The sequence below is a fragment of the Lysobacter sp. Soil_N_23 genome (assembly GCF_057656135.1).
This window is the reverse complement of record NZ_JBDGKY010000001.1, coordinates 1-56,598: the sequence shown is the minus strand read 5'-3', so window position 1 is coordinate 56,598 and position 56,598 is coordinate 1. Positions and strand designations below refer to the sequence as shown.

At 67.0% G+C, this 56,598-nt stretch carries 52 protein-coding genes and 1 pseudogene (1 of these 53 only partly in view); 32 read left to right on the top strand and 21 right to left on the bottom strand.

The features are described 5' to 3' along the window. Positions 1-1,781, bottom strand: partial view of a TonB-dependent receptor plug domain-containing protein gene (locus AC3A3X_RS00265; RefSeq protein WP_487581063.1) — the 5' portion only. The gene continues 1,126 nt to the left of window position 1, outside the view; the window shows 1,781 of its 2,907 coding nt (coding positions 1-1,781); it begins with the start codon at positions 1,779-1,781; the stop codon falls past the left edge of the window. 72 nt (positions 1,782-1,853) lie between these two features. Beyond that, complete coding sequence (locus AC3A3X_RS00260) at positions 1,854-2,792, bottom strand: helix-turn-helix transcriptional regulator (RefSeq protein WP_487581062.1); 939 nt, start codon at positions 2,790-2,792, stop codon at positions 1,854-1,856. Positions 2,793-2,967: 175 nt separating this feature from the next. On the opposite strand from AC3A3X_RS00260, the gene hemC reads away from it, so the two are divergent. After that, positions 2,968-3,882: a hydroxymethylbilane synthase gene (hemC, locus tag AC3A3X_RS00255; protein WP_487581061.1), complete on the top strand. Its 915-nt coding sequence runs from the start codon at positions 2,968-2,970 to the stop codon at positions 3,880-3,882. A gap of 37 nt (positions 3,883-3,919) precedes the next feature. Here hemC and AC3A3X_RS00250 read toward each other — a convergent pair whose 3' ends face one another. The 5 genes from AC3A3X_RS00250 to AC3A3X_RS00230 all read right to left on the bottom strand — a co-directional run bounded on the left by AC3A3X_RS00250 (position 3,920) and on the right by AC3A3X_RS00230 (position 9,603). Further along, positions 3,920-4,573, bottom strand: a complete 654-nt coding sequence (locus tag AC3A3X_RS00250; RefSeq protein WP_487581060.1) for a DUF481 domain-containing protein — start codon at positions 4,571-4,573, stop codon at positions 3,920-3,922. Positions 4,574-4,670: 97 nt separating this feature from the next. After that, positions 4,671-5,663, bottom strand: coding sequence for a dimethyl sulfoxide reductase anchor subunit family protein (locus AC3A3X_RS00245; RefSeq protein WP_487581059.1), 993 nt, complete (start codon positions 5,661-5,663; stop codon positions 4,671-4,673). A gap of 27 nt (positions 5,664-5,690) precedes the next feature. After that, the gene (locus tag AC3A3X_RS00240) at positions 5,691-6,518 is read right to left on the bottom strand and encodes a 4Fe-4S dicluster domain-containing protein (RefSeq protein WP_487581058.1); all 828 of its coding nucleotides are present in this window, start codon (positions 6,516-6,518) and stop codon (positions 5,691-5,693) included. Then, on the bottom strand, positions 6,515-6,733 hold the full coding sequence (locus AC3A3X_RS00235; protein ID WP_487581057.1) for a hypothetical protein: 219 nt from the start codon (positions 6,731-6,733) through the stop codon (positions 6,515-6,517). The genes AC3A3X_RS00240 and AC3A3X_RS00235 overlap by 4 nt, the downstream gene beginning before the upstream one ends. Positions 6,734-6,747: 14 nt before the next feature. After that, complete coding sequence (locus tag AC3A3X_RS00230; RefSeq protein WP_487581056.1) at positions 6,748-9,603, bottom strand: molybdopterin oxidoreductase family protein; 2,856 nt, start codon at positions 9,601-9,603, stop codon at positions 6,748-6,750. Between the two features lie 321 nt (positions 9,604-9,924). Here AC3A3X_RS00230 and AC3A3X_RS00225 point away from each other — a divergent pair, with 321 nt between their 5' ends. The 11 genes from AC3A3X_RS00225 (at position 9,925) to hslU (ending at position 21,576) form a co-directional block, all read left to right on the top strand. Next, complete coding sequence (locus AC3A3X_RS00225; protein WP_487581055.1) at positions 9,925-10,893, top strand: helix-turn-helix transcriptional regulator; 969 nt, start codon at positions 9,925-9,927, stop codon at positions 10,891-10,893. 334 nt (positions 10,894-11,227) lie between these two features. Beyond that, positions 11,228-11,581, top strand: coding sequence for a hypothetical protein (locus AC3A3X_RS00220; RefSeq protein ID WP_487581054.1), 354 nt, complete (start codon positions 11,228-11,230; stop codon positions 11,579-11,581). A gap of 152 nt (positions 11,582-11,733) precedes the next feature. Beyond that, positions 11,734-13,848 (top strand): prolyl oligopeptidase family serine peptidase, encoded by a 2,115-nt coding sequence (locus tag AC3A3X_RS00215; RefSeq protein ID WP_487581053.1) that lies wholly within the window; start codon positions 11,734-11,736, stop codon positions 13,846-13,848. A 43-nt stretch (positions 13,849-13,891) separates the two neighbouring features. Further along, positions 13,892-16,021 carry a S9 family peptidase gene (locus AC3A3X_RS00210; protein ID WP_487581052.1) on the top strand — a complete coding sequence of 710 codons (2,130 nt, stop codon included), beginning with the start codon at positions 13,892-13,894 and terminating at the stop codon, positions 16,019-16,021. A gap of 96 nt (positions 16,022-16,117) precedes the next feature. Next, positions 16,118-16,534 carry a YbaN family protein gene (locus AC3A3X_RS00205; RefSeq protein WP_487581051.1) on the top strand — a complete coding sequence of 139 codons (417 nt, stop codon included), beginning with the start codon at positions 16,118-16,120 and terminating at the stop codon, positions 16,532-16,534. A gap of 53 nt (positions 16,535-16,587) precedes the next feature. Further along, a complete protein-coding gene (gene lptM, locus AC3A3X_RS00200) occupies positions 16,588-16,893 on the top strand; it encodes an LPS translocon maturation chaperone LptM (protein WP_487581050.1) in 306 nt (101 codons plus the stop codon). Next, positions 16,886-17,755 carry a diaminopimelate epimerase gene (gene dapF, locus AC3A3X_RS00195; protein WP_487581049.1) on the top strand — a complete coding sequence of 290 codons (870 nt, stop codon included), beginning with the start codon at positions 16,886-16,888 and terminating at the stop codon, positions 17,753-17,755. The genes lptM and dapF overlap by 8 nt, the downstream gene beginning before the upstream one ends. After that, a complete protein-coding gene (locus tag AC3A3X_RS00190) occupies positions 17,752-18,426 on the top strand; it encodes a DUF484 family protein (RefSeq protein WP_487581048.1) in 675 nt (224 codons plus the stop codon). The genes dapF and AC3A3X_RS00190 overlap by 4 nt, the downstream gene beginning before the upstream one ends. A gap of 4 nt (positions 18,427-18,430) precedes the next feature. Next, the gene (xerC, locus tag AC3A3X_RS00185; protein WP_487581047.1) at positions 18,431-19,420 is read left to right on the top strand and encodes a tyrosine recombinase XerC; all 990 of its coding nucleotides are present in this window, start codon (positions 18,431-18,433) and stop codon (positions 19,418-19,420) included. Positions 19,421-19,500: 80 nt separating this feature from the next. Next, entirely contained in the window at positions 19,501-20,052 is a 552-nt protein-coding gene (gene hslV / locus AC3A3X_RS00180) for an ATP-dependent protease subunit HslV (protein WP_487581046.1), read from the top strand. Between the two features lie 135 nt (positions 20,053-20,187). Then, positions 20,188-21,576: an ATP-dependent protease ATPase subunit HslU gene (gene hslU / locus AC3A3X_RS00175; protein WP_487581045.1), complete on the top strand. Its 1,389-nt coding sequence runs from the start codon at positions 20,188-20,190 to the stop codon at positions 21,574-21,576. A gap of 178 nt (positions 21,577-21,754) precedes the next feature. Here the strand turns inward: hslU and AC3A3X_RS00170 are convergent, their stop codons facing one another. The 7 genes and pseudogenes from AC3A3X_RS00170 to AC3A3X_RS00140 form a co-directional block, all read right to left on the bottom strand. Beyond that, positions 21,755-22,204 carry an OsmC family protein gene (locus tag AC3A3X_RS00170; protein ID WP_487581044.1) on the bottom strand — a complete coding sequence of 150 codons (450 nt, stop codon included), beginning with the start codon at positions 22,202-22,204 and terminating at the stop codon, positions 21,755-21,757. A 46-nt stretch (positions 22,205-22,250) separates the two neighbouring features. Beyond that, positions 22,251-23,318, bottom strand: a complete 1,068-nt coding sequence (locus tag AC3A3X_RS00165; protein ID WP_487581043.1) for a hypothetical protein — start codon at positions 23,316-23,318, stop codon at positions 22,251-22,253. Between the two features lie 44 nt (positions 23,319-23,362). Further along, positions 23,363-24,079: an AraC family transcriptional regulator gene (locus tag AC3A3X_RS00160; RefSeq protein WP_487581042.1), complete on the bottom strand. Its 717-nt coding sequence runs from the start codon at positions 24,077-24,079 to the stop codon at positions 23,363-23,365. 115 nt (positions 24,080-24,194) lie between these two features. Next, positions 24,195-24,650, bottom strand: a complete 456-nt coding sequence (locus AC3A3X_RS00155) for a nucleoside deaminase (RefSeq protein ID WP_487581338.1) — start codon at positions 24,648-24,650, stop codon at positions 24,195-24,197. 36 nt (positions 24,651-24,686) lie between these two features. Then, positions 24,687-25,154, bottom strand: a pseudogene (locus tag AC3A3X_RS00150) (GNAT family N-acetyltransferase); the annotation flags it as partial. A 31-nt stretch (positions 25,155-25,185) separates the two neighbouring features. Further along, positions 25,186-26,304, bottom strand: a complete 1,119-nt coding sequence (locus AC3A3X_RS00145; RefSeq protein WP_487581041.1) for an HlyD family secretion protein — start codon at positions 26,302-26,304, stop codon at positions 25,186-25,188. Further along, positions 26,301-27,953, bottom strand: a complete 1,653-nt coding sequence (locus AC3A3X_RS00140; RefSeq protein ID WP_487581040.1) for an MFS transporter — start codon at positions 27,951-27,953, stop codon at positions 26,301-26,303. Before AC3A3X_RS00140 ends, AC3A3X_RS00145 begins: the two co-directional genes overlap by 4 nt. Positions 27,954-28,034: 81 nt before the next feature. Between AC3A3X_RS00140 and ubiE the strand changes: the two genes are divergently transcribed. Continuing rightward, a complete protein-coding gene (gene ubiE, locus AC3A3X_RS00135) occupies positions 28,035-28,811 on the top strand; it encodes a bifunctional demethylmenaquinone methyltransferase/2-methoxy-6-polyprenyl-1,4-benzoquinol methylase UbiE (protein WP_487581039.1) in 777 nt (258 codons plus the stop codon). A 249-nt stretch (positions 28,812-29,060) separates the two neighbouring features. Here the strand turns inward: ubiE and AC3A3X_RS00130 are convergent, their stop codons facing one another. After that, positions 29,061-29,375: a DMT family transporter gene (locus AC3A3X_RS00130; RefSeq protein WP_487581337.1), complete on the bottom strand. Its 315-nt coding sequence runs from the start codon at positions 29,373-29,375 to the stop codon at positions 29,061-29,063. Between the two features lie 204 nt (positions 29,376-29,579). Between AC3A3X_RS00130 and AC3A3X_RS00125 the strand changes: the two genes are divergently transcribed. From AC3A3X_RS00125 to AC3A3X_RS00110, 4 genes are all read left to right on the top strand, one after another. After that, positions 29,580-31,523, top strand: a complete 1,944-nt coding sequence (locus AC3A3X_RS00125; protein ID WP_487581038.1) for a M1 family metallopeptidase — start codon at positions 29,580-29,582, stop codon at positions 31,521-31,523. Between the two features lie 87 nt (positions 31,524-31,610). Continuing rightward, positions 31,611-32,585 (top strand): alpha/beta fold hydrolase, encoded by a 975-nt coding sequence (locus AC3A3X_RS00120; RefSeq protein WP_487581037.1) that lies wholly within the window; start codon positions 31,611-31,613, stop codon positions 32,583-32,585. Further along, the gene (locus tag AC3A3X_RS00115; protein ID WP_487581036.1) at positions 32,582-33,313 is read left to right on the top strand and encodes a hypothetical protein; all 732 of its coding nucleotides are present in this window, start codon (positions 32,582-32,584) and stop codon (positions 33,311-33,313) included. The genes AC3A3X_RS00120 and AC3A3X_RS00115 overlap by 4 nt, the downstream gene beginning before the upstream one ends. A 248-nt stretch (positions 33,314-33,561) precedes the next feature. Beyond that, the gene (locus tag AC3A3X_RS00110) at positions 33,562-34,029 is read left to right on the top strand and encodes an aminoacyl-tRNA deacylase (protein ID WP_487581035.1); all 468 of its coding nucleotides are present in this window, start codon (positions 33,562-33,564) and stop codon (positions 34,027-34,029) included. A gap of 78 nt (positions 34,030-34,107) precedes the next feature. Here AC3A3X_RS00110 and AC3A3X_RS00105 read toward each other — a convergent pair whose 3' ends face one another. Continuing rightward, positions 34,108-35,040 carry a carbohydrate kinase family protein gene (locus AC3A3X_RS00105; protein WP_487581034.1) on the bottom strand — a complete coding sequence of 311 codons (933 nt, stop codon included), beginning with the start codon at positions 35,038-35,040 and terminating at the stop codon, positions 34,108-34,110. 277 nt (positions 35,041-35,317) lie between these two features. Here AC3A3X_RS00105 and AC3A3X_RS00100 point away from each other — a divergent pair, with 277 nt between their 5' ends. The 8 genes from AC3A3X_RS00100 (at position 35,318) to AC3A3X_RS00065 (ending at position 45,304) form a co-directional block, all read left to right on the top strand. Then, complete coding sequence (locus tag AC3A3X_RS00100; RefSeq protein ID WP_158732703.1) at positions 35,318-36,364, top strand: rod shape-determining protein; 1,047 nt, start codon at positions 35,318-35,320, stop codon at positions 36,362-36,364. Positions 36,365-36,573: 209 nt separating this feature from the next. Then, positions 36,574-37,638, top strand: coding sequence for a rod shape-determining protein MreC (gene mreC, locus AC3A3X_RS00095; RefSeq protein WP_487581033.1), 1,065 nt, complete (start codon positions 36,574-36,576; stop codon positions 37,636-37,638). After that, positions 37,635-38,120, top strand: a complete 486-nt coding sequence (gene mreD / locus AC3A3X_RS00090; RefSeq protein ID WP_487581032.1) for a rod shape-determining protein MreD — start codon at positions 37,635-37,637, stop codon at positions 38,118-38,120. The genes mreC and mreD overlap by 4 nt, the downstream gene beginning before the upstream one ends. A 2-nt stretch (positions 38,121-38,122) precedes the next feature. After that, a complete protein-coding gene (gene mrdA / locus AC3A3X_RS00085; protein ID WP_487581031.1) occupies positions 38,123-40,336 on the top strand; it encodes a penicillin-binding protein 2 in 2,214 nt (737 codons plus the stop codon). Then, complete coding sequence (gene rodA, locus AC3A3X_RS00080) at positions 40,333-41,445, top strand: rod shape-determining protein RodA (RefSeq protein ID WP_487581030.1); 1,113 nt, start codon at positions 40,333-40,335, stop codon at positions 41,443-41,445. Before mrdA ends, rodA begins: the two co-directional genes overlap by 4 nt. 239 nt (positions 41,446-41,684) lie before the next feature. Then, a complete protein-coding gene (gene mltB, locus AC3A3X_RS00075) occupies positions 41,685-42,845 on the top strand; it encodes a lytic murein transglycosylase B (RefSeq protein WP_487581029.1) in 1,161 nt (386 codons plus the stop codon). 11 nt (positions 42,846-42,856) lie between these two features. Next, positions 42,857-44,011, top strand: coding sequence for a septal ring lytic transglycosylase RlpA family protein (locus AC3A3X_RS00070; protein WP_487581028.1), 1,155 nt, complete (start codon positions 42,857-42,859; stop codon positions 44,009-44,011). 72 nt (positions 44,012-44,083) lie between these two features. After that, positions 44,084-45,304, top strand: a complete 1,221-nt coding sequence (locus tag AC3A3X_RS00065; RefSeq protein ID WP_487581027.1) for a D-alanyl-D-alanine carboxypeptidase family protein — start codon at positions 44,084-44,086, stop codon at positions 45,302-45,304. A 204-nt stretch (positions 45,305-45,508) separates the two neighbouring features. Here AC3A3X_RS00065 and AC3A3X_RS00060 read toward each other — a convergent pair whose 3' ends face one another. From AC3A3X_RS00060 to AC3A3X_RS00045, 4 genes are all read right to left on the bottom strand, one after another. Further along, entirely contained in the window at positions 45,509-46,312 is an 804-nt protein-coding gene (locus AC3A3X_RS00060) for an AbiJ-NTD4 domain-containing protein (RefSeq protein ID WP_487581026.1), read from the bottom strand. Positions 46,313-46,369: 57 nt separating this feature from the next. Further along, entirely contained in the window at positions 46,370-46,618 is a 249-nt protein-coding gene (locus tag AC3A3X_RS00055) for a hypothetical protein (RefSeq protein ID WP_487581025.1), read from the bottom strand. Between the two features lie 345 nt (positions 46,619-46,963). Continuing rightward, positions 46,964-47,491 (bottom strand): RES family NAD+ phosphorylase, encoded by a 528-nt coding sequence (locus tag AC3A3X_RS00050; RefSeq protein WP_487581024.1) that lies wholly within the window; start codon positions 47,489-47,491, stop codon positions 46,964-46,966. Continuing rightward, the gene (locus AC3A3X_RS00045; RefSeq protein ID WP_487581023.1) at positions 47,488-47,871 is read right to left on the bottom strand and encodes an MbcA/ParS/Xre antitoxin family protein; all 384 of its coding nucleotides are present in this window, start codon (positions 47,869-47,871) and stop codon (positions 47,488-47,490) included. Before AC3A3X_RS00045 ends, AC3A3X_RS00050 begins: the two co-directional genes overlap by 4 nt. Positions 47,872-48,137: 266 nt before the next feature. Here AC3A3X_RS00045 and AC3A3X_RS00040 point away from each other — a divergent pair, with 266 nt between their 5' ends. From AC3A3X_RS00040 to AC3A3X_RS00020, 5 genes are all read left to right on the top strand, one after another. Next, a complete protein-coding gene (locus tag AC3A3X_RS00040; protein ID WP_487581022.1) occupies positions 48,138-48,416 on the top strand; it encodes a DUF493 family protein in 279 nt (92 codons plus the stop codon). Beyond that, positions 48,404-49,123, top strand: coding sequence for a lipoyl(octanoyl) transferase LipB (lipB, locus tag AC3A3X_RS00035; RefSeq protein WP_487581021.1), 720 nt, complete (start codon positions 48,404-48,406; stop codon positions 49,121-49,123). The genes AC3A3X_RS00040 and lipB overlap by 13 nt, the downstream gene beginning before the upstream one ends. A gap of 127 nt (positions 49,124-49,250) precedes the next feature. Next, entirely contained in the window at positions 49,251-50,267 is a 1,017-nt protein-coding gene (lipA, locus tag AC3A3X_RS00030; RefSeq protein WP_487581020.1) for a lipoyl synthase, read from the top strand. A gap of 301 nt (positions 50,268-50,568) precedes the next feature. Continuing rightward, positions 50,569-52,818 carry a carboxy terminal-processing peptidase gene (locus tag AC3A3X_RS00025; RefSeq protein ID WP_487581019.1) on the top strand — a complete coding sequence of 750 codons (2,250 nt, stop codon included), beginning with the start codon at positions 50,569-50,571 and terminating at the stop codon, positions 52,816-52,818. 68 nt (positions 52,819-52,886) lie between these two features. Continuing rightward, on the top strand, positions 52,887-53,717 hold the full coding sequence (locus AC3A3X_RS00020) for a methylated-DNA--[protein]-cysteine S-methyltransferase (protein WP_487581018.1): 831 nt from the start codon (positions 52,887-52,889) through the stop codon (positions 53,715-53,717). Between the two features lie 170 nt (positions 53,718-53,887). On the opposite strand, the gene AC3A3X_RS00015 is transcribed toward AC3A3X_RS00020, so the two are convergent. Further along, on the bottom strand, positions 53,888-54,382 hold the full coding sequence (locus tag AC3A3X_RS00015) for an Lrp/AsnC family transcriptional regulator (RefSeq protein WP_487581017.1): 495 nt from the start codon (positions 54,380-54,382) through the stop codon (positions 53,888-53,890). 215 nt (positions 54,383-54,597) lie between these two features. Here AC3A3X_RS00015 and yedA point away from each other — a divergent pair, with 215 nt between their 5' ends. After that, on the top strand, positions 54,598-55,539 hold the full coding sequence (yedA, locus tag AC3A3X_RS00010; protein ID WP_487581016.1) for a drug/metabolite exporter YedA: 942 nt from the start codon (positions 54,598-54,600) through the stop codon (positions 55,537-55,539). Further along, complete coding sequence (gene rarD, locus AC3A3X_RS00005) at positions 55,536-56,447, top strand: EamA family transporter RarD (RefSeq protein ID WP_487581015.1); 912 nt, start codon at positions 55,536-55,538, stop codon at positions 56,445-56,447. Before yedA ends, rarD begins: the two co-directional genes overlap by 4 nt. Positions 56,448-56,598 lie beyond the last annotated feature (151 nt).

Sequence of the window (56,598 nt, the reverse complement as noted above, 5' to 3'; positions counted from 1 at the left end):
ATGCTCAGCTCCTTGGCGCCTGGAAGGTCGGCAAGAATCGGCACCAGCAACTCTGCATAGACTTCATCCAGTGAGTAGGCGCCACCCGTGGGGCCCGCGGCGAGGTCGGTGGAGATTCCGGTCTGCGACAGGGCATCCGGAGAGAAGGAACCGCTTTCGGCCCGGTGCTCCATGCCGATCGCCACACCCACGTCACCCGCCGGCAGCGCAAACAGCGAGCCACTTAGATTGGCGAAATAGGTCTTGGAAGTCGTTTCCGACAACGCCTGCCCTGGCTGGTACAGGTACGCCCTCACATTGGGGTCGGCCAGTCCGCCCTGACCAGTCACGCCGGCTGGGACCAGGGGATTCCACGGAGTGCAATTACCCGGGCCGGCGCCGACCGGAATCGAGCTGCCGGGTGTACCGCATTGGACGACGCCCTGTGCGTTCAGGAACGACGGTCCGACCGCCTTGGCGACATTGACCGTATTCAGATTGCCAGTGCTGAGCTTCGTGCCTTCGTTCTGGTTGTACAGATAACCAGCATCCCAATCCCACAAGTGTTCGCCAACCTCAAACGAACCGTTCAGAGCGCCCATGTAGCGGAACGTGGTCAAGCTGCTGTGCGTTTCGCGGGGCTCATCCCAGCCACGGCGGATGAACTCCACATCCTGGGGTGCCGATGGATTGTGCGCGGTGCCGAGCGGGTTGTAGTAGCTGTCTGCCGACATCGGAGTGTGCCACCCGCCACCTGCCGGCGTGGACTGATACGGGTATCCCGCAATCTGCTGGAAAGAATCGCGGTCGCTGTAGAGCACGCTCGAATCGAAAGTGACGTCGTCCGTGATGTTGTAGCTGCCGTTCACGAAAAGCGAGCGACGTTCAATTCCCGAAGAAACCGTCATCTGTTCATTCGGGTTGCTGACGTCCGTGGCGTTGCGCCTGCGGTAATTGGCAAAGTTGGTGGCATCGCGATCCTGTCCGTCACGAATCAGGTTCCAGCTGCGGCCACCTGCATCGATCATCGTTCCGAACTGATTGGTGCCAGACAGGCCGCCGACCCGCGGTTCGCTCTTGTCCCCAGTCGGGAACGTCACTTCGCTGAACCAACGATCCCGCGCCCAGACCGGGTCCTCCTTGGAGTACTCGACACCAGCCGTCAACGAGCCGCGGTCGCCGGTGAAACTCATAACGAAATCGTAGATCTGGCGCTCGCCGTCGCCTTGGCCATACTGACCAACGTAGGCGCTGGCTTGCGCCCCTTCATAGTTCTTCCGGGTGATGATGTTGATCACACCGGCAATGGCATCCGACCCATAGATGGTCGATGCGCCATCCTTCAGGACTTCGATGCGTTCGACCATTGAGGTCGGAATCTGCGATACGTCCTGCAGGCCGCTGGTCGTGCTGCCAAGTCGCTTGCCATCGACAAGGACCAGAGTCCGTGCCGCCCCCATGTTGCGGATATCGATGTACTGGCCGCCAACGGATTCGCCCGACAACAGCGCGTCAGAGCGGCTGATCGCTGGGGATCCCACTGCAGCGATGTTCTGCAGAATGTCGGCAACGGAACTGAAGCCCTGCTGTTCGATGTCCTGGCGCGACAACGTCAGGACCGGGGCGGCCGTTTCGCTGTCGACTTGGCGGATGCGCGAACCGGTGACTTCGATCTTGTCGAGTGTCGTGGCGTCCTTGCCGCTGTTTTCCTGGGCGCTGGCAAAGGCCGGCGTCAATGCGATCGCGATGCCGGCCGGCAGCATGCCGACGCGCATCGCGGTGCGCAGATTGCGATGGTTCATTTATCTCTCTCCAGATAAGTGTTACTGAGGCGTTAAACGCCGGTAAACGTTATGACGGAGAGAGTCAAACCATCATGCTGCGTTGTGTTGGTGCAGCGTGCTGCCAACGGCTACGTGGCGTGCACGTGATGTTCCGAATGTTTGCGTAGTGTGTTCGAACGCAGCCGGGCTGTTGCGGAATTCGGTTGCCGTCATGCCGAAGCGGGCACGGAAGCTTCGGGCGAAGCTGCAGTTGTTGTCGAAGCCGCTCGCGATGCCGACCTCACTGATCGTCATCGGCGTGGAGGTCAGCAATGCCGCTGCATGTTCCAGGCGGAATGAGGATGCCGCCTCCTGCGGCGTCCTGCGGTACAGCTTGACGAAGACCTTGGAGAAGTACCAGGGAGAGAACTGCGTGCGCTCGGCCAGTTCGGTGATGCGGACGATGCGATGGCAGTTTCCTTCCAGATACAGGTGGGCGCGTTGCATGCGATCGAACACCTGGCGCTTTCGCGCGAGTGCGCTGCCCGGGCACAAGAGCAGCGCCGCCTTCTGTTCGCGCTGAAGCGACTCAAGGCGTAGAAGCATCGATCGCAACGGCGGGTCGACTCGATGGGGGCCGTCACTTTGGTCAGCACGGCGGACCGCCCGGCGCCACGATCGGGCGAACGACCCCACCTCATCGGTCGACAGTCGCCCGCGGCCGACATGCAGGCCGAAATCGGAGAAGTGCGCCATCGCCTTGATGGCCTCTTCGCTCACGGTCAGGCCGATGCAGATGCCCTGTTGACCCGCTTGCAACACAGGCATCGAGTCCTTCGCCAGGATCATCCAGTCGCCGGCGAGAAGGCGGAATCTGCCTTCCTTCGATTCCAGCCAGGACGCGCCGCGCATCTGCAGCCAGATCGACATCTCCTGGCACTGAAGTTCGATGCTGCCCATGCGCGCTGCGCCAAAGAACCTCGCCCACTCGCGTCTGGCGCCGCCCAGTTGCAGCAGTTGTTCACGATCCGCCCAGTTCTTGCGTTCCATGGTTTCGACCGGTTTTCGACACAGCTCGTAAACTGGCCCGGCTCATGAAGGAAGTACATAAGACAAGTCCCATATCCAGCGGGATGGATGGGAACGCCAGGGCGGCTTGGAGGGCCCGGCACGCGCCCAGCCGGATGCCGCGTCATCGGCTCCCATTCCCGGCGATAATGCCGCCATGACCCCGCTCCGAATCGCCACCCGCAAAAGTCCGCTTGCCCTGTGGCAGAGCGAGCACGTAGCCGATCGCCTTCGCGCCGCCCACCCCGGCCTGACCGTGACCCTGGTGCCGATGAGCACGCGCGGCGACGAGGTGCTGGACCGTTCGCTGGCGGCGATCGGCGGCAAGGGCCTGTTCCTGAAGGAACTGGAACTGGCGATGCTGCGTGGCGAGGCCGACTGCGCCGTGCACTCGCTAAAGGACGTGCCGATGGAGCTCGAGCCCGGCTTCGCCCTGCCGGCGATCCTGGAGCGTGCCGATTACGCCGACGCCTTCGTCAGCAACCACTTTGCCGACATCGACGCGCTGCCGCAGGGTGCGCGCGTGGGCACTTCCTCTCTGCGGCGGCAGGCGCAACTGCGCGCGCTGCGGCCCGACCTGCAGTTGCTCGACCTGCGCGGCAACGTCAACACGCGCCTGGGCAAGCTCGACGGCGGCGAATACGACGCGATCGTGCTGGCCTGCGCAGGCCTGCAACGATTGGGCTTCGACGATCGCATCCGTTCGCGCCTGCAGGCACCGCAGTGGTTGCCGGCGCCGGCGCAGGGCGCAGTGGCGATCGAATGCCGCGACGATGACGTCGCCACCCGCGAGTTGTGCGCACTGCTCGACGACAGCGGCACGCGCGTGTGCGCCGAAGCCGAGCGGGCGATGAACCGCGCCCTGCATGGCAGCTGCCATGTACCGGTGGCGGCCTATGCGCAGCTCGATGGCGAGCACCTTTACCTGGCGGGCCTGGTCGGCTCGGCAGCCGACGGCCGCGTCGTGCGCGCGCAGGCACAGGGTCGCGGCGATGCGCCGGAATGCCTTGGACTGGAAGTCGCGCAGATGTTGCTGGAGCAGGGTGCCGGCGAGTTCATCGCGGCGAGCTGAATCCTCCGACTTCGCTTTGCTCAGGACGAACGGGCGCTCAGAACCGGCGTCGCAATTCCAGCTTGCTCTCGGCGGTTTCGCTGCCGCCGCCGTTCTGGGTGTCGTGGCGGATCGCGAAGTCGCTTTGCAGCGACCAGTTCGGCCAGAGCGCCACGTCCAGGCTCAGCGACTGCTTGACGAAGGCCTCGCCGCGTCCGCTCTCGAACTGCACGCGCTGCGTCCACATCGCCCGCTCACCGATCCGCTGCCCGAAATTCAGCTCGCCACGCAGCACCGGCCCGGCCTGGTTGATGCCGTCGTCGTACAGCGGCGCCAGCCGGTAGCCGGCACCGAGGGTCAGGCCCAGTTGCGTCGGACCGTCGCGCAGTGCCTGCACTCCATAGCGGGTGCCGATGCGGAAATCATTGGAGTAGTTGCCGCGGCTTTCGCGTGGCGTTGCCGGCGCGCTGAGCTGCGCGTAGCGCTGGCTGCCGGGAAGGCGGACCGACTTCGCGCGAGTACCCGTGGCGGGGACGGTCGGCGTCGACGACGAAGTCGCCAACTGCCACTCCTCGTCGCCACAGCGCGTGGAAAAACAGTACAGCCGCATCTGCGCCGGATCGCTCGCGATGGCGATCAGCGTCGGGTCGCCATTCAAGGCTGGCGAGGGCAGGGTGAGGATGGAGCCGCCCAGCAGGGCGAGTCCGAGCACACCAAGCATGGTCGGTCGCGGCAGTGGTGGAGGGACCGAATGATGCAGTGAAACCGGTTACAGGTCCACCCGGCAGCTCGCAAAGTGCTGAATTCGTTCAGTAATAGAGCGTGACAAGATGCCGCGCCTGGGCAAAGAACAGCCAGCGTTCGACGAATGCGCCGAGCAGCACGGACAGCGCTGCCAGCGGCATCGCCACCGCACCGGTGGCGGGAAACGCCCACACCAGCACCGCCGCAATGACCGGCACCAGTCCGAACAGGATCAGCGCGATGGTGCGCAGCTTGTGCGCGTGCTTTCGTGCCACGACGAAGCCCATCTCGCGCGTCAGGTAGTTCTGCTCGCTGTGCGGCCGCTCGAACACGTTGACCTCGCGCCCCGGCAATCCGACGGCATCGCCGCGCGTGGCTGGCAGCGCCTGGCCGTCGATGTCACGCCAGTAGCGGATCTTGATCGCCACCAGGACGACGCTGACGGCTGCGAGCACCATCGCCATCGGCGTGAGCCCCTGCAACTCCTGTCCTGCGCCGTGCAGCAGGACCATCAACGATCCCACGATGGCCAGCCCGCCCTGCACCGCAAACCCCAGGTACGCCGGAACGACCAGCGCGTGCTGCCATGCGGGAATCGGTTTGAGCGAGGCATAGATCATCGCCGTACAGACCACGGTGACCAGCGACAGCACAGCCGTGACGATTCCCAGCGTGGCCGCCGACATCGCGAACGTGCTGCCTTCAAAATCGCTGCCGGCCCAGGCCACCAGCGCCAGGATGACCAGCGCCACCGCCGGCACATACGTGGCCAGGGCCAGCACGCCCTCGCGCGACAGCCACGAAGTGCGCCATTGCGAGAACGCGCGCCAGGCGCGCATCGGCTTGCCCAAGTGGAAGGTGGAGCTGAGCAGGCCGATCGTGACCAGGGCCAGTGCCAGCAGCAGCGCGGACACGAGCGGCAGCAGCATCGACGCCATCGGTTCGTTGTTGCGCAGCTGAGCGCCCGGACTGACGAGCATCACCCCGATCAGTGCGAGCACGCCGTAGCCGGCGCCGGACAGCGTGGTGAAGAAGATGACGGACAGGGCAGGATGCATTCTCAGTTCACTTCAGGCGGCCGGCATTCATCGCGACAGCACCCGGTCGACCCATCGCAGCAGCGGCGACAACGCAGCCGTGTCGAGCGATTCGACCGGGGCCTGCGCCGCCGCCGGCTGTGGTTCGCCGGCACGACGCGGACGCGGCGGCAGATACTTGTTGACCGGCTGATAGCCCAACTGCGGCAGCAGATCCAGACCGCCGCGCTCGGCCACCAGTTTGGATACCTTCGACTCCGGATCGCCGAGGTCGCCGAAGTGGCGGGCGCGGGTCGGGCAGGCCTGCACGCATGCCGGCTGGCGTTCTGCCTCGGCCAGGTTCTCGTTGTAGATGCGATCGATGCACAGCGTGCATTTCTTCATCACGCCTTCGACCGGGCTGTACTCGCGCGCGCCGTACGGGCAGGCCCACGAGCACAGCTTGCAGCCGATGCACTTGTCCTCGTCGACCAGGACGATGCCGTCCTCGGAGCGCTTGAAGCTGGCGCCGGTGGGGCAGACGGTGACGCAGGCCGGCTGCTCGCAATGCAGGCACGAGCGCGGGAAGTGCAGGGTCATGGCCGGCAGCGGCGCTTCACAAGCCCCACTCCCGCTTGCGGGAGAGGGGTTGGGGTGAGGGGCACCTTCTCCCGCGAGCGGGAGAAGGGAACCGGCCGCCACTTCGTAGCTGTGCACACGATTGAACCAGACGCCGGTCGGATCCTTGCCGTACGGCTGCTCGTCGGTCAACGGCGCAGCGAAGCCGCCGGCGTTCCATTCCTTGCAGCTCACCGCGCAGGCATGGCAGCCGACGCAGGTGTCGAGGTCGATCACCAGGCCCATCTTCTTCTTCGATGGCGGCGGCAGGCCGGTCATCGCGTGTTGTCCTTCAGCAGCAGCCACACGCCGACTGCGAACAGCGCGATCGAGAAGGTCGTGCTGGGCAGCAGGCCAATCAGCGTGGGCAGCATGGAGGTGGATCCGGTCGGGGCAATGAACGGCAGTTCGAACGCGCCAAAGCCGAGCAGGACGACCAGCACGAAACTGAGCAGGATGCAGGCCCAGCCCGCAATCAGACGCAATGCTTTCATCGGGGCCCCTGCTTTCATTCGGATCTGTTCCTGCGGAACTGGGCGCCGTAGCGCAATGGTTTGTCGTCGGCCTGGCCGAGTTCGAGCGGTGCGAACTGCGGTTCGCTCGTGGTCACGCCGGTGTCGGCAGCCTTGGCGATCCGCACGCGCAGATCGAACCAGGCTGCCTGCCCGGTCACCGGGTCGGCGTTGGCGTAGTCGCCGCGCGGAGTGATGTCGGAAATCAGGTGGTTGAGCAGGAAGCCCTGCCGGCCTTCCGGCGCATCCTTGCCCAGGCGCCAGGCACCGCGGCGCTTGCCGATGGCGTTCCAGGTCCAGACCGTGTCGGGCTGGACGTTGGCGGCGAACTTGGCCTGCACGGTGATCGTGCCGTTGTGCGAGGTCACGTCGATCCAGTCCTCGTCACCGATGCCGTAGCGCGCGCCGGTATCGGGATGCATGTACATCCAGTTGCGCGCGGCGATCTGGCGCAGCCAGGCATTCTGTGAGCCCCAGGCGTGGTACATGAACATCGGGCGCTGGGTAACCGCACTCAACGGAAATGCATCCGAAGAAGTCTGCGCCCCCTCAAACGGCTCAAACCATATAGGCAACGGGTCAAAGTAGGCAGCCACGCGCTCGCGATGCTCCTGCGGTGGCTGCGAAGCCCCATGCCCCTGCGCCGCCAGCCGGAATTTCTGCAGCGTCTCCGAATACAGCTGCAACACGATCGGTTCGGCATGGCCGAGGAAACCCATCCGCTGCGCCCAGTCCAGATAGCCGCGATTGGCCATCTTGAAGTAGCGCGCGTCCTCGGGCACTTCGCTGCGCCAGAACCCGCCATTGTCGATGTAGCGCTGCAGCTGGTCCGGATTGGGCGGACCCTTGGCTTCCAGTTCGCCATCGGCGCCACGCCAGCCGGCGAGCAGACCCACGCCCGGTGCGCGCTCGTGGCGAGTGATGTAGTCGGCGTAATCGCGGTACTTCGCCGATCCGTCCTCGTTCACCAGCCCGGGCAGGCCAATGCGCGCGCCCAGCTCGATCAGCACCGACTGGAACCCGCGCACGTCGCGCCCGGGACTCTGCTCGGCGGCATCGAGGACCGGGTGGCGGATCGCGTCGGCGGCGCCGTCGGCATCGGAGATCGGCCGGTCGAGCAGGCTGATCGCGTCGAAGCGCTCCAGGTAGGTGGTGTCGGGCAGCACCAGGTCGGCGTAGGCGACCATTTCCGAAGCGTAGGCATCGGCGTAGATGATGCGCGGGATGCGGTACTCGCCGGCTTCGTCCTTGTCGGTGAGCCACTGCATCGTCTGCGCGGTGTTCATCGCCGAGTTCCAGCTCATGTTGGCCATGAACATCATCAGCGTGTCGATCCGGTAGGGATCGCCGGCCCAGGCGTTGCGGATGACGGTGTGCATCATGCCGTGCGCCGACAGCGGGTAGGCCCAGGAGAACGCGTGGTCGATGCGGCGCGGTTGCCCGTCACCGTCGACGACGAGGTCCTCGGGCGAGTGGACGAAGCCGAGCGGCGCTGCATCGAGCACGCCATTGTCCTGGCGACGCTTGCCGGGGCGGTTCGGCGGCGGAATAGGCTTGGGGAACGGCGGCTGGTAGCGGAACGAGCCCGGCGTATCGACCGCGCCCAGCAGCAGCTGCAGCAGGTGCAGCGCGCGGCAAGTATGAAACCCGTTGCTGTGCGCGCTGATGCCACGCATTGCGTGCATCGCCACGGGCCTTCCGCGCATGGTCGCGTGCTCGCGGCCCCAGGCATCGGTCCAGGCGATCGGCAATTCGATGGCGCGGTCGAACGCCGCTTCGGCCAGTTCGCGGGCGATGCGGCGGATGGTGTCGGCGGGAATGCCGCAACGTTCGCTGACCGCGTCGGGCGAGTACTGCGGGTCGAGGTAGCGCTCGGCGACCAGATTGAAGACCGGAACGGCGCGGCGGCCGTCAGCGAGGACGAATTCACCGACCACGGCCGGCGACACGCCGATATCGTTGGCATTCGCCTCGGCGCCTGCGTGGCGATCCCAGCACAGCGCATCGCCGTCGCCATTGCGCGCGAACAGGCCGTCATCGGCGCCGCCCGGATTGCGCACCACCAGCCAGTGCGCGTTGGTGTAGCGCACCAGGTAGTCGAGGTCGATGCGATCGGCCTTGAGCAGTTCGTGGGCGAGGGCGAACGCGAACAGGCCATCGGTGCCGGGACGGATGCCGATCCATTCGTCGGCAATCGCGCCGTAGCCCGAGCGCACCGGATTGACCGCGACGATCTTGGCGCCGCGTCCCTTGAGCTGGCCCAGGCCGAGCTTGATCGGATTGGAGTCGTGGTCTTCGGCCACGCCCCACATCATCAGATAGCGTGTGTGCTCCCAGTCCGGTTCGCCGAACTCCCAGAAGCTGCCACCGAGCGTGTACAGGCCGCCGGCGGCCATGTTCACAGAGCAGAATCCACCGTGCGCGGCGTAATTGACCGTGCCGAACTGCTGCGCCCACCAGCCGGTCAACGCCTGCGACTGGTCGCGACCGGTGAAGAACGCCAGCTCGTCGGGATTGCGCGCGCGGATCGGCGCCAGCCACGAGCTGGCGATGTCCAGCGCCTCATCCCACTCGATCTCGCGGAACTCGCCGCTGCCGCGCTCGCCCACGCGCAGCAGCGGCTTGTCCAGCCGTGCCGGCGAGTAGTGCTGCATGATCCCGGCAGAACCCTTCGCGCACAGCACGCCGCGGTTGACCGGATGCTCCGGGTTGCCCTGGATGTAGCGGATCTGCCCGTCGCGCAGCCACACCTTGATGCCGCAACGGCACGCGCACATGTAGCACGTGGTGGTCCTGACCTCGTCGGCGGTCCGGGGTGACAGATCGATGGCTGGCTCAACGGGCGCGCGCATCCGGGCATTGTGCCTGCGACGCCGCAGGCAAGCGACCGGGCATGCAGGCGGCCGTACGCCACCGGCTCAAGGTCGGCACAGGCGCTTCTCGAAATCGAGTTGTTGTTGCAATGCCGCACTGTCGCCGGAGCCCAGTCCCCGGCCGGTCGGCCGAAAGGCGGTTAAGCAGCAGTTATCGACGTAAATTGGCACCCGCGCTCCGCCCGCGGCCACCGTTGAGCCGGCCCCGACCTTGACGGCAGACCCGAATGTCGCTGTCCGTGCTGGCGGCGGATGCGCCGGCAGTGCGATCCTTGCACCTGTTTCCCTGCCGCCACCCCCATGGAACGCATCGAACGCATCCACTCCCTGCACCGAATCCTCAGCGCATCGCGCTACCCGGTCACGGTGCAGCGTCTGCAGGAGGACCTGGAGTGTTCGCGTGCCACGGTCTACCGCGACCTGGCCTACCTGCGCGATTACCTGATGGCACCGGTGGTCGGCAACGGCGAAGCCGGCTTCCGCTACGACCACAGCGAAGGTGAGCGCTTCGAACTGCCCGGCCTGTGGCTCAGTTCGGAGGAGCTGCATTCGCTTCTGGCCGCGCAGCAGCTGCTGGTGCGCAGCGGCGGCGGCGTGCTGTCGAATGCGCTGGCGCCGTTGCAGCACCGCATCGAGAAGCTGCTCGACGAACACGCCGGTGGCCGTCGCGTACCGGTCGAACGCGTGCGGGTGATCCCGCACCGCACCCGCAAGCTCGATGAGACATCGTTCCGGATCGTCGCCACCGCCGTGCTCGACCGCAAGCAGCTGAGCTTCGAATATCGCGCGCGCTCCACCGACGAACAGACCCGGCGCCTGGTGTCGCCGCAGCGCCTGACCCATTACCGCGAGAACTGGTACCTGGACGCCTGGGACCACAACCGCGAAGCGCTGCGCAGTTTTGCCGTCGACCGGATCAGCGCGGCCAAGCTCGGCGAGCAGGCCGCGCAGGACGTTGCCGACGAGCAGCTCGACAGCCACCTGGCCTCCAGCTACGGCATCTTCTCCGGCACGCCCAAGGGCTGGGCGACGATCCTCTTCAGCCCGAAAGCCGCGCGCTGGGTGGCGGACGAGCACTGGCACTCGCAGCAGCAGGGGCGCTACCTGCCCGATGGCCGCTACGAGCTCAAGGTGCCTTACAGCGCCGGGCGCGAGCTGCTGATGGACGTGATGCACTACGGCAGCGACGCCGAGATCGTCGAACCGCCAGTGCTGCGCGAGCAGGCGCGGGCGCTGTTGCAGCTGGCGCTGTCGAACTACGATCGCTGAAGCACCGAAGGCGCGCCTCGTCATTCCCGCGCAGGCGGGAACCCAGCGCCTCGTCATTCCCGCGCAGGCGGGAATCCATGGACGTTGCTCTGAGCAGCGTGCGCACCCCACCACCCGTCATTCCCGCGAAGGCGGGAACCCAGCGTCGTTGCTTTTCGGCACACACAAAGCAACGTCCATGGATTCCCGCCTGCGCGGGAACGACGAGCAACGTCACTGGGTTCCCGCCTTCGCGGGAATGACGGTTATGGGGCCCGGAGTGCCTTCCCGCACAGTCGCATCCCCTGAGACCCCCGCTGGGCACGCTCGCTCCATCCACCCAGGAGCCAGCGCCATGAACCTGCCCCGCCAAGACCGGATCCATAACGCGACCCACACCGACGCGACCCGCGAGGACGCCGACATGATCGGCCCCGGCCTGGAAGACCTCCTACGCCACGCCGTCGCCATCGGCGCCGTCCTGGTCCTGCTGCTCCCGGCCGCGCGCGGTTTCAGCAACACCTTCGGCTGGATGCCGCTGTGGCTGCTGGCGATGCCGCTGTGCGCCTGGTGGGCGCTGCACCGTTTCCGCCTGCCGTCCAACGAGCCGGGGGCCGACGCCCAGCCGCGCCTGCGCCGCCGCAGCGGCGAGCAGGCCCGCCGCCGGCGCTCGGTCAGCCCGCGTCGAAAGCACTCGCAAGCCGCCTGAGGGGGCAAAAGGCCAGGGCAAGGCGGTCCCTGCGGCACCGCCGCCGTTGGCTTTCGGCACGATGCCCGCCGCGGGCGCTGTGCTAGCGTTTGGCCTGATTCGTCGCAGTGCCCCCGGCGCCGACGCCACGCCAACGCAACCACGGACCGCCCATGCCGACACTGACGCAGGCCTGCCATACCTTGTTGATCACCGCAGGACTAGCCGCTTCGTCGGCCGTGGGCGCCACCCCCAAGGAATCCCCCAACGTGTCCGAAGACCCTTATGCCTGGCTCGAGGATGTCCAGGGCGAGCGCGCGCTGACCTGGGTCAAGCAGCACAACGCCCAGTCCGAGGCCGAGCTGACGATCACGCCGCAGTTCAAGCAGCTCGAGTCCGACATCCGCGCCATCCTCGACTCCGACGCCAAGATCCCGGGCGTGGAGAAGATCGGCGACCACTACTACAACTTCTGGAAGGACAAGCAGCACGAGCGCGGCCTGTGGCGCCGCACCACGCTGGCCGAGTACCGCAAGGACAAGCCTGCGTGGGAGACCATCATCGACCTCGATGCGCTCAACAAGGCAGAAGGCGAGAACTGGGTCTGGCACGGCGCCGACTGCCTTAAACCTGACAATGAGCGCTGCCTGATCGCGCTCTCGCGCGGCGGCGCCGATGCCGACGTCACCCGCGAGTTCGACCTGGCGACGAAGACCTGGGTCGAAGGCGGCTTCTTCCGTCCCGAGGCCAAGGGCGGCCTGCAGTGGATCGATCGCGACACGGTGTATGTCTTCACCGACTTTGGCGCCGGTTCGATGACCAGCTCCGGCTACCCGCGCATCGTCAAGGAATGGAAGCGCGGCACGCCGCTGGACCAGGCGCGCGTGGTCTACGAGGGCCAGGCGAACGACATGTACATCGCCGCCAGCCACGACCACACGCCGGGTTTCGCCCGCGACTTCGTCAGCCGCACGCTGGCCTTCTACAACGACGAGCTCTACCTGCGCGATGCCGACGGCAAACTGCGCAAGGTCGACGCGCCGAACTCGGCCAACAAGTCGGTCCATCGCGAGTGGTTGCTGCTGGAGCTGCGTGATCCTTACAGCGCCGGCGGCCAGACCTACGCCGCGGGCAGCCTGATCGCCACGCGCTTCGACGATTTCATGGCCGGCAAGCGCGACTTCACCGTGCTGTTCGCGCCGAGCGAAAGCACCTCGCTGGCCGGATTCAGCTGGACCCGTCACCACCTCGTGCTCAACGTCCTCGACGACGTCAAGAACCGCCTCAGCGTGCTCACGCCCGGCGACCAGGCCTGGAAGCACAGCGAGTTCACCGGCGCACCGGGCTTCGGCACGCTCGCCGTGTCGGCGGTCGACGAGGACGAGAGCGATGCGGTGTGGCTGACCGCCACCGACTACCTCACCCCGACCACGCTGTCGCTGGCGCAGGTGGGTGAGCGGCCAGAAGGGCTCAAGACCATGCCGGTGTTCTTCGACGGTGCCAACAACCTGATCGAGCAGCACTTCGCCACGTCGAAGGACGGCACCCGCGTGCCGTACTTCCTGGTGCGGCCGAAGAACCTCAAGCTCGACGGCAAGGCGCCGACCCTGCTTTACGGCTACGGCGGCTTCGAGATCTCGCTGACCCCGGCCTACTCCGGCGGCGTCGGCAAGGGCTGGCTCGAGAAGGGCGGCGTGTATGCCGTCGCCAACATCCGCGGCGGCGGCGAGTACGGCCCGCGCTGGCACCAGGCCGCACTCAAGGCCAACCGCCACAAGGCCTACGAGGACTTCGCCGCGGTCGCGCAGGACCTGGTCGCGCGCAAGATCACCTCGCGCGAACACTTGGGCATCCAGGGCGGCAGCAACGGCGGCCTGCTCACCGGCAACATGCTGACCCAGTACCCGGAGCTGTTCGGCGCGGTCGTGGTGCAGGTGCCGCTGCTCGACATGAAGCGCTACAGCCACCTGCTGGCCGGTGCGTCGTGGATGGCCGAGTATGGCGATCCGGACACCGCCGACTGGGACTTCATCCGCACCTTCTCGCCGTACCACCTGTTCGATGCCAAGCGCGAGTACCCGCCGGTGATCTTCATGACCTCCACCCGCGACGACCGCGTCCATCCGGGTCACGCCCGCAAGATGGCGGCGAAGATGCTGGAGGCGAACAAGGACGTGCGCTACTACGAGAACATCGAAGGTGGCCATGGCGGTTCGGCCAACAATGCCCAGGCGGCGCATATGAGCGCGCTGGCGTTTACGTTCCTGTGGAATGAGTTGAGCCAGTGAATTGCTCCTCCCCCGTTGTCCCGAGCGTAAACGGACCCAATCTATGAACCCGACCTCCATCCTGCTTTCGGCCGTCCTCATGACCCTCGCCACCCCCACCGTCGCCGCGACCGCGGCCATTCCGCCCGACGCCACCAAGAAGCCGTACGTGGTCAAGGCACCGTTTGGTGCGCAGCGCAACGACGAGTACTACTGGCTGCGCGACGACAAGCGCAAGAACCCGGAGATGCTGGCGTACCTCAACGCCGAGAACGCCTACGCCGATGCGCTGATGGCGCCGCTCAAGCCGCTGGAGAACAAGCTGTACGAGGAGATCGTCAGCCGCATCAAGCAGGACGACAGTTCGGTGCCGTACCGCGAGCGCGGCTATTACTACTACAGCCGCTTCGAGACCGGCCAGGACTATCCCATCCATGCCCGCCGCAGCGGCAACATGGACGCGCCCGAGCAGGTCCTGCTCGACGTCAACGCGATGGCCAAGGGCAAGGACTACTTCAGCGTCGGCGACTGGGAAGTCAGCCAGGACAACCAGATCCTGGCCTGGGCCGATGACGCCGTCGGCCGCCGCCAGTACACCATCCGCTTCAAGAACCTCGCCACCGGCGAGGTCTATGCCGACGAGATCCCCGGCGTGTCGCCCAACATCGTCTGGGCCGACGACAACCGCACCCTGTTCTACGTCGAGAACGATCCGGAAACCCTGTTGACCGTCCGCGTGAAGAAGCACGTGCTCGGCACGCCGGCATCGAAGGACGTGCTGGTGTATGAGGAGAAGGACGACAGCTTCTACATGGGCATCGACCGCTCGCGCGACGACCAGTACATCTGCATCGGCGTGGAGAGCACCGTGTCGAGCGAGATGCGCTGCGCGCCGGCCGCCAACCCGGACAAGTTCGTGGTGCTGGCACCGCGTGAGCGCGACGTCGAGTACCAGGCCGACCACCTCGACGGCCGCTGGGTGATCCGGACGAATGCCGACGGTGCGGCCAACTTCAAGCTCGTCACCGCGCCCAGCGATGCGACCTCGCGCAAGCAGTGGACGGACTGGGTTGCGCACCGCGACGACGTCTTCGTCGAAGGCTTCGAACTGTTCGACGGCTTCACTGCCGTGGCCGAGCGTTCCGATGGCCTCGAACGCCTGCGCCTGCTCAAGAAGGACGGCAAGGAAGAGTTCGTCAAGGCCGACGAGCCGGCCTACGCGATGGGCCTGTCGGTCAACTCCGAGCACGACACGCCGTGGCTGCGCTACAGCTACACCTCGCTGACCACGCCGGGCACCACTTACGAAGTCAACGTCGACACCGGCGAGCGCAAGCTGCTCAAGCGTGATCCGGTGCTTGGCTATGACCCGGAGCAGTACGTCACCGAACGCGTCTGGGCGACCGCCCGCGACGGCGTCAAGGTGCCGGTGTCGCTGGTCTACAGGAAGGGCTTCGAGAAGAACGGCAAGGCGGCGATGCTGCAGTACGCCTACGGCAGCTACGGCAGCTCGACCGATCCGCGCTTCAACGGCCCGGTGGTGAGCCTGCTCGACCGCGGCATGGTCTACGCGATCGCGCACATCCGCGGCGGCCAGGAGATGGGCCGCAAGTGGTACGACGACGGCAAGCTGTTCCACAAGAAGAACACCTTCACCGACTTCATCGACGTCACCGAAGACCTGGTCAAGCAGGGTTATGCGGCCAAGGACCGCGTCGCCGCGTACGGCGGCAGCGCCGGCGGCCTGCTGATGGGCGCGATCGGCAACATGGCGCCCGGCGATTACCGGGTGATCCTGTCGCAGGTGCCGTTCGTCGACGTGGTCACGACCATGCTCGATCCGAGCATCCCGCTGACCACCAACGAGTACGACGAGTGGGGCAACCCGGAAAAGAAGGAGTACTACGACTACATGCTGTCGTACTCGCCCTACGACAACCTGTCGAAGCAGGCCTACCCGGCGATGTTCGTCGGCACCGGCTTGTGGGACTCGCAGGTGCAGTACTGGGAGCCGGCCAAGTACATCGCGCGCCTGCGCGACCTCGACGCCGGCACGCAGCCGATCGTGTTGCGCACCAACATGGACGCCGGCCACGGTGGCAAGTCGGGACGTTTCCGCCGCTACCGCGAGTTGTCGGAGATGTACGCGTTCATGCTCGACCAGCTCGGCCTGGCCCAGTCCGCCCGCCAGTAGCCACAAACACGTAGGAGCGAGCTTGCTCGCGATTTGCGCATCCGCCCCGGAACCGCCTGATCGCGAGCAAGCTCGCTCCTACATCCAATCCTGCCCGTGAACACGCCCGTCCCTCCGCCCGAGCGTCCTGTCGGGCCCTCCCGCTGGCGCTGGGCCTGGTGGCTGCTGGCCTACGCCAGCCTTGGCCTGGGCGTGATCGGAGTCGTGATCCCCGGCCTGCCGACCGTACCGTTCGTGCTGCTGTCGGCCTTCGCCGCCGCGCGTGGCTCGCAGCGGCTGCACGACTGGCTGCTGGCGCACCGGCAATTCGGCCCGATGATCCGCGACTGGCAGGCGCACGGCGCGGTCAGCCGCCGTGCCAAGTGGCTGGCGGTGTCGATGATGTCCGCCTGTGCGGTGATCATGTTCCTGACCGCGCCACGCTGGTGGATGGCGGCGACCGGGACTGCGATCATGACCGTGGTCGCGGTCTGGCTGTGGGCGCGACCGGAGCCGCCGCGGCCACCGCGCTGACCGCGTCGCAGGGCCACGTCGAATCGTTCATCGCAGCGGGCTACACTGCGGCCATGAACGCAACTCCCGCCCCACGACAGATCCTCATCGCGTTGTCCCTGGTCGCGCTGCCGCTGGTCCTGGCCGGCTGTGGCAACAAGGGCCCGCTGATCCTGGCGCCGAAGTCGATCCCGGTCGACCCGTCGACGCTGCCGCCGATGACGCCGCCGGCTGAGCCGGCGCCCACCAGTGACGAGCCGACGAGCGAAGAACCGGCCACGTCGGTGCCCGCTACCGATGCCGAAGACATCAACGGCAGGAAGAAGGGCACCGCCGAGCCGACTCCGGTTCCCAAGCAGGCCGACGAAACCGATGGCTGAGTCCGTGCACGCGCGCAAGCCCGTACGGTTCAGCAAGATGCACGGCGCCGGCAACGACTTCGTCGTGCTGGATCTTCGTGGTGATGTCGCCGCACCCGCGCCGGACCTGTGCCGGGCGCTGGCCGACCGCCACTTCGGCGTCGGCTGCGACCAGATCCTGACCGTCGAGGATGCCAACGGCAGCGACGCCGTCGCCCGCTACCGCATCTGGAATGCCGACGGCTCGTCATCGCAGCAGTGCGGCAACGGTGCGCGCTGCATCGCCGCCTGGCTGGTGCGTGACGCGCAGGCCAACGGCCGCGCGCTGGCCAGGGACTTCCTGCTCGACAGCCCGGTCGGCACGCACGCGGTGACGCAGCTGGGCGAAGGCCGCTACCGCATCGTCATGGGCACGCCGCGTTTCGCCCCGGCCAGCATCCCGCTGCACGGTTTCGCCGGCGCGCAGGATGAGTACGTCGTCGAGCAGAACGATTCGGTGTTCACCTTCGGCGCGGTGTCGATGGGCAACCCGCACGCGGTGGTCGAAGTCGAGGACGTCGATGCCGCGCCGGTGGAGACCGTCGCGCCGGTGCTGCAGTCGCACGCCGCATTCCCGGAGTCGGTGAACGTCGGTTTCGCCCAGGTGCAGTCGCGCCAGCGCATCCGCCTGCGCGTGTACGAGCGCGGCGTCGGCGAGACCCTGGCCTGCGGCAGCGGTGCCTGCGCCGCCGCAGCGGTGCTGATGCGGCGCGGCCGCGTCGACCGCGACGTCACCGTGGCCTTGCCCGGTGGCGACCTGCAGATTTCCTGGCCGGCCGACGACGTGCCATTGACGATGTCCGGGCCGACCGCATTCGTGTTCGAAGGGGAGTGGAACCAATGAACGAGACCCAGGAAAAGCTTGGCGCGCACGAAATCGCGGCCTGGCTGCGCCGGCACCCGCGGTTCCTGCAGCAGTTCCCCGACCTCGCCGTCACCCTGGTGGTGCCGCGCGAGGAAGGTTCGGCGGCGTCGCTGGCCAGCTACCAGTTGGAAGTGCTGCGCGACAAGAACCGCGAACTCGCCCGGCGCTTGCAGGAGCTGTTCGGCAACGCCCAGGAGAACGAGCGCCTGTCGGTGCGCACGCACCAGCTCACCCTGGCGTTGATGCGCCAGGACAGCGCGGCCGACACGCTGCGGGCGATGGCGGCAAGCCTGGCCGAGGATTTCAACGGCGACCTGGTGCGGCTGGTGATGTTCAAGCCGGTCGAAGGCCTCGGCGACGTCGACTGGATGCAGGTGGTGGCGCAGGACGATGCGCGCCTGCAGCCGTTCCGCGACTGCCTCGGCGATGGCGAACCGTTGTGCGGGCGCCTGCAACCGGAGAAGCACGCAGTGCTGTATGGAATGCGCGCCGAGGAAGTGCAATCGACCGCGCTGCTGCCGCTGCCTGGCGTGGGCATGGTCGCGGTCGGCAGTCGCGATCCGAACCGTTTCTTCCCCGGCATGGGCACGCTGTTCCTGCGCATGATGGGCGAGTCGCTGGTGACGGCGCTGAAGCGGTTCGACGGCTGAGGCGATGAAGGCGAAGGCAAAGTCCCTGGGTCCCCGCCTTCGCGGGGATGACGGGGTGGGGGATCATCCCGGCCTTCGCGGGGAAGACGGAGCGGGCGCCGCTGGTCCTGAGCCATCCGATCCGACCGTCGAGCAATACCTCTCCCACCTGCAGGTCGAGCGCCGCATGTCCGCGCATACGCTCGACGCGTATCGCCGCGATCTGCTGGCGCTGGCGCAGTGGGCGCGGACGCAGTCCGCCGACGTCACCGCGCTGCACGCCGAACAGGTGCGCGCCTTCGTCGCATCCGAGCACCGCCGTGGCCTGTCGCCCAAGAGCCTGCAGCGCCGGCTCTCGGCCTGCCGCAGTTTCTACGCGTGGCTGGTCCGCCGGGGCCGGTTGAGTGCCAGTCCGGCCGCGGCGATCCGCTCGCCGAAGGCGTCGCGGAAGTTGCCGCAGGTGCTTGATCCAGACGAGGCGAAGGCACTGGTCGAAGTGCCGACCGATGCACCGCTTGGGCTGCGCGATCGTGCGCTGCTGGAGCTGTTCTACTCGTCCGGCCTGCGTCTGTCGGAACTGTGCGGGTTGCGCTGGCGCGACATCGACTTGGCCGACGCGCTGGTGAACGTGCTCGGCAAGGGCAGCAAGCAGCGCAGTGTGCCGGTGGGCCGGCATGCGCGTGCCGCGCTGCAGGAATGGCGCGCCTCGACGGGCGCCGCGAACGATGCACCGGTGTTTCCGGGACGCGGGGGTGGAACGATCACGCCGCGCGCGGTGCAGCTGCGCTTGCGTCAGCTCGCACAGCGTCAGGGGCTGTTCAAGCGCGTGCATCCGCATCTGCTGCGGCATTCGTTCGCCAGCCATATCCTGGAATCATCCGGCGACCTGCGCGGTGTGCAGGAACTGCTCGGTCATGCCGACATCGCCACGACGCAGATCTATACGCACCTGGATTACCAGCACTTGGCGAAGGTGTATGACTCGGCGCATCCGCGGGCGAAGCGGAAGCCGTAAGCGCGTCCTCCTCTCCCTGGCCGCCTTGAAAAGCCGCCCCGCCCGACCCCATCTCGTTCCGGTCCCCCCCGGAGGTCCCCATGGACCCGAGCCAGAACCCCAACGTCTTCCACGCCACCACCATCGTTTCGGTGCGCCGTGACGGCCGCGTCGCCGTCGCCGGCGACGGCCAGGTCACCCTTGGCCACACCGTGATGAAAGCCAACGCGCGCAAGGTCCGCCGCCTCGGTCGCGACGGCCAGGTGCTCGCCGGCTTCGCCGGCGCTGCCGCCGACGCCTTCACCCTGTTCGAACTGTTCGAAGCCAAGCTCGAGAAGCATGGGCAGCTCGCCCGCGCCGCGGTCGAACTGGCCAAGGATTGGCGCACCGAGCGCCGCCTGGGCAAGCTCGAAGCGCTGCTCGCGGTCGCCGACCGCGACACCTCGCTGATCATCAGCGGCACCGGCGACGTGATCGAGCCGGAGGACGGCATCATCGCGATTGGTTCGGGCGGCATGTACGCGCTGTCGGCCGCGCGCGCGCTGATCGCGCACACCCAGCTCGACGCCCGCACCATCGCCACCGAGGCCATCAACATCGCCGGCGACGTGTGCATCTACACGAACCGCAACGTCGTCGTCGAAGAACTCTGACGCTTTCGCCCCCTCTCCCGCGTGCGGGAGAGGGCTGGGGTGAGGGCGTGACGCAAGAGCGCCCTCATCCGCCCTTCGGGCACCTTCTCCCGCATGCGGGAGAAGGGATCGAATCAGACACCGGACTGCCCCCACATGCCCATCAAACCCGATACCAGCCACGCCACCATGACTCCGCGCGAGATCGTGCAGGAGCTCGACCGCCACATCGTCGGCCAACACGCGGCCAAGCGCGCCGTCGCCATTGCGCTGCGCAACCGCTGGCGCCGCATGCAGCTCGACGACGAGCTGCGCAATGAAGTCATGCCGAAGAACATCCTGATGATCGGCCCCACCGGCGTCGGCAAGACCGAGATCGCGCGCCGGCTGGCGACACTCGCCAATGCCCCGTTCGTGAAGGTAGAAGCCACGCGCTTCACCGAGGTCGGCTACGTCGGCAAGGACGTCGAGCAGATCGTCCGCGACCTGGCCGACACCGCGGTCAAGCTCTACCGCGAGCAGGCCAAGCAGAAGGTGCGCACCCAGGCCGAGGAACGCGCCGAGGAGCGCATCCTCGACGCGCTGCTGCCGCGCCGCGCCGGTGCCACCAGCACCGTGTTCGGATTCAACGCGGCCGAAGCCGCCAGGGACGAACCCTCGTCGCAGGACAACGAGACCCGCGCCAAGCTGCGCAAGCAGCTGCGCAGCGGCGCGCTCGACGACCGCGAGATCGAGATCGAAACCGCGGTCAACGTCGGCGTCGACATCATGGCCCCGCCCGGCATGGAGGAGATGGGCCAGCAGCTGCGGCAGATGTTCTCGCAGGTCGCCGGTGCCAAGACCCACAAGAAGTCGATGGCGGTCCGCGCCGCCCGCTCGCAGTTGACCGAAGATGAGGCCGGCAAGCTGGTCAATGAGGACGACGTGCGCGAGGCGGCGATCGAGGCGTGCGAACAGCATGGCATCGTCTTCATCGACGAGATCGACAAGGTCGCCAAGCGTGGAGAGAACGTGGGCGGCGGTGATGTCAGCCGCGAAGGCGTGCAGCGCGACCTGCTGCCGCTGGTCGAGGGTTCGACCGTGAGCACCAAGTACGGTCCGGTCAAGACCGACCACATCCTGTTCATCGCCTCGGGCGCGTTCCACCTGGCCAAGCCCAGCGACCTGATCCCGGAGCTGCAGGGTCGCTTCCCGATCCGCGTCGAACTGACCGCGCTGAGCAAGGACGATTTCGTCCGCATCCTGACCGAGCCGAAGGCGGCACTGGTCACGCAGTACATCGAGCTGCTCAAGACCGAAGGCGTCGCGGTGCAGTTTGGTGCCGACGCGGTGGAGCGACTGGCCGAGATCGCGGCGCAGGTGAACGAACGCCAGGAGAACATCGGGGCGCGGCGACTGCATACGGTGCTCGAGCGCCTGCTCGATACGTTGAGCTATGAAGCGCCGGATCGTGGCGGGCAGGCGATCACGATCGACCGTGCGTACGTGGAGTCGCACCTGGGCGAGCTGGTGAAGGATCCGGATTTGAGCCGGTACATCCTGTAGTGCCTTGAGCCCCTCTCCCGCTTGCGGGAGAGGGGTTGGGGTGAGGGCAGCGAAGCGCCATGGCAAAAGCGCCCTCATCCGGCCCTCCGGGCCACCTTCTCCCGCAAGCGGGAGAAGGGGCCATGCTTGAGCCCCTCTCCCGCTTGCGGGAGAGGGGTTGGGGTGAGGGCAGGGAGCGTCAGCGCGCCTGCACCGTCACCTCGGTCCGCACCGAATTGGCAATAAAGCAATTCCGATGCGCCGACTCATGCAGCTTCACCAGCGCCTCCGCATCCGGCCCCTTGCCCGCCGCGAACACGATGCGCGGCCGCAACACCACCCGCGTCACCGCCAGCCGCCCTTCGCTGTTCTTCTCCAGCGTGCCGACCGCCTCGTCCTGGTAGTCGTCGACCACCCAGCCCTTCTTGGCCGCGATCGCCAGCAGCGTCAGCATGTGGCACGACGACAGCGCGGCGACCAGGGCTTCCTCCGGATCCACGCCTGCGACGTTGCCCAGGTATTCCGGCGCGGCCGAGCCGGTGATGCGCTGGCCGCCGTCGAACGCCCATTCGTGGTCGCGTGAATAGCCCTCGTAATCGAACGGGCCTTCATTGCGCAGCCAGTGGATCGAAGCACGATGCTCGGACATGGGCGGCTCCTGCGTTGGGGGAGCCGCCACGATGCCATAGCCCCGGTTACTTCGCGATCGCGCTGCCCGCCGCCTTGGCCTTGCGCTCGCGCGTGTCTTCCAGCAACTGCTCGCGCGCGGCAACCTGCAGCTCATCGATGCTGACCGCATCCGGGGCCTTGCCCAGGCGCGTGGTCAGATCGGCGACGACGCGCTTGTTGGCATAGGTGTGCGGCGAGTTCTTGTCGTCGCTCTGGGCGGTCAACATGTAGTCCAGCCGCTTGGCGCTGACTTCGCGGCCCTGCGCCAGCTCGACCAGTTTGGCGCGGTACTCCAGTTCCCACGACGTCATGCCCGGGAACGCGTTCTGGTCGGCGAAGTGCTGCGTTTCGTGGCCGAGGAACACGACTCGGAACTCCTCGCTGTCGAGGCCCTGGCTGTATCTGCCCACGACTGCGTACAAGGCCTTGTCCGTTGCCCAGCCACCGGCAGAGCCGCGCTCGCAGCGACCGTAGGCCATCCAGCCCCGGCTGACGAAATCGTCGAGCAGCTCGACGCGGACCGTGTACGGGCCCTCCGGCAGCTGCACGTCGTACATGCGCGTGTCCTGCTTGCGCCACACCATCAGCTCTCGAAGGGGCGGGGTGCGGCCGAGCTGGGCGTGATAGCCGTGCTGTTCCAGCTGCGTCTGCAGGAATGGCTCGATCTCGTCCATGTTTGTCGCCTTGGCCGCGCTCGCGCCCAGGCGCTTGTGCAGTTTCGCCAGCAACGCCGCTTCCTGCGTGTCGCGCTGCGCCGGTGCCGCCATAGAGCGCCACCAGTAGTCCTGGTAGTCGTCGAGCACGCCGCGCAGGAACTTGTCTTCGATCGCGGACGTGGTCAGCACCGGCTTGCTGGCGTGGTAGCGCTCGAGCATGCAGGCGCGGTAGTCGGCGTCCTTGCCCAGGAACTCGGCCGATGGCGTCGCCTCCAGTGCAACCAGGGCGCGGGTGCTGTCGCCCTGCAGGATGGCGCTGGTGGACTCGGCGATCGCGGCGATGGCGGTCTTGCTGCTGGTCGGCTCGTCGGCGGCGATCGCGGCGAAGGCCGCGCACAGCAGGGCAGACGACAGGATCACGGTGGCCTTGGACTTCATCTGGATTCCATTCGGGGGTGGCGGTCGGGGTGCCGCCTTCGCCCCTATTGCAGTCGAAGGGCGGCCGACCGGTCTTGAACGCATTTGATCTGGTGTCTCAGTTGCGTCGGCGTCGCGCCGGTGGCCAGCCGCAGCGTCCGGTTGAGGTGGCTCTGGTCGCTGAAACCGCTGGCCGCGGCGACCTCGGCCAGGGCCGTGTCGCCGCCGAGCATCGCCAGGGCCCGGCGGCAGCGCAGTTCGCGCCGCAGCAGCTGCGGCGGCATGCCGTGAGAGCGCAGGAAGCTGCGCGAGGCATGGGCGAGGGAAACCCCGGCGCGGCGCGCCAGCACCGAAACCGGCAGGTCGCCGTGCTGCAGTTCGTGCAGGAATGCCGGTTGCCAGTCGTGCAGGGCAGGGGCATCGTCTGGCACGCAGGCCCGGAGCAGGTCATCGAGATGATGATGCGCGCGTGCGAACAACGCGCTGGCATCGCCCAGGTCGGCCACCCGCAGCACACGCAACGCCAGGCCGCCGGCGCCGACCGGAAAGGCGTCGCCCAGCGCCAGGTTGATCACCTTGGCGCCGTTGCGGCCGAAGCGGTTGCCGTGGGCGTGCCAGCGCGGATGCAGCACCAGCGTGCCCGGGGTGCATTCGACCGGGCCGTCGGCGCTGGCTTCCACGTAACTCCCGTCCAGCACCAGCGCCGCATAGGCGCCGTCGTGGCGATGCGTGCGCAGCGTGTCGCCAGCGTCGTGGCGGGTCTCGTACTCGTGGGCGGGCATGGGGGCATCCTGCGCGATGGCGGCGGTGGTGGCATCAGGCGGAAGTCACGAGGGGCACGTTCATCCGCGCACCGGGGTTGGATGCGGCGATCGCGGCAACCGTTGAAGCGCCCCTTCAGTCCTCGCCGATATCCTCGTTCCACACGTCCGGATGCGCGGCGATGTAGTCGCCCAGCATGTCGATGCACTCACTGTCGTTGAGGTCGATCACCTCGACGCCGTTCTCGCGCAGCCAGTCGATGCCGCCGCGGAAGTTGACCGATTCGCCGACCACCACCGTGCCGATGTTGAACTGCCGCACCAGCCCGCTGCAGTACCAGCACGGGGCCAGCGTGGTGACCATGATCGTGTCGCGGTAGCGGCGCTGGCGGCCGGCCTTGCGGAAGGCATCGGTCTCGCCGTGCACCGACGGATCGCCTTCCTGGATGCGGCGGTTGTGGCCGCAGCCAAGCAGGTTGCCGTCACGGTGGTACAGCGCCGCGCCGATCGGAATGCCGCCTTCGGTAAGGCCCTGGCGGGCCTCGGCGACGGCGGTGGCGAGCAGTGCGCGGTAGTCGGGCGTGGCGATCATGAGGGCACCTGTGCTGTTGCGCGGAGTCTGGCCGCGTGCGCGGCGGAGCATGTCGATGTGCGGCACGCCGTCGTCGAGATAAGGTTCCGATGACGGCACGAAGCCGTGCCGGCCGTAATAGTGCTGCAAGTGTTCCTGCGCGCCGATCTGGATGTCGGCGCCGGGCCAGCGCGCCTGGATCTGTTCCAGCGCCGCGTGCAGCATCGGGTCGCCGAGGCCGCGGCCACGGTAGGCCGGTGCGGTCAGCACGCGCCCGAAGCTGACCTGCGGGTAGCTCAGTCCGGCCGGCAGGATGCGCAGGTAAGCGGCCAGGTCGCCATTGTCGGCATGGCCGATCAGATGGATGGTCTGCGGATGCTTGTCCTTGCCGTCCGGGTCGAGGTAGACGCAATTCTGTTCGACCACGAACACTTCCGAGCGCAGCTTCAGCAGCGCGTACAGCGTATCGATGTCGAGCTCGCGGAAAAGCCGCGCCTGCCAGCGGATCGATGGGGTCTCGCTCATGCCGCCATGATGCCAGCGACGGCCAACGATCTCAGCGACGCTCATCGCCTTTGGCCGACGTGTCGATCTCGACCACCACCGACATGCCGGGGCGAAGCCGCGCCGCGGCCTCCTGCCCATCGTCGATCGAGACCTTGACAGGGATGCGCTGGGCGATCTTGACGAAGTTGCCGGTGGCGTTGTCGGCCGGCAGCACGCTGAACTCGGAACCGGCGGCGGGCGAGATCTCCTGCACCCGGCCGGTCAGGCGCTTGCCGCCCAGGGCATCGACGGTGAAGTGCGCCGGCTGGCCGATGCGCATGTCCTCCATCTGCGTTTCCTTGTAGTTCGCCACCACCCACAACGTGCCCGGCACCAGCGCCATCAACTGCGTGCCGTTGGTGACGTAGGCGCCTTCGCGCACCGTGACCTGGCCGAGCTGGCCGTCGCGTGGTGCCTCGATGCGGGTGTGGTCGAGATTGATCTGCGCCAGCTTGACCGCGGCCTCGGCACCGGCCACCGCCGCCTCGAGCGCGTCGCGATTGACACTGACGCTGCGCACGCTCTGTTCGGCCGCCTCTACTGCAGCGCGTGACTGGTTGAGTCCGGCCACGGCCTGGGCGTTGGCGGCAAAGGCGTTGTCGAGGTCCTGCGCCGACAGCAATTGCTGTCCGGCCAGGCGGTCGGTACGTTTCAGCGTCGCCGCCGTACGCACGTGCAGGGCGTCGTTGCTGGCGACCGTGGCGCGGGTCTGCGCCAGGCTCGCCTGCGCGCTGCGCAACTGCTGGGTCCAGTTGGCGAGATTGGCGCGCGCCGCCTGCAGCTGCGCGCTGGCCTGGTCGACCTGCTGCCGGTACAGGCGGTCGTCGATCTGCACCAGCAGTTGACCCTTGCGCACGTGCTGGAAATCGCGCACCGGCACCTGGGTGACATAGCCGCTGACCTGCGGGCTGATCACCGTGACCTGGCCGCGCACGTAGGCGTTCTCGGTGCTCTGGATGGGCGTGCGGAAGGGCGGCAGGTGCCAGGCATACAGCACCACCAGCGCCCCGCCGATCGCCACCGCGGCGAAGGCCGCCATCTGCCAGCGCGGGCGCGGCGGCGGCAACGGCGGGGCTGCGGGTGCCGGCTGCGGCGGTGCTGCGGGCGGGGTGGGAGTGGGCGTGCTCATGGCGTCGATGCCGCGGTTGCGCGGGCGGCGATCCGACGTTCGCGGCGGGCGCGCAGGCGCGCCCGGGTGGCGACGATCGTGAGCCAGATCATGGTCATCAGGGCGATGGCGGCGATGGCGAAGTAGACATCGTTATAGGCAAGCACATTGGCTTCGCGTGAAGCCGTGGCGGCCAGTTGCCGCAGCCCCTGCGCGTTGCGCAGGGCCGGGTCGGTGACCACCTGCCCATAGACCCCGCCGCCGGACTGGACGCGCGCGGCCACCAGCGGGTCGAGCAGGGTCAGGTGCTCGACCAGCTGGCTGGAGTGGTACTTCTCGCGCATCACCTGGAAGGTGCCCAGGAACGCCGAGCCGAACAGTGCGCCGACGTTCTGGGTGATGGAGAACATCACGAAGAAGCTGATCAGGTTGCGCGGCTGCGCGATCACGCTGCCGACGCCGGCGATCAGCGCCGGGGCAAGGAAGAACGTGCTGCCGAAGCCGATCAGGAACTGGCTGACCAGCAACTGCGGCGGTCGCGTGAGGTTGTTGGAATACGCATCCATCAGCGCGCCGACGAGGATGCAGGTCAACGCAATGAGTGCAGGCACCCGCGTCAGCACCGGCCTGACCGTCATCGCGCTGGTGGCGATGCCGATCACGCAGCCCAGCAGCACCACCGCGAACAGGCCGCGCATCTGCTCGTTGGTCAGGCCCATCGTCTGCAGGAACCCCACCGCACCGACGCTCTGCTCCGACAGCGCCATGCGGAGCAGGATGATCGCGATGCCCAGGCGCAGCATCAGGCCGCTGCTGAGCCAGCGCGTGTTGATCAGCGGATTGGTGCGGAAGTGCTCCACCGCCACGCCCGCGACCACCAGCACGATCGAGCCGGCCAGGCACCAGCCGATCCACGGCGCTTCCCGCCACCAGACGATCCGTCCCAGCGACAGCACGGCGCAGAGCAGGGCCATGCCGATCGACAGCAGGCTGATGGACAGCGCGTCGAGCCGTTCGAAGACCTTGTAGCGATCGCCCGGCGGCAGTCGCAGCAGCAGCACCGCGCCCAGCGACAGCAGGGCCAGGCCCAGCTCGAACAGGTACAGGCCGCGCCACTCGCCGAACTCGAGCAGGTCCGGGGAGATCACCCGCGCGAGGGGCGCGCCGATCTGGCTCACGCCGATGCCGATGGCCAGCGCGCGCAGGCGGTGCTGTGCCGGCAGGGCCTGGATCATGTAGAACACGCCCAGCGTGGTCAGCGCCGCGCCGACGATGCCGTGCGCGGCGCGCACTGCGATGGCCGAGCCCGGCCCGTGCACGAACAGGTGACCGAACGTGACCAGCGCATACAGCACCAGGCTGATCTCGGTGAACAGGCGCAGGCCGAACTGCTGGCGGAACTTGATCAGGATGAGGTTGGCCGAGACGTTGGTCATCACGTAGGCCGCCGGCAGCCAGGCGATCTCGGTGGCGGTCACGCCGAGCGAGCCCTGCAACTGGAGCAGGTTGGTGGTGACCATGGCATTGCCGAGGCTGCCGGTGATCGCCACCAGCGTGCCGGTCAGGCCGAACGCCCAGCGCAGCCAGGTCGGGTGGTGCGGCGTCGAGGGCGAGCCCGGAAACAGTGGCCGCTCGTGCGGCAACCATTCACGGGGAGCAACCTGGCTCATTGCGGCGTGGCTCCTCGGGGTCGGGCCCGGCTCGTGCCTTGAGCCGGGCCCGGGATTGCACGTTGATGCGATAATCGCCGGATGAACCAGTCCAGCTCCGACAAGCCCGGCGACAAGACCGGCACCACGCACTTCGGCTTCCGCGACGTTCCCACCGGCGAGAAGCAGAAGCTGGTCGGCCAGGTCTTCTCCTCGGTCGCCGGCAAGTACGACCTGATGAACGACCTTATGTCGCTGGGCGTGCACCGCGTGTGGAAGCGCTATTTCGTCGGCACCGCCCAGGTCAAGCGCGGCGATCGCGTCCTCGACCTGGCCGGCGGCACCGGCGACATCGCCCTGCTGCTGCGCGACCGCGTCGGCGACGCTGGCAGCATCGTGCTGGGCGACATCAACGGCGAGATGCTGCGCGTCGGCCGCGACCGCATGACCGACATGGGCAAAGTCGCCGGCTTCGAATACGTGCAGATGAATGCCGAGAAGCTGCCGTTCCCGGACGGCAGCTTCGACCTGGTGACGATCGCCTTCGGCCTGCGCAACGTCACCGACAAGGACGCGGCACTGCGCGAGATGCATCGCGTGCTCAAGGTTGGCGGCCAGGCGCGGGTGCTGGAGTTCTCGGAAGTGAAGGCCGACTGGTTCAAGCCGATCTACGACTTCCATTCCTTCAAGGTGCTGCCGCAGCTGGGCAAGCTGTTCGCCAACGATTCCGACAGCTACCAGTACCTGGCCGAAAGCATCCGCAAGCATCCGCCGCAGGATGAGCTGAAGGCAATGATGCAGACCGCTGGATTCGCGCGCTGCGACTACCGCAACCTGTCGGGCGGAATCGTCGCGATCCACACCGGGTACAAGGTCTAGACCTGCCACCGTCGTCCCGGCGAACGCCGGGCCCAGGCCCGCACCGCATCCCCCCTCACCGTCGTCCCGGCGAACGCCGGGACCCAGGCCCCCATCCCATCAGCATCGTCACGTCATCCCGGCGAACGCCGGGATCCATTTTGACTTTGCCGTTGTTCACGCAATAAGCGGCGTTTTGCCCTCACCCCAACCCCTCTCCCGCAAGCGGGAGAGGGGCTCAAATGAGCGGGAGAGGGGCTCAAATGCGGCTCACTCCACCAGCTTCAGCCCCACCACTCCGGCCACGATCAACACCAGGCACCCAAGCCTCGCCACCGTGACGCCATCGCCAAAAGCGACGATCCCCGCCAGCGCCACGCCGACCGTGCCGATCCCGACCCACACCGCGTACGCGGTGCCGACCGGCAGCCACTTCAGCGCCATGGCCAGCATGGCGAAGCTGACCACTGCCGCGACGATGCCGACCACGCTCGGCACCATCCGGCTAAAGCCGGCACTCTGCTTCAGCGCGATTGCCCAGACAACTTCGAGCAGTCCGGCGCCCAGCAGCAGCGCCCAGGCGATGGTGTCGTGACGATTCATGGCGTCGGTCACACTTCATGGGGAGGTCGCCAGCGTAGTCAGGTCCGCACGCCGCGACAGCCCGGTCCCGCGGGAAGCACTGTTGCGCCCGCTCGCGAGGTCCCGGGCAGGGTGGCGTCCGGACCCATGCCCGCGGTCCGGCGAGGCGCTAAACTCGGCCGCTCACCCTGTCCGTTGTGGGCCCACATGCGTTATTCGATCCTGTCCCTCTGCCTCGCCGCCGCCCTTGCCGCCGGTTGCTCGCGCGAAGCCGCGCCGCCAGCCGGCACCGCTTCCAAGGAGGCCGCCACTGTGGCCGCTGCCGACCAGAAGTCCACCGCCGTCGTCGACGAGTTCTCCTACGCGCAGCCGTCCAAGGTCCGCATCAACGACCTCGCCCTCATGCTCAACGTCGACTTCGACAAGAAGGAGCTTGGCGGCAGCGCGACCTACACGCTGGACTGGATCGATCCCAAGGCGACGCAGCTGGTCCTGGACTCGCGCGACATCACCGTCGAGAAAGTCGTAGGCGAGCGCGCCGACGGCAAGTGGGAAGACCTCACCTGGAAGATCGGCGACAAGGACAAGACCCTCGGCAGCAAGTTCGTCATCGACGCGCCGTCGCGCAACAAGCGCATCCGCGTCACCTACCGCACCTCGCCGGACGCCTCGGGCCTGCAGTGGCTGACGCCGGCGATGACCGAAGGCAAGAAGACGCCCTTCATGTTCAGCCAGTCGCAGCAGATCCATGCGCGTTCGTGGGTGCCGCTGCAGGACACGCCGCAGGTACGCTTCACGTACACCGCGCACGTGACCTCGCCGAAGGACACGATGGTGCTGATGAGCGCCGACAACGATCCCAAGGCAGCACGTGATGGCGACTACACCTTCGCCATGCCGCAGAAGATCCCGTCGTACCTGCTGGCGATCGCCGCCGGCGACCTCGTGTTCCAGCCGATCAGCGGCCGCGCCGGCGTCTGGGCGGAACCGGCGATGGTGAAGAAGGCGGCCAAGGAGTTCGACGACACCGAGAAGATGATGCAGACGGCCGAGCGCCTGTACGGCCCGTACCGCTGGGAGCGTTACGACATCCTCGTGCTGCCGCCGTCGTTCCCCTACGGCGGCATGGAAAACCCGCGCATGACCTTTGCCACGCCGACCGTGATCGTCGGCGACAAGTCGCTGGTGTCGCTGGTCGCGCACGAGTTGGCGCACAGCTGGTCGGGCAACCTGGTGACGTTCTCCACGCCCAAGGACAGCTGGCTCAACGAAGGCTTCACCAGCTACGTCGAGAACCGCATCGTCGAGGACCTGTACGGCAAGGAAGCGGCCGACATGGAGAAGGTGATCTCGCGCAACGAGCTAGCCGCCGAGTACAAGGAAATCGATCCGAAGCTGCAGGTGCTGGCGCAGCGTCCGGGCACGGTGAGCAATCCTGACGACTCCAGCAGTTCGACCGTGTACACCAAGGGTGCCTGGTTCCTGCAGTTCCTCGAGGAGCGTTACGGCCGCGAAGTGTTCGATCCGTTCCTGAAGGGCTACTTCGACCACTTCGCCTTCCAGAGCATCCCGACCACCACGTTCCTCGAATACGCCAAGGCCAACCTGCTCGACAAGCACCCGGGCAAGGTCAGCGAAGCCGAGTTGGACCAGTGGATCTATCAGCCGGGCGTTCCGGCCAATGCGCCCAGGACGGTGTCGCCGCGCTTCGATGCGGTCGATGCCGCGCGCAAGGCCTGGCTCGATGCCGGCACGCTGCCTGCCAAGGACGCGACCGCGAAGTGGAGCACGCAGGAGTGGGTGCACTTCATCGACGGCATGCCCGAAACGCTCAAGCCCGGGCAGCTGGCCGCGCTCGACGCCGCCTACCACTTCACCGGCACCCCGAACGGCGAGATCGCACAGCGCTGGTATCCGCTCGCCGTGCGCAGCGGTTACCCGGAGGCCAACGACGCGATCGCCGCGTTCCTGGAGCGGATCGGCCGCCGCAAGCTGATCATGCCGACCTATAACGAGCTGGTGAAAACGCCCGCAGGCTTGAAGCTGGCGCAGGACACCTTCGCCAAGGCGCGTCCGGGCTACCACCCGATCACCACCGAGTCGGTGGAAGCTGCGATCGCCAAGGCGCAGCAGGCGACCGCCAAGCAGTAGTCGCTCCGCGCCCTCCCTTTCGCGCTGCGAAGGGGAGGGTAGGGAGGGGTAGAACGCTTCCTCAAGGGCACACCAAGGAATCCACCCGTGACGCACCGCAGCCGCAGGCTCCTGGCGATCGTCATTCCGCTGCTGCTCGTGTTGATCGTCGCCATCGTCCTGTGGCGTGATCCCTACAGCCTCGTCCGTGCCGACTTCGCCCGCCAGCGCATCGCCGCGGGCCTGTCGCGCGATAGTGCTGTGATCGACGACCACCGCTGGGTCTACGCCTACAGCGACGATGCTCCGAAGGACGCACCCACCGTGGTGATGCTGCACGGCTTCACCGGCAGCAAGGAAAACTGGTACCCGGTCGCGAAGCTTCTGCGCGGGCGCTACCGCCTGCTGATCCCGGACCTGCCGGGCTGGGGCGAAAGCCAGCGCATCGACGGCGCCGACTACGGCTTCCTCGCCCAGAGCGAGCGCGTCGACCATTTCATCGAGCAGGTCGCCGCCGACCCGCGCGGTGTCGTCCTGCTCGGGCACTCCATGGGCGGCGGCATCGCCGCGATCGTAGCCGCGCGCTATCCGCAGCAGGTCTCGCGCGTCGGCCTGATCGACGCCGCCGGCGTACGCTTCGCCGACAACCGCTTCGGCGAGCAGGTGCTGGCCGGCAAGAATCCATTCGCGGTCGAGGACGAGGCATCGCTCAAGCGCTATCTCGACACCGTTTTCCACGACGCCAGGGCGCGACCGTGGGCACCGTGGCCGGCCAGTCGCATCTATATCGATCACCGGCGCGGCGATGCGCAGTTCGAGCAGCAGGTGCTCGCGCGCATTGGCCGCAGCGACGAGAGCTTCCTGCCAGGCCAGGCCGCCGCCGGCATTCGCCAGCCGACACTGCTGCTGTGGTGCCGGCAGGATGCGGTGATCGATTACAGCGCGATGGCGCTGTACGCCGAGCGCATCCCGCAGGCAAGTCGCGTGTTGCTCGATGGCTGCGGGCACATGTCGGTGGTCGAACAACCCGGGATGGTCGCGCAGGCGATCGAGATGTTGATCGAACGAGGACAAACGCAATGATCGAACGCAGCTCACTTACCGCAGCCGTCGTTCTCGCCGCGACACTGGCGCTGGCCGCGTGCGAGCCGGCCAAGGACCCGAAGATCGCCGAGGCGCAACAGGCGGCTGCGCGCGAACAGGATGCCGATGCCATGGCCGCTGCGTTCGAGGCCGAGTACGGCAAGCAGAACTGGGAGCTGGCCCGTGCGCATGGCGACGTGCTGATGGCCAAGTACCCGACCAGTGCCGCCGCGGCGCGCATCGAGGAGCGCCACCAGGAGGTGAAGGACAAGGCGGAAAAATCGCGCGAACAGCGCCGCGTGGCCGCTTTGTGGACCTACCAGACGCAGCCGGTGAAGGGCGGCGAGCAGTTGTCGGCATCGATCTACGCCAAGGACTACGTCGACACCGATGGCAGCGGCGCGCGTCCCGTGCAGCTGATCTTCCGCGACCATCCCGACTGGGGGCGCAGCAGCTACCTCGTGCTGGAAGCCGGCGACTTCGATTGCTACGGCGGCTGCAAGGTCAAGCTGACGATCGACGGCGCCGCGCCCAAGCCGGTGGCCGCGAGCCGTCCGAAGACCGACCAGGCGATCGCGATGTTCATCGAGGACGAGCGCGCGCTGTGGAAGACGGTGAAGGCGGCCAGGCGCATCGCCATTGAGTTCCCGGTCAAGGCCGGCGGAACGCGCACGGCGGTGTTCGAGGTCGGCGGCCTGGACCCGGTGAAGCTTCCAAAGTGGAACTGACCTGACGTAGGAGCGAGCTTGCTCGCGACCCGGAACTCCGATCGCGAGCAAGCTCGCTCCTACCCCTCCCTCCACGCCGCGCCGCGTTAATCCCGCGAAGACATGGTCTTTGCACGCCAGGAGTAAGCTCCAGCTGACAGGATCGACATCTACACCCTGTCCAGCGGCGCGCTACCGGATGCGCGCGCCGGTCCATCCCCAGCGGCACGGCCGTGACTGGAGCGCAGCCGAGCCAGGCGGAGGCCGCCATGCTCTCACCACGCCTGCACAACCTGCTCGACCAGGGGCACGCGCCCTATACCACGCTCAACCACCCGCGCACGATCACCGCGCACGACACCGCGTCGATCGCCCATATCGAGCCGGTGCATTTCGCCAAGACGGTGATGATCAAGGCCGATGGCAGGCTGGCGATGGTGGTGATGCCATCGACCTACCGGGCCGACCTCTATCGGCTGGGGCTCGCGCTGGGCGGCGCAGTCGTCGAGCTCGCCGAGGAATCCGAATTCCGTGGTGCGTTCCCGGACTGCGAACCCGGCGCGATGCCGCCGTTCGGCCATCTCTACGGCCTGCCGGTGTATGTCGATTCGCGCTTGGCGCACCAGGAAGAGATCGCGTTCAACGCGGGCAACCACACCGAAGTGGTGCGGATGCCGTACAAGGAGTTTGAACGCCTGGCAGCGCCGGAGCTGCTGTGGCTGGCGCACATGATGTGATGCGTCTGCTCAGTGAACTCGGCCTTCGGCCTCGACCCCCTCCCAGCCTCCCCCTGCGCGCAGGGGGAGGAGCAAAACCTACAGCGAATACCCGAACTGCTGCTTGAACTGTTCGTTGAACTCGTCGTAATCGAAGCGCTGGTTCTGCGTGCCCGGGTGTTCGACCTTGAGCGCGCCCATCAGGTTGCCCATGCGGCCGATCGTCAGCCAGTCGTAGCCCTTCTCGATGCCGAAGATCAGGCCGGCGCGGAATGCATCGCCGCAGCCGGTTGGGTCGGTGACGCGGCGCTCGTGCGCCGGCGGGATGTCGAAGGTCTTCTCGGGCGTGTGGATCTGCGAACCGTGCGGGCCGCGCGTGGTGATGTAGGCCTTCACCCGCTTGACGATGTCGTTCTCGCTCCAGCCGGTGCGTTCCTGCAGCAGGTTGGACTCGTAGTCGTTGACGGTGACGTAATCGGCCTGCTCGATGAAGTGGCGCAGCTCTTCGCCGTTGAACAGCGGCATCGCCTGGCCGGGATCGAAGATGAAGGGAATGCCCAGCTCGGCGAACTCGGTGGCGTTCTGCAGCATGCCTTCGCGGCCGTCGGGACTGACGATGCCGAACGTCACGCCCTTGACGTCGCGCACGTGATTCTCGTAGCTGCGCATCATCGCGCCCGGATGGAACGCGGTGATCTGGTTGTTGTCGTGGTCGGTGGTGATGAAGGCCTGCGGCGTGAACAGCTCCTCGATCTCCTTCACCTGCGACAGGTTGATGCCCTGCTGCTCGAAGTGCTCGCGGTAAGGCGCGAAGTCCTGGCCGACGGTGGCCATCGGGATCGGATCGCCGCCGAGCAGCTTGAGGTTGTAGGCGATGTTGCCGGCGCAGCCGCCGAATTCGCGGCGCATGCGCGGCACCAGGAACGACACGTTCAGGATGTGAACCTTGTCCGGCAGGATGTGGTTCTTGAACTGGTCCGGAAACACCATGATCGTGTCGTAGGCCAGAGAGCCGCAGATCAGCGCAGACATCGGTCGATACCCCAAAGAAAAAAGCGGCCGGAGCGCCGCGCGGGCGCTAGGGTAGCCGCTGGGGACCCGGACGGCCAGCACGCCGGTCTACCCCTTCCGGACGACGCCCTTGGCCGCGTCCCGGGCCCCAATTGCAGCCGCGTCTCCGGCCGCGACCCCCGGGGTGACCACCGGCGGCACGAAGTGCCGGGAAATGCAGGTTTTTTCCTTGCTCGCAGGGGGGGCGGTTGCTAGTCTAGCGAACCCCTCGCGCCCCCATTTGACGGCCTATCCCTCGATGTTCAAGAAGTTTCGCGGCATGTTTTCCAACGACCTGTCCATCGACCTGGGCACGGCCAACACTCTCATCTACGTCCGCGGCCAGGGAATCGTCCTGAACGAACCATCGGTGGTCGCTGTCCGCCAGGACCGCCTGATCGGCGGCAACCGCACCGTCGCGGCGGTCGGCAGCGAGGCCAAGATGATGCTCGGGCGCACCCCGGGCCACATCACCACGATCCGCCCGATGAAGGACGGCGTCATCGCCGACTTCACCTACACCGAGGAAATGCTCAAGCATTTCATCCGCAAGGTGCACAAGTCGCGCTTCCTGCGCCCGAGCCCGCGCGTGCTGGTGTGCGTGCCCTGCGGCTCGACCCAGGTCGAGCGCCGCGCCATCAAGGAATCGGCCGAGGAGGCCGGTGCCCGTGAGGTTTATCTCATCGAAGAGCCGATGGCGGCCGCGATCGGCGCCGGCATGCCGGTCACCGAGGCACGCGGCTCGATGGTCGTCGACATCGGCGGCGGCACCACCGAAGTCGCAGTCATCGCCCTGAACGGCATCGTCTACTCGGCCTCGGTCCGCATCGGCGGCGACCGTTTCGACGAGTCGATCATCAGCTACGTGCGTCGCACCTACGGCACGCTGATCGGCGAGGCGACCTCCGAGCGCATCAAGATCGAGATCGGTTGCGCCTACCCGCAGACCAAGGCGGCCTCGATCGAGGTCTCCGGCCGCAACCTCGCCGAGGGCGTGCCGAAGATGATCACGATCAACTCCAACGAGGTCCTCGAGGCCCTGCGCGAGCCGCTGGCCGGCATCGTCTCGGCGATCAAGCTGGCGCTGGAGCAGACCCCGCCGGAACTGTGCGCCGACGTCGCCGAGCGCGGCATCGTGCTGACCGGCGGTGGCGCCCTGCTGCGCGACCTGGACCGCCTGATCAGCGAGGAGACCGGTCTGCACGTGCAGGTCGCCGACGACCCGCTGACCTGCGTCGCCCGTGGCGGTGGCCGCGCGCTGGAGCTGGTGGACATGCACGGCAACGAGTTCTTCGCGCCGGAGTAAGGCCGAGAAGCGGGAACGGGGAACGGGGAACAGGGAACGAAGGGTGCCCGGCGGCTGCGAAGCTACGGGCCGTGCGGATGTCGAACCCGTGACGTCGGACCCGTGTCGAACCCGGTCCTTTCACCAGTTACCTGTGTCCGCGTGTCGTTCCCGCTTCATACTCCCCACTCCCGCTTTCCACTCCCGCCCTCGACAATCCCGACGCCCTCGTGCCTTCCTACGCCGGTCCTCCCACCGCTGCCCGCACGGGTGATGTCGCCGGTACGTTGAAGTTGCTGGCCTATCTGGCCCTGGCGGTGATCCTGATCATGCTCGACCACCGCGGTGGCTGGCTCAATCAGGTGCGTCGCCAGGCGACGTTGCTGGTGCAGCCGCTGTGGATGGTCGCCGGCTGGCCCGGACAAGTGGTCGAACGCATCAGTGACGACGCCGGCACGCTGACCCGGCTGACCGCCGAGAACCGCCGCCTGCGCAACGACCTGATGCTGAACCAGGCGCGGATGGCGCGACTGCAGACCCTGGCGGCCGACAATGCCCGCCTGCGCGGCCTGCTCGACGCCGCCGAGCGCGGCAAGCTCGACGTGGTGCTGTCGCCCGTGCTCGATATCGACCTCGACCCGACCCGCCAGCGCCTGGTGCTCGATGCCGGCAGCCGCGACGGCGTCCAGGTCGGACAAAGCGTGATCGACGCAGGCGGCCTGCTTGGGCAGATCATTGCGGTAACGCCGATGTACGCCAATGTGCTGCTATTGACTGACCCTTCGCATGCCGTCCCGGTGGCGGTGGCGCGCAACGGCGTGCGCCTGGTGGTCTACGGCGAGGGCCGCAGCGATGTGTTGCGCGTGCCGAGCGTGCCGCTGTCGAGCGATATCAAGGTCGGCGACGTGCTGGTCACTTCCGGCCTGGGCGGGCGTTTCGCCCCGGGCTTCCCGGTCGGCACCATCGCCTCGCTGCGTCCCGACGACAGTCGCGCCTTCCTGATCGGCGAAGTCACCCCGGCGGCGCAGCTCGATCGCGGCCGCGAAGTGCTGGTGCTGCTGAACCAGCCGAGCCCGCTGCCCGGCGCGACCGCGTTCAATGCCACGACCTCACCGGCGATGAGCGCGCCGTCGGGTGCAGCCATCGCGGTCGGGCAGGGCACCGCCGCGTTGCCGGCCGCAGCCGCCACCACGCGAGCGACACCCGGATCGACTCCGGCCAAGCCCAACACGCAACCGCCGGCAGCAACCACGCCACCTGCGCAACCGCCGGCACCGACGGAGCCGCGCCGATGACCCGCGTCCGTCCGCAATGGGTGTTGCCAGTGAGCCTGGTCGTGGCGCTGATCCTGGGTCTGCTGCCGCTGCCGCCGACATTGCAGCCGCTACGCCCCTACTGGCTGGCGCTGGTGCTGGCCTACTGGGTGATCGAGGATCCCGACCATATCGGCCTGGGCGTGGCCTTCCTCGTCGGCCTGGCCGGTGACCTGGTCTACGGCAGCCTGTTCGGCGAGCAGGCGCTGCGGCTGGTGGTGATGGCCTACATCCTGCAGCGCTTCCGCGCGCGGCTGCGCTTCTTCCCGATGTCGCAGCAGGCGCTGGCCATTGGCGGCCTGCTGCTCAACGACCGCATCGTCACCGCCGCGATCCATGTCGCGGTGGGCGAGCCGACGATGCCGGCGTCGTCCTGGCTGGCGCCGCTGGCCGGCATGCTGCTGTGGCCGCTGTTGTTCGTGGGCCTGGACTCACTGCGACTGGGCCGCTGGCGGGGGCGTTGACGATGGGTCCGCGTCGTCGCGTCCTCAAGAACGCCGCAGCCGAAGCCCACCAGTTCCGTCTGCGCTCCGCCATCGCCTTCACTTGCGTGCTGCTGGCGCTGGCCGGGCTCGGGCTGTGGTACTTCCGCCTGCAGGTGTGGCAGCACGACGACTATGCGACGCGCTCGGAGGCCAACCGCATCAAGCTGCGGCCGGTGGTACCCGGGCGCGGCCTGATCCTCGACCGCAAGGGGCGGGTGCTGGCCGACAACGTGCCGGCGTACCGCATCGAAGTGACGCCGTTCGAAGCCGGCAAGACCGAGACCTGGCTGCCGGAGCTGGCCAAGGTCATCGCGCTGACGCCCGAGGACATCGCCCGCTTCGAGGACGAGCGCCGCGCCACCCGCGGCTTCAAGCCGATCACGCTGAAGCTGCGCGTCAGCGAGGAAGAAGCCGCGCGCTTCGCCGTCGACCGCTGGCGGTATCCCGGCATCGACCTGGTGTCCTACCTCAATCGCCGTTACATGTACGGCGACCTGTTCTCGCACGTGATCGGCTACGTCGCCCGCATCGACGCCGACGACCTCAAGGCCCTCGGCGAGGGCGGGGCGGCGCTGACCCACATCGGCAAGACCGGGCTGGAGCGCTATTACGAGGAAGCGCTGCGCGGCAAGGTCGGCTACGAGCAGATCGAGACCAACGTCGATGGCCGGCCGATGCGCCAGGTCGGCCACGTGCCCGCCACGCCGGGCGCCGACCTGCGCCTGAGCATCGACCTGGACCTGCAGCAGGCGATGGTCACCGCCTTCGGCGACATGGACGGATCCGCCGTTGCGCTCGATCCGCGTACCGGCGCGGTGCTGGGCATGGTCAGCCTGCCGGGCTACGACCCCAACCTGTTCGTCAACGGCATCTCCAACGTCGACTACCGCGCGCTGATGGACAACCCCTCGCGCCCGATGTTCAACCGCAACGTGCTCGGCGGCGGCCCGCCGGGTTCGACGGTGAAACCGCTGATCGGCCTGGCCGGCCTCGACAGCGGCCTGCGCCGGCCCGAGGACAAGGTGTTCTCGACCGGCACGTTCTACATCCCCGGCCAGCGTCGTGGCTGGCGCGACGCCCACGGCGGCGCCGGCTGGACCGACCTGCGCAAGTCGATCTCCGCGTCGGTGAACTTCTACTACTACAAGCTCGCCTACGACATGGGCATCGAGCGCTTCGACCAGTACATGCGCAAGTACGGCTTCGGCGAACCGACCGGCATCGACCTGCTCGGCGAGAAGTCCGGCGTGGTGCCGTCGCCGGAGTGGAAGCGCAAGCGCAGCAAGGAGCCGTGGTACGCCGGCGAGACCGTCAACGCCGGCATCGGCCAGGGCTACTGGGTCGCCACGGTGCTGCAGCTCGCGCGCGGCACTGCGGCCATTGCCAATGGCGGCAACCTGGTCCGCCCGCACATCGTCGCCGACCGTCGCGACGGGTACCTGGCGCCGTGGGCGCCGCTGCAGCAGCCGACGCCGTCGCGCATCACCGACAACGCCGCCAACCTGCGCGCCGTGCAGGAAGGCATGATCGGCACCATCCACGGCCCCGGCGGCACCGGCCGCGCGATGGCCATTGGTGCGCCGTACACGATGGCCGGCAAGACCGGCACCGCGCAGAAGATCAGCCGCAAGGGCAACATCAGCTTCGATCCGCACTCGTTGCCGTACCACCTGCGCCATCAGGCGCTGTTCGTCGGCTACGCGCCGGCGGACAACCCGACGATCGCGGTGGCGATCTCGGTCGAGCATGGCGGTTTCGGCGGCAGCACCGCCGCGCCGATCGCGCGCAAGATCTTCGACGCTTGGCTGCTGGGCAAGATGCCCGAGCCGGTGCCGACCGATCCCAAACACTTGCGCCCGCCGCAACCGGTGGCCGAACTGCCGGTCGATGCCGCAGCGCAAAGCCCCTCTCCCGCGAGCGGGAGAGGGGTTGGGGTGAGGGCAGAGCAGACGCAAGCCACGCTGCCGGCCACCCGCTCCGCTCCGCCCTCATCCGCCCTCCGGGCACCTTCTCCCGCGGGCGGGAGAAGGGACGAAGCTGCCGGCTCCGCTCCGCCCTCATCTGCCCTCCGGGCACCTTCTCCCGTGGGCGGGAGAAGGGACGAAGCTGCCGGCTCCGCTCCCCCCTCATCCGCCCTCCGGGCACCTTCTCCCGCGAGCGGGAGAAGGGACGAAGCTGCAGGACCGATTCCGTGAGACAGATCCTGCGCTGGCTGTTCGACCTGGTCGTGCGCTTCATGCGCACGCTCGACCTGCCGCTGCTCGGCGCCATCCTCGCGCTGATGGTGATCGGCCTGGCCGTGCTCTACAGCGCCGCCGACCACGCCATCGGCCTGGTCGTCCGCCAGGGCGCGTTCTTCGTTGCCGGCCTGGGCATGATGTGGGTGTTGTCGCGGATCCCGCCGAACCAGCTGCGCAACTGGACGCCGATTGTTTTCGGACTGTCGCTGATCCCGCTGGTGCTGGTGCTGCTGATCGGCACCGGCAAGCACGGACGCCACTGGATCAACCTGGGCGTGGTCTATGTGCAACCGGCCGAGCTGCTCAAGCTGAGCCTGCCGATGATGATCGCCTGGTACCTCGACCGGCAGTCGCTGCCGCCGCGGTTCCGCACGGTGCTGATCGCCGGCCTGCTGATCGCGGTGCCGACCGGCCTGATCCTGCTGCAGCCGGACTTCGGCACGGCGATGCTGGTCGCCGTCAGCGGCGCATTCGCGTTGTACCTGGCGGGGCTGCCTTGGTGGTGGTTCGGCATGGCCTTCGGCGCGGTTGCCGCGATCGCGCCGGTGGCCTGGTTCTGGCTGCTGCGGCCGTACCAGCAGGACCGCATCCTGACCTTCCTCAATCCCGAGTCCGACCCGCTCGGCACCGGCTGGAACATCATCCAGTCGAAGATCGCCATCGGTGCCGGCGGCCTCACCGGCAAGGGCTGGGGGCAGGGCTCGCAGTCGCACCTGAACTACCTGCCCGAGCACACCACCGACTTCATCTTCGCCGTGCTCAGCGAGGAGTTCGGCTGGGTCGGCGTGGCCACGGTGCTGGCCTTGTACCTGTTCGTGATCGGCCGCTGCCTGTGGATCGCCGCGGAAGCCCGCGATGGCTATTCGCGACTGATCGCCGGGGCGCTGGGCCTGGCGTTCTGCGTCTACGTGATCGTCAACGGCGGCATGATTTCCGGTCTGTTGCCGGTGGTGGGCGTGCCGATGCCGTTGCTGAGCTATGGCGGTACGTCGGCGGTGTCGCTGCTGGCGGGGCTGGGCGTGGTGATGGCGGTGCGGGCGCATCGGCCGGTGTACGCGCGCTGAGGGGCGGCGTGCCCTCACCCCAACCCCTCTCCCGCAAGCGGGAGAGGGGCTCAAGCACGGCAAGCGGCAGGGGCTGATCGAAGGATCCTTCTCCCGCTCTGCGGGAGAAGGTGCCCGAAGGGCGGATGAGGGCAGCTCTTGGCACGCACCCGTTCAGCCACGCCCAACCTGACTCCCCGGTTCAGCCACCCCCGAACACCCGGTTTTGGCCTTCTTGAGTGCGTGCTACCCTCGCGGCGATGACCCGACGCCACACTCTCCGTAGCGCCGTGATCAGCGCGCTCCTGTTCGCGTTGGCCGGCTGCGCCACCCAAGCTTCGGCGCCAGCTCCCCAACAGACTCCCGCCAAACCCGCTGCCCCGGCCACCACGGACCCGGGCACGCCGGCGCTGCCCGAGCCGCACGAGCGCAAGGCGCTGCCGGAGGCGCGGGCCGCCTTCGTGCGCGATACCGCTGCCCAGTACGGCATCGACCCGGCTTACATCGAGTCAGTGCTGGACCGCGCCGAGATCCGCGACAGCATCATCGCCGCGATGTCCAAGCCGGCCGAGGCCAAGCCGTGGCGCGACTATCGGCCGATCTTCATCACCCAGGCGCGCATCGACGGTGGCCGCGCCTTCCTCGCCGAGCACCGGGCCGAGCTCGATCGCGCCCAGGCGCAGTACGGCGTGCCGGCGGAAGTGATCGTCTCGATCATTGGCGTGGAAACCAACTTCGGCAAGAACACCGGCAGCTATCCGGTGCTCGACGCGCTCTACACCCTGGCCTTCGCCTATCCGCGCACCGGCGACCCGGCCAAGGCCGACCGCGAGAATCGCCGCGAGGCGTTCTTCCGCGGCGAACTCGGCCAGCTGTTCGCGCTGGGCAAGGAAACCGGCCTGGACATCACCGCGCTCAATGGCAGCTATGCCGGCGCGATGGGCTGGGGGCAGTTCATGCCGTCGAGCTATCGCGAGTTCGCAGTCGACGGCAACGGTGACGGCAAGCGCGACCTGTTCAACGACCTCGACGACGTCTTCGCCTCGATCGCCAACTACTTCGCCAAGAAGGGCGGCTGGGTGCGCGGCGGGCCGGTCACGGTGCGCGCCAATGCTGCCGTCGACGCCAAACCCATCGAGCCGGAGAACCTCGATCCGGTCTACTCGATGGACGACCTGGCCGCGCGCGGTTTTCGCCCTCTGACCCCGGTGCCGCCGGGCCAGACGGCCACGGTGGTCAAGCTCGACGGTGTCGAGGGGCCGGAGTACTGGTTCGGTTTCCGCAATTACTACGCGATCACCCGTTACAACATCTCCAAGCACTACGCGATGGCGGTGTACCAGCTCGGCGAGGCCATCGCCGGCCGCGCCAACGAACCCGTCGCCGCCACTGCCGCTGTCGTCGTCCCGCCCTCGCCATGAGGTCCACGGCCATGCATCGCAGCCTTGTCCGCTCAACGCTCGGCGCCATGCTGGCGCTGGGCCTGGTCGCCTGTGCCAGTGCGCCGAAGAAATCCGTTTCCCAGCCAGCGGGCATCCCCGACAAGGGCGGCATCCAGCACAGCCAGTTGCCCGACGGCAAGGGAAAGAAGAAGTCGCCGTACGCGCCGGCGCAGGAAGATCCGCGCACGCGTGGCAACTACACCGCTGGCGGCCTGTACAAGCCGGGCGTGTCCGACAGCACGCCTGACCACGTGCCCGATGTCGATGCGATCCCCGAGCCGGAAGTGACCAACGAGCCGCGCTCGCCGATCGGCAACCGCGCGACGTACTCGGTGCTGGGCAAGAAGTACAAGGTGCTCGACAACACCAAGGGTTACGTCGAGAAGGGCACCGCCTCCTACTACGGCCAGAAATTCCACGGCCGCCGCACCTCGAACATGGAGGTGTACGACATGTACGCCTTCACCGCCGCACACAAGACGCTGCCGCTGCCGAGCTTCGCCCGCGTCACCAACCTCGACAACGGCAAGTCGGTGGTGGTGCGGGTCAACGACCGCGGCCCGTTCCATGAAGGACGCGTCATCGACCTGAGCTACGCCGCCGCGGTCAAGCTCGGCATCACCGCGCGCGGCACCGGCCGTGTCGAAGTTCGCGCGCTGCAGCCGGGTGACGACGACAGGCCGGTGCTCGCCTCCACACCCGCCCCCGCGCCGTCGCGGCCGGCGGACGCGAAACCGACACCGATCGACCGCCTGATCGCCGCCATGCCCGTCGCCAGTGCCAACGCCGGCGAGTTGCCGCCGGGCGTACGCATCGCCACCGGCAAGCCGACCGTGCTGGGCAGCGCCGCCGCGGCAGTGGCAAGCGCGACCACCGCGCCGCCGCCGGCCGCGCCGACGCCCGCCGCCAGCGGCGGCGGCGTGGTCCTTCAGGTCGCCAGCTTCACCGCCCGTGCCAATGCCGACCGCGCGCTGACGACGCTGCGCCAGGCCGGCATCGACACCGCACAGATCAGCGACGCCAGTGCCAACGGCCAGACCATCTGGCGCCTGCGCGTGGGCCCGCTCCAGGCCGCGCAGGCACCGGAACTTGCGGCCCGTATCGCCGGTCTTGGTTTCGGCCAGCCGCAACGCGTCCGCGACTAGAGCGTGCGCGACTAGAATTCCACCCCTCAGACACTGGCCGGCACGTCGCCGGCCTCCGGAGCAGTAGAGACAATGAAAGTACCCGCTCTTGCCAGGGCCGCCGCCCTGGCCGCGGTCACCACGCTGGTGACCGGCCTCGCCATCGCCCAGGCGCCGACGCCGCAGCCCGCCGCGCCCGCGCTGCCGGCCGCCAGCGATTCGCTGCCGGTTCCGCCGCCGCCGCAGATCACCGCCGCCGCGTGGGTGCTGATGGACGCCGCCAGCGGCAACATCCTCGCCGGAGAGAACTACGACCAGCGCGTCGAGCCGGCCAGCATCACCAAGGTCATGACCAGTTATGTCATTGCCGCGGAGATGGCCGCCGGCAAGGTCAAGGACACCGACCAGGTGATGATGACCGAAAACGCCTGGCGCACCGGCGGCGCCGGCACCGACGGCAGCTACTCCGGTTTCGAGGTCAACAAGACCGCGCCGCTGGTGCAGATGGAAAAGGGCATGGTGGTGCAGTCCGGCAACGATGCCGCGATCGCGCTGGCCGAGCACGTCGCCGGCTCCACCGATGCCTTCGCCGCGCTGATGAACCAGTACGCCGCGCGCATCGGCATGAAGGGCTCGCACTTCGTCAATCCGCACGGCCTGTCGGCGGAAGGCCATTACTCGACCGCGCACGACCTGGCCCTGCTTGGCCGCGCCCTGATCCACGATTACCCGGTCGCGTACTCGTACAACAAGATCAAGGAATTCACGGTCGGCCCGATCACCCAGCCCAACCGAAACCTGCTTTTGTGGCGTGATCCCTCGGTCGATGGCATCAAGACCGGACACCACTCCGGCGCCGGCTACTGCCTGATGGCCTCGGCCATGCGCGGCGACCAGCGCCTGATCTCGGTGGTGATGGGTTCGAGCAGCGAGAACCAGCGTGCCGTCGATTCGCAGGCACTGCTGAACTGGGGCTTCCGCTTCTTCGAGACGCACAAGCTTTACGACGTTGGCAAGCAGATCGCCAAGCAGAAGGTGTGGAAGGGCGCCGCCGACGAAGTCCAGCTCGGCGTTGCCGAGCCGCTGCTGGTGACCGTGCCGCGCGGCAAGTACAACCAGCTCAAGCCGATGATGGACGTGCCCAAGACCCTGGTCGCGCCGATCGCAAAGGGCCAGAAGATCGGCACGGTGAAGGTGGTGCTGGACGGCAAGGTGATCTCGCAGCGTCCGCTGGTGGCGATCAACGCGGTCGAGCAGGGCGGCTTCTTCAAGCGCCTGTGGGACGAGCTGTGGATGTGGTGGGAGTCGGAGTGATCGGCACCTGAGTGGAGCAACGAGAAGCCGGCGAAAGCCGGCTTCTTCGATTTCGTCCCGCGTCGTCCCGGCGAACGCCGGGAACCAGACCCTCACCTCATCCAGCCCGTCACGTCATCCCGGCGAACGGTCTCGTCAGCGTCCTCCTCGGATGTGCGCTTACCTCTTTACCGCCACTTAGTAAAGCGGTTAAAGCCCAGCGCTTCAGAATCCCTGCGATGCGGAGACCGGGCACTTGCGGCCTAGGTACCGGCACAGGACGCCGGCGAGACCCACGAGCATTTCCGCCTCTTCAAAGTTCGGGGCCTGCCCCTCTTGAAGATGACGACCAAAATTTGAAGACCATCCCCAAGCTTGTTCCACAACAGAATCAAGCGGCCGGGGAAAGAGGCCAGGATTTCGACGAACCAGCGCCCCGAGCGTGTCGGTCGAACCAGTCACGTCACGGGCAACGCATTCGAGTGCCGCCATCGCGTGCTGAATCGCACCCGTAACCTCGGGATCTGGCCGGCGGGAAAGGTCAAGAATCGCCTCATGCAGTTCGGAGGCTGTAGTGGTCTTCCCCTCATCTCGCAGGAGCTTCTGAGCGCCGAGGATCGCCTCCTCAAAGGCCTCACCTCCACGCATCTCCAAGTGACCGAAAACCAATTTCCAACCGATGCCGGCGCGGCTGAAGTAACGATTGATCTCGGTCTCAAACGCCATCGCTTTGCCCGATCTTTGGAGATCAAAATACATTGCCTCAATGGCGTCGTAGACTTCGAACCACGCGCACTTGTCCAATAGCATGCGGACTTCATCGCGGATGTTTGGATATTCCGACCAATTGCTGGGGTCTGGCCGCTTGTAGAAGAGGCGGCACAGAAGCGTGCGCATTTGCGTGGGTCGTAAGCCAAGGTTCTCCGCGATATCTGCGATGACGCCGCGCATCTCTTCCGGAGCGTCGTGTCGCACAGTGATCTCTGCCGGCTCCATCGAAAGCCCAAGGCGATCGGAAAAGCGTTCCATCCACGTCCCCTTCGTAAGAATCCTTGCAAATTGCGCGAGTCTTTTCCAAGTTCTCGGTCAGGCTGCATTGACCGGATCGGTCTTTGTGCGCTGTCCAGCTCGAATCAATTGCAGCAGCACCGATCGCGCAAGAACGATGTCGTGCGACTGGATCGCTTGTGCCAGTGGCTGATTGAGAGCGACGAGTGCATAGCAGTAGCCGGGGCGAGTCGGCACCGATATGAACAATGGAATGCCAGTGGAAATTGCGCCAGCAATCAACGTCAATACTGCGGCTGAGAGTAGGGTCTGCTCGGGATCTCTCAATGGCTGGAGGATGAGCCCCCGCCAGCGCCGTCACGAATGAGCACGCCGCAACGGTCGGGTCGCAATCCATCATCGAGCCCATTGATCCTCTTCCAACCGCACAACCAGGATCGACATACCTGGGGACGCTGAGGGTAGATCCCACAACCGCCACACTCGCGCAGATGAGGGCACGGGTCATCGGCACGCTTGGTAAGTTCCGGATCATTGATCTTCAGCGTAATGCAGCACGCGGAGCACTCTCCACACTCGCGTTCGATCTTCCCCTGGTTCGTCATGAATCCCGCCTGGCCAATTTCATGTTTGGCGATTTCGACTACAAGTCGGCAATGAATTTCCTCGAACTTAGGCTTGCCACGAATCAGCGTTACGGGGCAAGGCCCGCTGCGGGTCGTAGACGCTCAACGATTCGGCCGGAAGTGAGCTGGAATTGAAGAGGACCAGGTTCGTGCCGCCCGCATGCACCGTCGAAGGAAACAGGATGCCTGCGGCGTCTGCTTCCATCGCGATCTCTCCCAACAGCCATGATGGCGGTTCTACTTCCTCTTCAAACGCCATCTTGCGCCAGTTGCACGAGTACTCCGACCACAACGGATTCCACGTCCCAGCAACGAACCCTCGCGAGAAATCGATAACCGTGATTTGACTTACAAGGAACGTTGCGATGGTGCCCGGAGCAAGTAGTTGCGCATGTTGCTGGTACTCAGCCAGGGCGGTCTCGAGAGAAGCCGAAAGGTATAGGGCTTCCTGACCTGGCCGATTGAACCGCCCGCCCTTGCGAGCGGCGCCAGCACCAGAAGTTGGCGCAAATGACCACTGCGGCACGATTACTCGGTAATGCGCCTCGGCTTCGCCCAGTTGCCGCGAGATCATCCGGTTGGGCCGCCAGCTATCGACTCAATGTAGTCAACGACTACCTGGGCCTTGCCTTCCTTCACCAAGGTATCCGGCGTTCGGTAGTCAAACTCCGGAAGCGGCTCGTTCATGAACCAGAAGATGGCACGGTTCCGATCACCACCGGCGGCATCGACGGCTGCGCTCAGTACGCGCACTACGTCACGCAGATAGTGCTGAAGGTTCTCGCTCTGTGGCCTGGCAGCGGGCGTGTTACGACTTACCCTGGCGCGCTCGGCGACGCTTTGAATCTGCAGGCCCAAAGCCTCACCAACAAGATGTGGCGATAGGTAAGGACGATCAGGCTCGCGAAGGCTCTCAGCGAGGCTCGTTACGGCCCTGTCCATGACGGCACTCATGGCGTACTCCTCTTGCTTTAGTGCACCTATAATGCACGTTTTATGCACATAATGCAAGAAAGCCCCTAGTGACCGCTTGTTCAACGCTCAGGTCCGATTCCTTTGACCTGTAGCTCCATGAGTTCCTTACCCACACGTGCCTCCAATTCCTGGCGCTCCCTTCGGACTGAGGACACTTCGCCAGGACCCATTCGCTCCTGCTGTCCTGGCGAAATCGGCCCCGCAAAACTTGGGTTCGCCCACCCCCGGACCCATAATCGATACCCATGGAAATCAAATCCGACAACCCCGACCACGGCTTCCAGTTTCCCGGCACCTTCGAGCTCAGCGCCATGGGCGCGGCCGAGAAGGACCTGGAGACGGTGCTGCCGACGTTGTTGCTGGACGCGGGCATCGAAGTGGTCAGCGAGTCCGTGAGCTGGAAGCATTCCAGCAACGGCCGCTTCGTCTCGGTGCGCATCAGCTTCCGTGCCGAGAGCCGCGAGCAGTACGACCTGGCGCACGCGGTGCTGCGGGAGCATCCGGAAGTGAAGTGGACGCTCTGAGCGACGTGGACGTTCCGGCGGCTGGAACCCATCCCCTCCCCAGCCCTCCCCTCGAAGGGGAGGGAGTTATGCTTTCGGCTCGGGTGAGGGATCTGGGGCGGCGTGCCTACGAGCCGGTCTGGCGCGCCATGCAGGCCTTCACCGACGAGCGCACCGCCGACACGCCCGACGAGCTGTGGCTGGTCGAGCACGACCCGGTGTTCACCCTCGGCCAGGCCGGCAAGGACGAACACGTGCTGTTCCCCGGCGACATCCCGGTGCTGCACGTCGATCGTGGCGGCCAGGTGACCTACCACGGCCCCGGCCAGATCGTCCTGTACCCACTGCTCGACCTGAAGCGGCTCAAGGTCGGTGTCAAGGAATACGTCCACCGGATCGAGCAGGCCATGATCGACACCCTGGCCGACTGGAACATCCACGCAGAGCGCCGCGAAGGCGCGCCGGGCGTGTACGTGAACGGGGCCAAGATCGGCGCGCTCGGCATCCGTGTCCGCCGCGGCTGCACCTTCCATGGCCTGGCTTTCAACATCGCCATGGACCTGGCGCCGTTCGCGCGGATCAATCCGTGCGGCTACCAGGGGCTGAAAGTGACCTCGATGCTAGACTTGGGCGGCCCTTCGGGGCTGGACGCAGTCAAGCCGGTGCTGATCGGGCACATCGCCCGCCAGTTCGGCTTGCAGGTCGAACAGGCATCGCCGCCGCTTTGAAATCTCCCTTCTCCCGCGAGCGGGAGAAGGGGCCCGAAGGGCGGATGAGGGCGCTTTTACCCTCACCCCAGCCCTCTCCCGCAAAGCGGGAGAGGGGGCAAAAACCGCAAGAGACCCAGTTCCCGCCATGACCGAATCCACAGCCAAGTCCATCCCGCTCGCCATGGTCAGCGGCAACGCCGTGCCTGAGGCTCTGCAGCCGGGAGTGAAGCAGGTGGCCGGCGACAAGATCGCGCGCTCGCCGGTGCAGTTCGCCGACGCGCCGGTGCTGCGCAAGCCGTCATGGATCCGCGTGCGCATTCCGTCGGGCAACTCGGTGCAGCAGCTCAAGGCCAAGCTGCGCGAGAACCGCCTGGTCACGGTGTGCGAGGAAGCCAGCTGCCCCAACATCCACGAGTGCTTCAGCCACGGCACCGCCACCTTCATGATCCTCGGCGAGGTCTGCACCCGCCGCTGCAGCTTCTGCGATGTCGCCCACGGCCGGCCCAAGCCGCCCGATGCCGGCGAGCCGCTGAGCCTGGCCACCACCGTTGCCGACATGGGCCTGAAGTACGTGGTGGTCACCAGCGTCGACCGCGACGACCTGCGCGACGGCGGTGCCCAGCACTTCGTCGACTGCATCGCGGCGATCCGCGAGCACAGCCCGAAGACCCGCATCGAGGTGCTCACGCCCGACTTCCGCGGCAAGGGCCGCATGGAACGCGCGCTGGAAATCCTCGCCGGCAACCCGCCGGACGTGTTCAACCACAACGTCGAGACCGTGCCGGACCTGTACCGCAACGTCCGCCCCGGCGCCGACTACCAGTGGTCGCTGACGCTCCTGCAGAAGTTCAAGGCGCAGCACCCCGAGGTGGCCACCAAGAGCGGCATCATGCTCGGCCTGGGCGAGACCATGGAGCAGGTGCAGGCGACCCTGCGCGACCTGCGCGCGCACGACGTCGACATGATCACCATCGGCCAGTACCTGCAGCCCAGTGCCCATCACCATCCGGTGCTGCGCTACTGGACGCCGGAAGAGTTCAAGGAACTCGAGGTCTACGGCATGGCGCTGGGTTTCACCCACGTCGCCTCCGGTCCGCTGGTGCGCTCGTCCTATCACGCCGACCGTTCGGCGATCGAAGCCGGCGTCGTCGCGGCCAACTGAGCCCGCGCGCCGCCATCGCGGCGTCACCTGTCTTTGACCGGCAAACCTGCAGCTTGGGTGGGTGCCGGCTTGCCCAACGCCCGTGTAACGCCACCCGTCGCCCAGCTGAACGTTTTTGGATGAACGGGCGTTTGTGCATGCCATGGCACGGTTTTTCCCACCCGTGGTGGGGTGACAGCCGCTGCAACTTTCGGCACTGTGGGGCTGTCGAACACCGGTCCATGCTGTCGGTTCTGTCTGGTTCCTGCGTCCGACACCCCCCGCACCAAAGATCAGGCCGCCAGCGGCCGCGAGCCCCGCGATGAATGCCAAGACCACGTTATTCGCTTTTCTGCTGACCACACCGCTGGCATTGCTCGCGCAGTCCTCCGACAGCGTCGACAAGAAGACCTCGCAGGTCGAATTGCCGCAGCACGAGAAGCCGAGCCTGATCAAGTCGGTGGAACCGTCGCCGCTGCCGCGTGCGCCGACCGCCGACCAGACCACCGCCGCCAAGCTGGTGTACGGGCTGCTCTCCGACAGCCGCTACGCCTATCGCCCGGTGGCGCTCGACGACACCCTGTCGGCCGACATCTACAAGCGCTACCTGGAGTCGCTCGATGGCGGCAAGCAGTTCCTGACCGCGCAGGACGTCGCCAGGTTCGACACCTACAAGCTGAAGTTCGACGACGCCATCAAGAGTGGCGACCTCGACCCGGCCTACGCGATCTTCGCCACCTACAAGCAGCGCGTCGACCAGCGCGTGGCCTACGCGCGCGACCTGCTCAAGCAGGACATGTTCGATTTCACCGGCAGCGACCGCTACGAGTACGACCGCGAGGACGCACCGTGGGCCACCGATGCCGCCGCGCTCGATACGCTGTGGCAGCAGTCGGTGCGCAACGACTGGCTGCGCCTGAAGCTGGCCGGCAAGAAGCCCGAGGACATCCGCAAGACGCTCGACAAGCGCTACGCCAACATGGGCAAGTCGATCGCCGAGCTCAAGGGCGAGGACGTCTTCCAGACCTTCCTCAACAGCTACGCCAATTCGGTCGATCCGCACACCGACTACTTCACGCCGAAGACGGCCGACAACTTCAACGTGTCGATGTCGCTCTCGCTCGAAGGCATCGGCGCGGTGCTGCAGAAGCAGGACGACGTGGTCGCGATCCGCGAGATCGTGCCCGGCGGTCCGGCCGGCAAGTCCAACAAGCTCAAGCCCGGCGATCGCGTCGTCGGTGTCGGCCAGGGCGAAAGCGGCGCGATGGAAGACGTGATCGGCTGGCGCATCGACGATGTTGTCGCCAAGATCCGCGGCGCCAAGGGCACCAAGGTGCGCCTGGACGTGATCCCGGCCGAATCCACCCTCGACAGCCAGCCGCAGCGCATCGTGCTGGTGCGCGACAAGGTGCGCCTGGAAGACCAGGCCGCCAAGTCGAAGGTCATCACCATCCCCGCCGCCAACGGTGCGCCGCAGCGGCGCATCGGCGTGATCGAGCTGCCTGGCTTCTACCAGGACTTCGAAGGCCGTCGCAAGAACAGCGCCGACTACGCCTCGGCCACGCGCGACGTCGCCAAGCTGCTGACCAAGCTGAGCGAGGAAAAGGTCGAAGGCGTCGTGCTCGACCTGCGCAACAACGGCGGCGGTTCGCTCAACGAGGCGATCGAGTTGACCGGTCTGTTCATCGACCGTGGCCCGGTCGTGCAGGTGCGCGAATCCGGTGGCCGCGTCAGCGTCGAAGGCGACAGCGACACCGGCATCGCCTGGGAAGGCCCGCTGGCGGTGCTGATCAACCGTGGCTCGGCCTCGGCGTCGGAGATCTTCGCCGGCGCGATCCAGGACTACGGTCGTGGCCTGGTCATCGGCGAAACCAGCTTCGGCAAGGGCACGGTGCAGAACCTGGTCGACCTCGACCGCTGGCCGGCCAATGAAGAAGCACGCTTCGGCCAGGTCAAGCTGACCATCGCCCAGTTCTTCCGCGTAAGCGGCGGTTCGACGCAGAACAAGGGCGTGGTGCCGGACATCTCGTTCCCGGTGTCGGTCGATGCCAGCGAGTACGGCGAAAGCACCTACGACAACGCACTGCCGTGGACCCGCATCTCGCCGGTGCCGCACACCGCCTACGGCAACTTCGCACCGCTCCTGCCGAAGCTGGAGACGTTGCACGGCTCGCGCATCGCCAAGGACAAGGAGTTCCAGTGGTGGTCGGACGACGTCAACGAGTTCCGCGAGGAGCGCGCCAAGAAGTGGGTCAGCCTGAACGAGGCCGAGCGCCGTTCCGAGCGTGACCGCGATGACAACAAGCGCAAGCAGCGCCAGGAAGAGCGCAAGACGCTGGGCCTGGACCTGGATCCGCTGGCCGACGATTACAACGACGACGGCCTGTCTGCGAACGAGCGCGACATCGCCAAGGATGCCGAGCGCGAGAAGCTGGCCGAGAACCGTCCGGACCCGCTGCTGCGCGAATCGGCGGCGATCCTGGCCGACGCGGTGCACCTGCTCAACAACGACCGCCAGCTGTCGGCGCTGGTGCTGCCGACGGCGACGACGGCGGGGCACTGGGCGGACTGAGCCCGCGGCGAAGCCGCCTGCAAGAATCGGATAGCGGGCGCCTCAGGGCGCCCGTTACGCTTTGAGCCATGAACACTGCCCGCCAGCTCCGCGCCAAACTCGACCACGCCCGGCAACTGCTCGACGCCGGCGAGCCGACGCTGACCGACCTCGCTGTCACGGTCGGCCTGAGCGCCTCGCACCTGCAGCGCCAGTTCGGCGCGCGCTTCGGCCTCAGTCCGGCCGAGTACCTGGCGCAGCGCAAGCTGGGCACGCTCAAGGTCGCATTGCGCGAAGGCAACGATGTCAGTGCCGCGCTGTACGACGCCGGCTACGGATCACCCTCGCGCGTGTACGAAGGCGGCGCCGCGAAACTGGGCATGACCCCCGCGCGCTACCGTGCCGGCGGCGCCGGCGAGCAGATCCGCTGGAGCATCGCCGCGACCGCGCTGGGGCAGGCCCTGGTGGCGACCACCGAGCGCGGCGTGTGCATGATCGAACTGGGCGAGGACGCCGATGCGCTGGAAGCGCGACTGCACGAGGAGTTTCCGCAGGCGCAGTTGGAGCGCGTCGATGCCGGACGCGACGAGTTCCTCGCGCCGCGACTGCACGCGGTCGCCGACGCGCTGGCCGGCAAGCAGGCGAAGGTGCCGCTGGACCTGATCGGCACCGCGTTCCAGAAGAAGGTGTGGGACGCGCTGATGAAGATCCCGCGCGGTGAAACGCGCAGCTATGCCGAAGTCGCGCGCGCGATCGGTCAGCCGCGTGCGACGCGTGCGGTGGCCAGTGCCTGCGCCGGGAATCATCTGGCGATCGTGGTGCCGTGCCATCGCGTGATTCGTGGCGATGGATCGCTGGGCGGGTATCGGTGGGGGTTGCCGATGAAGCAGAAGGTGTTGGCGCGGGAGCGCGCGGCGTAGGGCGGCCCTCACCCCAACCCCTCTCCCGCAAGCGGGAGAGGGGCTTAAGCATTCCCTTCTCCCGCGTGAGAGACAGGGCCGTCAGCAGTCCCTTCTCCCGCTTGCGGGAGAAGGTGCCCGGAGAGCCTGCCCCGTACTTGATACGGGGGCGGATGAGGGCAGCTCTTGACCTACTTCCTTCGCCGCACCGGCGCCCGCGTCGGCACATGCAACCCCGCCTTCACCACGTCGAACACCATTCGCGTCTCGTATCGCTTGATGTTGCCCTCGTCCATGAACAACCGGTCCGCCACCTCGCGGCAATGCGCCACGCCCGTGGTCGACAGGATCACCAGGTAGTCCCATTCGCCTGCCAGTGTGTAGCACTGCTGCACTTCCGGCGCGGCGCGCATGCGCGCATGGAACGCGGCGTGCAGCTTGGCCGACTCGCGCTCCATCGCGACCAGCACGGTCGCCAGCGTGGTGGTGCCGAGAAGAGTGGCGTCGAGCACGGCGACCTGCCGCAGCAGGCCGCTCTTGCGGTAGCGGGTCAGGCGCCGTTGCACGGCGCTGGCCGACAGCCCGACCGCCTCGCCCAGGGCGGTCAGCGTCGCCGACGCATCGCGCTGGAGCAGATCCAGCAGGCGATGGTCGAACTCGTCCAGCACAACGGGAGTCTTGGCCATGCAAAATTTTTGCGTTAATGCGCACGATTTATCAATCCCGTCGCGGCCGCTGCCGTTACGATTCAGTCATCCGAACGTTTCCTGCACCGGCGGTGCGGCGTCCGGGTCGTCGATGACGATCCAGGAGCGCCGGCTGCGCGGTGCCGGTGGCGTCGGCCGCGTCGGCCGCCAGAAAATCCAGCCGCCTGCAACTCCAACCCCCACGTGGAATCCGCATGAGCACCGCTGCACCCACCGTCGCCCGCGCCGCTCCCGGCGGGCTGGCCGTCGCCTTTGCCCTGGCCTCGGTCTACATCCTCTGGGGCTCGACCTACCTGGCGATCCGTTTCGCGCTGGAAAGCTATCCGCCGTTCCTGCTCGGCGCCGGGCGCATGTTCCTCGCCGGCGCGATCATGTACGCCGTGCTGCGCTGGCGCGGCGTGCCCAGGCCCACCGGCAAGCAGTGGCGCACGCTGTGGGTCCTGTCGATCTGGATGGTGCTGCTGTCCAACGGCCTGGTGAACCTGGCCGAGACCGAAGTCGGCTCCGGCCTGGCTGCGATCGCGGTAGCCTCGATGCCGCTGTTCGCCGGCGTGTTCGCGATGCTGCGCGGCCGCCATCCTTCGAAGATCGAATGGGTCGGCCTGATCATCGGCTTCCTCGGCGTGCTCTGGCTCAATGCCGGCGGCGAGCTGTCGTCGTCGATGCTCGGCCTGGTGTGCCTGGTGATCGCGCCGATAGCGTGGGCCTGGGGTTCGATCTGGAGCCGCGACCAGGACCTGCCGCAACCGTTCATGTCGGCCGCCGGGCAGATGCTCACCGGCAGCGTGTGGATGCTGATCGCCGCCGTGCTGCACGGCGAGCGCATGACCGCGATGCCCAGCGCCAGCGCCACCACCGCACTGCTGTACCTGGTCGTGGCCGGCTCGATCTTCGGCTTCACCGCCTACATCTGGCTGCTGCACCACGTGCGGCCGGCGCTGGCGACCAGCTATGCCTACGTCAATCCGCCGATCGCGGTGCTGTTCGGCGCGTTGATCGGCGGCGAGCACTTCACCGCGCATGACCTGGGCGCGATGGCGGTGATCCTGGTCGGCGTGGTCATCATCACCCTGGCCAAGGCGCGCTCGGGCAAGCAGGTGCCGGCGGCTGCTGCACCTTCAGAGCCGGCGGCATGAGCGATCACGCTTCCGTGCGCGGCGGCCTCTGGGTCGCGGCTGCCTCATTCGTGCTGTGGGGGCTGATGCCGCTGTACTGGCATCTGCTCAAGGTGGTGCCGTCGCTGCAGATCGTCATGCATCGCATCGTCTGGAGTGCGCTGCTGGTGGCGGCGTGGCTGGTCTGGAAGCAGGGCCGCGGCTGGTTGCGCGCGACCCTGGCGCGACCGCGCGCAGCGTGGATGCTGGCCCTCAGCGGCACGTTGATCGCGTTCAACTGGGGCCTGTACGTCTGGGCGGTGAATGCCGGCCACGTCGTCGAGAGCAGCCTGGGCTATTTCATCAATCCGCTGGTGAGCGTGCTGTTCGGCGTGGCGTTCCTGCACGAGCGGCTCAACCGCGTGCAGTGGCTGTCGGTGGCTCTGGCAGCGACCGGCGTGGCGTGGCTGACCTGGCAGTACGGCCAGCCGCCGTGGATCGCCATTGGCCTTGCGCTGTCGTTCGCCCTGTACGGGCTGATCCGCAAGCTGGTCGCAGTCGATGCCGTCAGCGGCCTTGGCGTGGAGAGCGTGTACCTGTTCCTGCCGGCGCTGGCGCTGCTGCTGTGGAGCGAGACGCACGGCACTGGCCACTTCGCCAGCGGCTGGGGCCTGGGCGTCGATGCGCTGCTGATCTTCTGCGGCGTGCTGACCGCACTGCCGCTGATCGGTTTCGCCTTCGCGGTACGGCGCGTGCCGCTGTCGGTGGTCGGCCTGATGCAGTACATCGCCCCGACCATCCAGTTCCTGCTTGGCGTGCTGGTCTTCGGCGAAGCATTCGACCGCGACCGCGCCACCGGCTTCATTTTCATCTGGGTGGCGCTGGCGGTCTTCGCGATCGATGGGATGCTGCGGGCGCGGCGTGCAACGGTGGCGGCGGCGGCAGCCTGACTGCCGCGGAGCAACGTCCATGGCTTCCCGCCTTCGCGGGAATGACGGGCATGGAGCAACGACGCTGGGTCCCTGCCTTCGCGGGGATGACGGTCTTCTTTAGCCCCTCTCCCGCTTGCGGGAGAGGGGTTGGGGTGAGGGCCGCCGAAGA

Coding starts and splice junctions, on each gene's coding strand:
- lptM (WP_487581050.1), top strand. CDS start 16,588: ATGAACGCAACTCCCGCCCCACGACAGATCCTCATCGCGTTGTCCCTG.
- AC3A3X_RS00170 (WP_487581044.1), bottom strand. CDS start 22,204: ATGTCCGAGCATCGTGCTTCGATCCACTGGCTGCGCAATGAAGGCCCG.
- AC3A3X_RS00260 (WP_487581062.1), bottom strand. CDS start 2,792: ATGGAACGCAAGAACTGGGCGGATCGTGAACAACTGCTGCAACTGGGC.
- AC3A3X_RS00045 (WP_487581023.1), bottom strand. CDS start 47,871: ATGAGTGCCGTCATGGACAGGGCCGTAACGAGCCTCGCTGAGAGCCTT.
- AC3A3X_RS00215 (WP_487581053.1), top strand. CDS start 11,734: ATGCCGACACTGACGCAGGCCTGCCATACCTTGTTGATCACCGCAGGA.
- yedA (WP_487581016.1), top strand. CDS start 54,598: ATGAGCACCGCTGCACCCACCGTCGCCCGCGCCGCTCCCGGCGGGCTG.
- xerC (WP_487581047.1), top strand. CDS start 18,431: ATGAAGGCGAAGGCAAAGTCCCTGGGTCCCCGCCTTCGCGGGGATGAC.
- mltB (WP_487581029.1), top strand. CDS start 41,685: ATGACCCGACGCCACACTCTCCGTAGCGCCGTGATCAGCGCGCTCCTG.
- AC3A3X_RS00145 (WP_487581041.1), bottom strand. CDS start 26,304: ATGAGCACGCCCACTCCCACCCCGCCCGCAGCACCGCCGCAGCCGGCA.
- AC3A3X_RS00105 (WP_487581034.1), bottom strand. CDS start 35,040: ATGTCTGCGCTGATCTGCGGCTCTCTGGCCTACGACACGATCATGGTG.
- mreD (WP_487581032.1), top strand. CDS start 37,635: ATGACCCGCGTCCGTCCGCAATGGGTGTTGCCAGTGAGCCTGGTCGTG.
- AC3A3X_RS00225 (WP_487581055.1), top strand. CDS start 9,925: ATGGAACGCATCGAACGCATCCACTCCCTGCACCGAATCCTCAGCGCA.
- AC3A3X_RS00100 (WP_158732703.1), top strand. CDS start 35,318: ATGTTCAAGAAGTTTCGCGGCATGTTTTCCAACGACCTGTCCATCGAC.
- AC3A3X_RS00140 (WP_487581040.1), bottom strand. CDS start 27,953: ATGAGCCAGGTTGCTCCCCGTGAATGGTTGCCGCACGAGCGGCCACTG.
- hslU (WP_487581045.1), top strand. CDS start 20,188: ATGCCCATCAAACCCGATACCAGCCACGCCACCATGACTCCGCGCGAG.
- AC3A3X_RS00245 (WP_487581059.1), bottom strand. CDS start 5,663: ATGCATCCTGCCCTGTCCGTCATCTTCTTCACCACGCTGTCCGGCGCC.
- AC3A3X_RS00165 (WP_487581043.1), bottom strand. CDS start 23,318: ATGAAGTCCAAGGCCACCGTGATCCTGTCGTCTGCCCTGCTGTGCGCG.
- AC3A3X_RS00025 (WP_487581019.1), top strand. CDS start 50,569: ATGAATGCCAAGACCACGTTATTCGCTTTTCTGCTGACCACACCGCTG.
- AC3A3X_RS00115 (WP_487581036.1), top strand. CDS start 32,582: ATGATCGAACGCAGCTCACTTACCGCAGCCGTCGTTCTCGCCGCGACA.
- hemC (WP_487581061.1), top strand. CDS start 2,968: ATGACCCCGCTCCGAATCGCCACCCGCAAAAGTCCGCTTGCCCTGTGG.
- AC3A3X_RS00160 (WP_487581042.1), bottom strand. CDS start 24,079: ATGCCCGCCCACGAGTACGAGACCCGCCACGACGCTGGCGACACGCTG.
- AC3A3X_RS00190 (WP_487581048.1), top strand. CDS start 17,752: ATGAACGAGACCCAGGAAAAGCTTGGCGCGCACGAAATCGCGGCCTGG.
- AC3A3X_RS00220 (WP_487581054.1), top strand. CDS start 11,228: ATGAACCTGCCCCGCCAAGACCGGATCCATAACGCGACCCACACCGAC.
- AC3A3X_RS00155 (WP_487581338.1), bottom strand. CDS start 24,650: ATGATCGCCACGCCCGACTACCGCGCACTGCTCGCCACCGCCGTCGCC.
- AC3A3X_RS00070 (WP_487581028.1), top strand. CDS start 42,857: ATGCATCGCAGCCTTGTCCGCTCAACGCTCGGCGCCATGCTGGCGCTG.
- AC3A3X_RS00125 (WP_487581038.1), top strand. CDS start 29,580: ATGCGTTATTCGATCCTGTCCCTCTGCCTCGCCGCCGCCCTTGCCGCC.
- AC3A3X_RS00015 (WP_487581017.1), bottom strand. CDS start 54,382: ATGGCCAAGACTCCCGTTGTGCTGGACGAGTTCGACCATCGCCTGCTG.
- rarD (WP_487581015.1), top strand. CDS start 55,536: ATGAGCGATCACGCTTCCGTGCGCGGCGGCCTCTGGGTCGCGGCTGCC.
- AC3A3X_RS00240 (WP_487581058.1), bottom strand. CDS start 6,518: ATGACCGGCCTGCCGCCGCCATCGAAGAAGAAGATGGGCCTGGTGATC.
- AC3A3X_RS00210 (WP_487581052.1), top strand. CDS start 13,892: ATGAACCCGACCTCCATCCTGCTTTCGGCCGTCCTCATGACCCTCGCC.
- AC3A3X_RS00050 (WP_487581024.1), bottom strand. CDS start 47,491: ATGATCTCGCGGCAACTGGGCGAAGCCGAGGCGCATTACCGAGTAATC.
- lipA (WP_487581020.1), top strand. CDS start 49,251: ATGACCGAATCCACAGCCAAGTCCATCCCGCTCGCCATGGTCAGCGGC.
- mrdA (WP_487581031.1), top strand. CDS start 38,123: ATGGGTCCGCGTCGTCGCGTCCTCAAGAACGCCGCAGCCGAAGCCCAC.
- AC3A3X_RS00065 (WP_487581027.1), top strand. CDS start 44,084: ATGAAAGTACCCGCTCTTGCCAGGGCCGCCGCCCTGGCCGCGGTCACC.
- AC3A3X_RS00230 (WP_487581056.1), bottom strand. CDS start 9,603: ATGCGCGCGCCCGTTGAGCCAGCCATCGATCTGTCACCCCGGACCGCC.
- AC3A3X_RS00060 (WP_487581026.1), bottom strand. CDS start 46,312: ATGGAACGCTTTTCCGATCGCCTTGGGCTTTCGATGGAGCCGGCAGAG.
- hslV (WP_487581046.1), top strand. CDS start 19,501: ATGGACCCGAGCCAGAACCCCAACGTCTTCCACGCCACCACCATCGTT.
- AC3A3X_RS00110 (WP_487581035.1), top strand. CDS start 33,562: ATGCTCTCACCACGCCTGCACAACCTGCTCGACCAGGGGCACGCGCCC.
- AC3A3X_RS00020 (WP_487581018.1), top strand. CDS start 52,887: ATGAACACTGCCCGCCAGCTCCGCGCCAAACTCGACCACGCCCGGCAA.
- AC3A3X_RS00235 (WP_487581057.1), bottom strand. CDS start 6,733: ATGAAAGCATTGCGTCTGATTGCGGGCTGGGCCTGCATCCTGCTCAGT.
- ubiE (WP_487581039.1), top strand. CDS start 28,035: ATGAACCAGTCCAGCTCCGACAAGCCCGGCGACAAGACCGGCACCACG.
- AC3A3X_RS00040 (WP_487581022.1), top strand. CDS start 48,138: ATGGAAATCAAATCCGACAACCCCGACCACGGCTTCCAGTTTCCCGGC.
- dapF (WP_487581049.1), top strand. CDS start 16,886: ATGGCTGAGTCCGTGCACGCGCGCAAGCCCGTACGGTTCAGCAAGATG.